Origin of the sequence: Nostoc sp. (genome assembly GCF_036917415.1) — a bacterium.
Lineage (GTDB): Bacteria > Cyanobacteriota > Cyanobacteriia > Cyanobacteriales > Nostocaceae > Nostoc.
The window spans coordinates 115,343-171,725 of the sequence record NZ_JBALDJ010000107.1 but is presented as its reverse complement, the minus strand read 5'-3'; the positions used below and the strand labels follow the sequence as shown (position 1 = coordinate 171,725).

Annotated in this window: 65 protein-coding genes and 1 pseudogene (1 of these 66 only partly in view); 11 read left to right on the top strand and 55 right to left on the bottom strand. The window is 42.0% G+C overall.

Going from position 1 to position 56,383, the window contains the following annotated elements; genetic code table 11:
- Positions 1–472 precede the first annotated feature (472 nt).
- The 3 genes from V7K41_RS23800 to V7K41_RS23790 form a co-directional block, all read right to left on the bottom strand.
- Positions 473–2,167, bottom strand: coding sequence for an ABC-F family ATP-binding cassette domain-containing protein (locus tag V7K41_RS23800; protein ID WP_334852189.1), 1,695 nt, complete (start codon positions 2,165–2,167; stop codon positions 473–475).
- A 155-nt stretch (positions 2,168–2,322) separates the two neighbouring features.
- Entirely contained in the window at positions 2,323–3,153 is an 831-nt protein-coding gene (locus V7K41_RS23795; protein WP_334852186.1) for an Rpn family recombination-promoting nuclease/putative transposase, read from the bottom strand.
- A 49-nt stretch (positions 3,154–3,202) separates the two neighbouring features.
- Positions 3,203–3,685 (bottom strand): hypothetical protein, encoded by a 483-nt coding sequence (locus V7K41_RS23790; protein ID WP_334852185.1) that lies wholly within the window; start codon positions 3,683–3,685, stop codon positions 3,203–3,205.
- Between the two features lie 357 nt (positions 3,686–4,042).
- On the opposite strand from V7K41_RS23790, the gene V7K41_RS23785 reads away from it, so the two are divergent.
- Together V7K41_RS23785 and V7K41_RS23780 are read left to right on the top strand one after the other, a co-directional pair.
- Positions 4,043–6,025 carry a hypothetical protein gene (locus V7K41_RS23785; protein WP_334852183.1) on the top strand — a complete coding sequence of 661 codons (1,983 nt, stop codon included), beginning with the start codon at positions 4,043–4,045 and terminating at the stop codon, positions 6,023–6,025.
- Between the two features lie 95 nt (positions 6,026–6,120).
- Entirely contained in the window at positions 6,121–6,849 is a 729-nt protein-coding gene (locus V7K41_RS23780) for a type I restriction enzyme HsdR N-terminal domain-containing protein (RefSeq protein WP_334852181.1), read from the top strand.
- A 52-nt stretch (positions 6,850–6,901) separates the two neighbouring features.
- Here V7K41_RS23780 and V7K41_RS23775 read toward each other — a convergent pair whose 3' ends face one another.
- The 32 genes from V7K41_RS23775 to rplC form a co-directional block, all read right to left on the bottom strand.
- On the bottom strand, positions 6,902–7,360 hold the full coding sequence (locus V7K41_RS23775; RefSeq protein WP_334852253.1) for a DUF29 domain-containing protein: 459 nt from the start codon (positions 7,358–7,360) through the stop codon (positions 6,902–6,904).
- A 298-nt stretch (positions 7,361–7,658) separates the two neighbouring features.
- Positions 7,659–8,756: a peptide chain release factor 1 gene (gene prfA / locus V7K41_RS23770; protein ID WP_292864102.1), complete on the bottom strand. Its 1,098-nt coding sequence runs from the start codon at positions 8,754–8,756 to the stop codon at positions 7,659–7,661.
- A 104-nt stretch (positions 8,757–8,860) separates the two neighbouring features.
- On the bottom strand, positions 8,861–9,103 hold the full coding sequence (gene rpmE / locus V7K41_RS23765) for a 50S ribosomal protein L31 (RefSeq protein WP_334852179.1): 243 nt from the start codon (positions 9,101–9,103) through the stop codon (positions 8,861–8,863).
- Between the two features lie 168 nt (positions 9,104–9,271).
- Positions 9,272–9,688 carry a 30S ribosomal protein S9 gene (gene rpsI / locus V7K41_RS23760; protein ID WP_104906415.1) on the bottom strand — a complete coding sequence of 139 codons (417 nt, stop codon included), beginning with the start codon at positions 9,686–9,688 and terminating at the stop codon, positions 9,272–9,274.
- Positions 9,688–10,149 carry a 50S ribosomal protein L13 gene (gene rplM, locus V7K41_RS23755; RefSeq protein ID WP_334852177.1) on the bottom strand — a complete coding sequence of 154 codons (462 nt, stop codon included), beginning with the start codon at positions 10,147–10,149 and terminating at the stop codon, positions 9,688–9,690. The genes rpsI and rplM overlap by 1 nt, the downstream gene beginning before the upstream one ends.
- A 129-nt stretch (positions 10,150–10,278) precedes the next feature.
- Positions 10,279–11,127, bottom strand: a complete 849-nt coding sequence (gene truA, locus V7K41_RS23750; protein ID WP_334852251.1) for a tRNA pseudouridine(38-40) synthase TruA — start codon at positions 11,125–11,127, stop codon at positions 10,279–10,281.
- A 96-nt stretch (positions 11,128–11,223) separates the two neighbouring features.
- The gene (rplQ, locus tag V7K41_RS23745; protein ID WP_069070759.1) at positions 11,224–11,574 is read right to left on the bottom strand and encodes a 50S ribosomal protein L17; all 351 of its coding nucleotides are present in this window, start codon (positions 11,572–11,574) and stop codon (positions 11,224–11,226) included.
- A 32-nt stretch (positions 11,575–11,606) separates the two neighbouring features.
- A complete protein-coding gene (locus V7K41_RS23740) occupies positions 11,607–12,554 on the bottom strand; it encodes a DNA-directed RNA polymerase subunit alpha (protein ID WP_334852175.1) in 948 nt (315 codons plus the stop codon).
- Positions 12,555–12,864: 310 nt separating this feature from the next.
- Positions 12,865–13,260: a 30S ribosomal protein S11 gene (rpsK, locus tag V7K41_RS23735; RefSeq protein ID WP_012410703.1), complete on the bottom strand. Its 396-nt coding sequence runs from the start codon at positions 13,258–13,260 to the stop codon at positions 12,865–12,867.
- Positions 13,261–13,314: 54 nt separating this feature from the next.
- Positions 13,315–13,695: a 30S ribosomal protein S13 gene (gene rpsM, locus V7K41_RS23730; protein ID WP_104906411.1), complete on the bottom strand. Its 381-nt coding sequence runs from the start codon at positions 13,693–13,695 to the stop codon at positions 13,315–13,317.
- Between the two features lie 115 nt (positions 13,696–13,810).
- A complete protein-coding gene (rpmJ, locus tag V7K41_RS23725; protein ID WP_015129703.1) occupies positions 13,811–13,924 on the bottom strand; it encodes a 50S ribosomal protein L36 in 114 nt (37 codons plus the stop codon).
- A 118-nt stretch (positions 13,925–14,042) separates the two neighbouring features.
- Positions 14,043–14,267: a translation initiation factor IF-1 gene (gene infA, locus V7K41_RS23720; protein ID WP_006276978.1), complete on the bottom strand. Its 225-nt coding sequence runs from the start codon at positions 14,265–14,267 to the stop codon at positions 14,043–14,045.
- Positions 14,268–14,442: 175 nt separating this feature from the next.
- A complete protein-coding gene (locus V7K41_RS23715; protein ID WP_334852173.1) occupies positions 14,443–14,997 on the bottom strand; it encodes an adenylate kinase in 555 nt (184 codons plus the stop codon).
- Between the two features lie 2 nt (positions 14,998–14,999).
- Entirely contained in the window at positions 15,000–16,310 is a 1,311-nt protein-coding gene (gene secY / locus V7K41_RS23710) for a preprotein translocase subunit SecY (RefSeq protein WP_334852171.1), read from the bottom strand.
- A 74-nt stretch (positions 16,311–16,384) separates the two neighbouring features.
- The gene (gene rplO / locus V7K41_RS23705; RefSeq protein ID WP_334852170.1) at positions 16,385–16,828 is read right to left on the bottom strand and encodes a 50S ribosomal protein L15; all 444 of its coding nucleotides are present in this window, start codon (positions 16,826–16,828) and stop codon (positions 16,385–16,387) included.
- A gap of 99 nt (positions 16,829–16,927) precedes the next feature.
- Complete coding sequence (rpsE, locus tag V7K41_RS23700; protein WP_334852168.1) at positions 16,928–17,455, bottom strand: 30S ribosomal protein S5; 528 nt, start codon at positions 17,453–17,455, stop codon at positions 16,928–16,930.
- A 92-nt stretch (positions 17,456–17,547) separates the two neighbouring features.
- Complete coding sequence (rplR, locus tag V7K41_RS23695; RefSeq protein ID WP_099101131.1) at positions 17,548–17,910, bottom strand: 50S ribosomal protein L18; 363 nt, start codon at positions 17,908–17,910, stop codon at positions 17,548–17,550.
- A 2-nt stretch (positions 17,911–17,912) separates the two neighbouring features.
- Positions 17,913–18,461, bottom strand: coding sequence for a 50S ribosomal protein L6 (gene rplF / locus V7K41_RS23690; protein WP_334852166.1), 549 nt, complete (start codon positions 18,459–18,461; stop codon positions 17,913–17,915).
- A 114-nt stretch (positions 18,462–18,575) separates the two neighbouring features.
- Positions 18,576–18,977, bottom strand: coding sequence for a 30S ribosomal protein S8 (rpsH, locus tag V7K41_RS23685; RefSeq protein WP_094349096.1), 402 nt, complete (start codon positions 18,975–18,977; stop codon positions 18,576–18,578).
- Positions 18,978–18,997: 20 nt separating this feature from the next.
- Positions 18,998–19,546, bottom strand: a complete 549-nt coding sequence (gene rplE / locus V7K41_RS23680; RefSeq protein ID WP_292864125.1) for a 50S ribosomal protein L5 — start codon at positions 19,544–19,546, stop codon at positions 18,998–19,000.
- An 83-nt stretch (positions 19,547–19,629) separates the two neighbouring features.
- Positions 19,630–19,983, bottom strand: coding sequence for a 50S ribosomal protein L24 (rplX, locus tag V7K41_RS23675; RefSeq protein ID WP_334852164.1), 354 nt, complete (start codon positions 19,981–19,983; stop codon positions 19,630–19,632).
- On the bottom strand, positions 19,983–20,351 hold the full coding sequence (gene rplN, locus V7K41_RS23670; protein ID WP_069070772.1) for a 50S ribosomal protein L14: 369 nt from the start codon (positions 20,349–20,351) through the stop codon (positions 19,983–19,985). The genes rplX and rplN overlap by 1 nt, the downstream gene beginning before the upstream one ends.
- Positions 20,352–20,397: 46 nt before the next feature.
- The gene (gene rpsQ, locus V7K41_RS23665) at positions 20,398–20,646 is read right to left on the bottom strand and encodes a 30S ribosomal protein S17 (protein WP_094349093.1); all 249 of its coding nucleotides are present in this window, start codon (positions 20,644–20,646) and stop codon (positions 20,398–20,400) included.
- A gap of 6 nt (positions 20,647–20,652) precedes the next feature.
- Positions 20,653–20,880, bottom strand: coding sequence for a 50S ribosomal protein L29 (gene rpmC / locus V7K41_RS23660; protein WP_069070774.1), 228 nt, complete (start codon positions 20,878–20,880; stop codon positions 20,653–20,655).
- Positions 20,881–20,883: 3 nt separating this feature from the next.
- Complete coding sequence (gene rplP / locus V7K41_RS23655; protein ID WP_273765839.1) at positions 20,884–21,309, bottom strand: 50S ribosomal protein L16; 426 nt, start codon at positions 21,307–21,309, stop codon at positions 20,884–20,886.
- An 88-nt stretch (positions 21,310–21,397) separates the two neighbouring features.
- Positions 21,398–22,180 (bottom strand): 30S ribosomal protein S3, encoded by a 783-nt coding sequence (gene rpsC, locus V7K41_RS23650; protein ID WP_334852161.1) that lies wholly within the window; start codon positions 22,178–22,180, stop codon positions 21,398–21,400.
- A gap of 54 nt (positions 22,181–22,234) precedes the next feature.
- Positions 22,235–22,591 carry a 50S ribosomal protein L22 gene (gene rplV, locus V7K41_RS23645; protein WP_069070777.1) on the bottom strand — a complete coding sequence of 119 codons (357 nt, stop codon included), beginning with the start codon at positions 22,589–22,591 and terminating at the stop codon, positions 22,235–22,237.
- Between the two features lie 80 nt (positions 22,592–22,671).
- Complete coding sequence (rpsS, locus tag V7K41_RS23640) at positions 22,672–22,950, bottom strand: 30S ribosomal protein S19 (protein WP_012410721.1); 279 nt, start codon at positions 22,948–22,950, stop codon at positions 22,672–22,674.
- Between the two features lie 145 nt (positions 22,951–23,095).
- Positions 23,096–23,959: a 50S ribosomal protein L2 gene (gene rplB, locus V7K41_RS23635; RefSeq protein ID WP_292864134.1), complete on the bottom strand. Its 864-nt coding sequence runs from the start codon at positions 23,957–23,959 to the stop codon at positions 23,096–23,098.
- Between the two features lie 130 nt (positions 23,960–24,089).
- Complete coding sequence (locus V7K41_RS23630) at positions 24,090–24,404, bottom strand: 50S ribosomal protein L23 (RefSeq protein WP_069070779.1); 315 nt, start codon at positions 24,402–24,404, stop codon at positions 24,090–24,092.
- Positions 24,397–25,035 (bottom strand): 50S ribosomal protein L4, encoded by a 639-nt coding sequence (gene rplD / locus V7K41_RS23625; protein ID WP_334852249.1) that lies wholly within the window; start codon positions 25,033–25,035, stop codon positions 24,397–24,399. The genes V7K41_RS23630 and rplD overlap by 8 nt, the downstream gene beginning before the upstream one ends.
- Before the next feature lie 133 nt (positions 25,036–25,168).
- A complete protein-coding gene (rplC, locus tag V7K41_RS23620) occupies positions 25,169–25,801 on the bottom strand; it encodes a 50S ribosomal protein L3 (protein WP_334852157.1) in 633 nt (210 codons plus the stop codon).
- Between the two features lie 280 nt (positions 25,802–26,081).
- On the opposite strand from rplC, the gene V7K41_RS23615 reads away from it, so the two are divergent.
- Both V7K41_RS23615 and V7K41_RS23610 read left to right on the top strand, forming a co-directional pair.
- A complete protein-coding gene (locus V7K41_RS23615; RefSeq protein WP_334852155.1) occupies positions 26,082–26,237 on the top strand; it encodes a hypothetical protein in 156 nt (51 codons plus the stop codon).
- Between the two features lie 596 nt (positions 26,238–26,833).
- Positions 26,834–27,310 carry an NAD(P)H-quinone oxidoreductase subunit N gene (locus V7K41_RS23610; protein WP_334852154.1) on the top strand — a complete coding sequence of 159 codons (477 nt, stop codon included), beginning with the start codon at positions 26,834–26,836 and terminating at the stop codon, positions 27,308–27,310.
- A gap of 35 nt (positions 27,311–27,345) precedes the next feature.
- On the opposite strand, the gene V7K41_RS23605 is transcribed toward V7K41_RS23610, so the two are convergent.
- The 3 genes from V7K41_RS23605 to V7K41_RS23595 all read right to left on the bottom strand — a co-directional run bounded on the left by V7K41_RS23605 (position 27,346) and on the right by V7K41_RS23595 (position 32,949).
- Positions 27,346–27,822 carry a GNAT family N-acetyltransferase gene (locus V7K41_RS23605; protein WP_334852153.1) on the bottom strand — a complete coding sequence of 159 codons (477 nt, stop codon included), beginning with the start codon at positions 27,820–27,822 and terminating at the stop codon, positions 27,346–27,348.
- Positions 27,823–28,134: 312 nt separating this feature from the next.
- Positions 28,135–31,422 carry an efflux RND transporter permease subunit gene (locus V7K41_RS23600; protein ID WP_334852151.1) on the bottom strand — a complete coding sequence of 1,096 codons (3,288 nt, stop codon included), beginning with the start codon at positions 31,420–31,422 and terminating at the stop codon, positions 28,135–28,137.
- Positions 31,423–31,500: 78 nt separating this feature from the next.
- Positions 31,501–32,949: an efflux RND transporter periplasmic adaptor subunit gene (locus V7K41_RS23595; protein WP_334852149.1), complete on the bottom strand. Its 1,449-nt coding sequence runs from the start codon at positions 32,947–32,949 to the stop codon at positions 31,501–31,503.
- A gap of 1,089 nt (positions 32,950–34,038) precedes the next feature.
- Between V7K41_RS23595 and V7K41_RS23590 the strand changes: the two genes are divergently transcribed.
- The gene (locus V7K41_RS23590; protein WP_334852147.1) at positions 34,039–34,353 is read left to right on the top strand and encodes an RNA recognition motif domain-containing protein; all 315 of its coding nucleotides are present in this window, start codon (positions 34,039–34,041) and stop codon (positions 34,351–34,353) included.
- Between the two features lie 84 nt (positions 34,354–34,437).
- Here the strand turns inward: V7K41_RS23590 and V7K41_RS23585 are convergent, their stop codons facing one another.
- The 7 genes from V7K41_RS23585 to V7K41_RS23555 all read right to left on the bottom strand — a co-directional run bounded on the left by V7K41_RS23585 (position 34,438) and on the right by V7K41_RS23555 (position 40,532).
- Positions 34,438–34,839 carry a nuclear transport factor 2 family protein gene (locus tag V7K41_RS23585; protein ID WP_334852144.1) on the bottom strand — a complete coding sequence of 134 codons (402 nt, stop codon included), beginning with the start codon at positions 34,837–34,839 and terminating at the stop codon, positions 34,438–34,440.
- A gap of 219 nt (positions 34,840–35,058) precedes the next feature.
- Positions 35,059–35,229, bottom strand: a complete 171-nt coding sequence (locus V7K41_RS23580) for a hypothetical protein (RefSeq protein ID WP_334852142.1) — start codon at positions 35,227–35,229, stop codon at positions 35,059–35,061.
- A gap of 580 nt (positions 35,230–35,809) precedes the next feature.
- A complete protein-coding gene (locus V7K41_RS23575; RefSeq protein WP_334852140.1) occupies positions 35,810–36,568 on the bottom strand; it encodes a YebC/PmpR family DNA-binding transcriptional regulator in 759 nt (252 codons plus the stop codon).
- A gap of 175 nt (positions 36,569–36,743) precedes the next feature.
- Entirely contained in the window at positions 36,744–38,330 is a 1,587-nt protein-coding gene (locus tag V7K41_RS23570; RefSeq protein WP_334852138.1) for a metallophosphoesterase family protein, read from the bottom strand.
- Positions 38,331–38,527: 197 nt separating this feature from the next.
- Positions 38,528–38,953 (bottom strand): type II toxin-antitoxin system VapC family toxin, encoded by a 426-nt coding sequence (locus tag V7K41_RS23565; protein WP_334852137.1) that lies wholly within the window; start codon positions 38,951–38,953, stop codon positions 38,528–38,530.
- Between the two features lie 7 nt (positions 38,954–38,960).
- Positions 38,961–39,176, bottom strand: a complete 216-nt coding sequence (locus V7K41_RS23560; RefSeq protein ID WP_181928639.1) for a hypothetical protein — start codon at positions 39,174–39,176, stop codon at positions 38,961–38,963.
- A 126-nt stretch (positions 39,177–39,302) separates the two neighbouring features.
- Entirely contained in the window at positions 39,303–40,532 is a 1,230-nt protein-coding gene (locus tag V7K41_RS23555; protein WP_334852135.1) for a damage-control phosphatase ARMT1 family protein, read from the bottom strand.
- A 675-nt stretch (positions 40,533–41,207) separates the two neighbouring features.
- Here V7K41_RS23555 and V7K41_RS23550 point away from each other — a divergent pair.
- The gene (locus V7K41_RS23550; protein WP_334852133.1) at positions 41,208–41,492 is read left to right on the top strand and encodes a DUF427 domain-containing protein; all 285 of its coding nucleotides are present in this window, start codon (positions 41,208–41,210) and stop codon (positions 41,490–41,492) included.
- Between the two features lie 129 nt (positions 41,493–41,621).
- On the opposite strand, the gene V7K41_RS23545 is transcribed toward V7K41_RS23550, so the two are convergent.
- The gene (locus V7K41_RS23545) at positions 41,622–42,566 is read right to left on the bottom strand and encodes a PEP-CTERM sorting domain-containing protein (protein WP_334852131.1); all 945 of its coding nucleotides are present in this window, start codon (positions 42,564–42,566) and stop codon (positions 41,622–41,624) included.
- A gap of 635 nt (positions 42,567–43,201) precedes the next feature.
- Positions 43,202–43,648, bottom strand: a complete 447-nt coding sequence (locus V7K41_RS23540) for a DUF29 domain-containing protein (RefSeq protein WP_334852129.1) — start codon at positions 43,646–43,648, stop codon at positions 43,202–43,204.
- Between the two features lie 178 nt (positions 43,649–43,826).
- Here V7K41_RS23540 and V7K41_RS23535 point away from each other — a divergent pair.
- The 3 genes and pseudogenes from V7K41_RS23535 to V7K41_RS23525 form a co-directional block, all read left to right on the top strand.
- A pseudogene (locus tag V7K41_RS23535) lies at positions 43,827–43,943 on the top strand (DUF433 domain-containing protein); the annotation flags it as partial.
- Between the two features lie 47 nt (positions 43,944–43,990).
- Positions 43,991–44,224 carry a hypothetical protein gene (locus V7K41_RS23530; RefSeq protein WP_334852127.1) on the top strand — a complete coding sequence of 78 codons (234 nt, stop codon included), beginning with the start codon at positions 43,991–43,993 and terminating at the stop codon, positions 44,222–44,224.
- Entirely contained in the window at positions 44,211–44,585 is a 375-nt protein-coding gene (locus V7K41_RS23525) for a PIN domain-containing protein (RefSeq protein ID WP_334852125.1), read from the top strand. The genes V7K41_RS23530 and V7K41_RS23525 overlap by 14 nt, the downstream gene beginning before the upstream one ends.
- A gap of 127 nt (positions 44,586–44,712) precedes the next feature.
- Here the strand turns inward: V7K41_RS23525 and V7K41_RS23520 are convergent, their stop codons facing one another.
- Genes V7K41_RS23520 through V7K41_RS23510 form a run of 3 tightly spaced genes read right to left on the bottom strand, consistent with a single transcriptional unit; the run spans position 44,713 to position 45,423 of the window.
- Complete coding sequence (locus V7K41_RS23520; RefSeq protein WP_334852123.1) at positions 44,713–44,940, bottom strand: hypothetical protein; 228 nt, start codon at positions 44,938–44,940, stop codon at positions 44,713–44,715.
- A gap of 37 nt (positions 44,941–44,977) precedes the next feature.
- Complete coding sequence (locus V7K41_RS23515; protein WP_334852121.1) at positions 44,978–45,325, bottom strand: HEAT repeat domain-containing protein; 348 nt, start codon at positions 45,323–45,325, stop codon at positions 44,978–44,980.
- Entirely contained in the window at positions 45,292–45,423 is a 132-nt protein-coding gene (locus V7K41_RS23510) for a hypothetical protein (protein ID WP_334852119.1), read from the bottom strand. The genes V7K41_RS23515 and V7K41_RS23510 overlap by 34 nt, the downstream gene beginning before the upstream one ends.
- Before the next feature lie 207 nt (positions 45,424–45,630).
- Here V7K41_RS23510 and V7K41_RS23505 point away from each other — a divergent pair, with 207 nt between their 5' ends.
- The gene (locus tag V7K41_RS23505) at positions 45,631–47,007 is read left to right on the top strand and encodes a dihydrolipoyl dehydrogenase family protein (protein WP_334852117.1); all 1,377 of its coding nucleotides are present in this window, start codon (positions 45,631–45,633) and stop codon (positions 47,005–47,007) included.
- Positions 47,008–47,254: 247 nt separating this feature from the next.
- On the opposite strand, the gene V7K41_RS23500 is transcribed toward V7K41_RS23505, so the two are convergent.
- From V7K41_RS23500 to V7K41_RS23480, 5 genes are all read right to left on the bottom strand, one after another.
- Entirely contained in the window at positions 47,255–50,278 is a 3,024-nt protein-coding gene (locus tag V7K41_RS23500; protein ID WP_334852115.1) for a hybrid sensor histidine kinase/response regulator, read from the bottom strand.
- A gap of 181 nt (positions 50,279–50,459) precedes the next feature.
- Positions 50,460–53,294: a methyl-accepting chemotaxis protein gene (locus tag V7K41_RS23495; RefSeq protein ID WP_334852113.1), complete on the bottom strand. Its 2,835-nt coding sequence runs from the start codon at positions 53,292–53,294 to the stop codon at positions 50,460–50,462.
- 61 nt (positions 53,295–53,355) lie between these two features.
- Entirely contained in the window at positions 53,356–53,853 is a 498-nt protein-coding gene (locus V7K41_RS23490) for a chemotaxis protein CheW (protein WP_334852111.1), read from the bottom strand.
- Between the two features lie 4 nt (positions 53,854–53,857).
- A complete protein-coding gene (locus V7K41_RS23485) occupies positions 53,858–54,235 on the bottom strand; it encodes a response regulator (protein WP_334852109.1) in 378 nt (125 codons plus the stop codon).
- A 62-nt stretch (positions 54,236–54,297) separates the two neighbouring features.
- Positions 54,298–55,338: a response regulator gene (locus V7K41_RS23480; RefSeq protein ID WP_334852107.1), complete on the bottom strand. Its 1,041-nt coding sequence runs from the start codon at positions 55,336–55,338 to the stop codon at positions 54,298–54,300.
- Between the two features lie 812 nt (positions 55,339–56,150).
- Between V7K41_RS23480 and V7K41_RS23475 the strand changes: the two genes are divergently transcribed.
- A protein-coding gene (locus V7K41_RS23475; RefSeq protein WP_334852105.1) for an HAD family hydrolase crosses the window boundary here: on the top strand, positions 56,151–56,383 show its start. It continues 439 nt past the right edge of the window; 233 of the gene's 672 nt are visible here — the first part of the coding sequence; the start codon lies at positions 56,151–56,153; its stop codon lies off the right edge, out of view.

The window sequence follows — 56,383 nt, the reverse complement described above, 5'->3', positions numbered from 1 at the left end:
AAAAAGTAGGTTTTTTTGAAAGTCTGCAAGGTAGCTGCGAACTACCCAGCAGCTTAAGAAAGGCTAGCCCTACAAATAGGCTGCCATCTTCTAAAGACCACTTTAAGTCAGTAGTGTTTAATAACCTGCCTGGAAGCTGAAAACTAATGGGCAGGTTTTTAACATACTGAAAACTCTCAGCTAGAGAATCTTAGCTTGAGAATAGCTGTGTTTTATTAGCACAATACAGTAGCAATACTTAAGTAAAAATGGTCCAAAAAGCTTTCTTGCTTTCTGATAACCGAATGATACCATTGCTAATCCACGACGCAAGTGAATTTTTGCTTATTAACTTATTTGTATGAATGACTTGCAGTTTTTTGAAATACTTTTTAAATTTTAGTAATTTTTCTGTGATGTTTTTAAACGCTAATAAGGAGTTGTTACTTAGTAGTAGCATTTTCGCGCTACTACTAAGTCCTTTTCTAGTTTTTCATTTCCTTTTTGTAGAAGCTTTAGCAGCTTTAGCAGCTTTTTTCGCTGCTTTTTCGGCTTCTATTGCAGCTAATTTTGCCTGTTCTTTTTCTTCAGCAATTTTCTGGAGATAGTAATGATAATCTCCTAAATAGACGCGGAATTCTCCATCACGAATTTCGACGATTTTATTTGCTACTTGAGAAATAAAGTAGCGGTCATGAGAGACTACAATTGCCGTGCCATCATAGTTTTGTAGCGCCTCTTCCAGCATTTCTTTAGCTGGAATATCTAGGTGGTTTGTCGGCTCATCTAAAATTAGTAAGTTTGCGGGACGTAAGAGCATTTTTGCCAACGCTAGACGAGCTTTTTCTCCTCCACTTAATGCCCCAACTGCTTTAAATACAGTATCACCAGTGAATAAGAAGCGTCCCAACAGCGTGCGGACTTCTTGATTATCCCAGTCGGGAACTTCATCATGGATAGTTTCCATGACAGTTTTCTTCAAGTCCAAAGCTTCAGCTTGATTTTGCTCAAAGTAACCAGGAATAACATTATGAGCGCCTAATTGAACGCTACCTTCTGTGGGTGGTTCCATGCCCATAATTACGCGCAGAAGAGTAGATTTTCCAGCACCGTTGGGGCCAAGAAATGCAATGCGATCGCCTCTTTCAATTAAGAGATTTGCTGCCAAAAACAATATTTTATCACCATAAAGATGAGTTAAATCTTGAATTTCTACTACCTCGCGTCCACTGCGGGGTGCAGGGGGAAAACGGAAGTGTAGAGTTCTTACTCCAGCAATGGGTGCTTCAATGCGCTCAATTTTGTCGAGTTGCTTTTCCCGGCTTTTTGCCTGAGTACTGCGGGTAGCACTGGCGCGAAATCTATCAACAAAGGTTTGCTGTTTCTCTAATTCTTTCTGCTGGCGTTCGTAAGCACTAAGCTGTGCTGATTGACTTTCGGCTTTTTGTTCTAAATATGACGAGTAGTTACCAAGGTAAGTACTGGAAACGCCACGTTCAGTTTCCACAATTTGGGTACAGAGGCGGTCAAGGAACTCCCGGTCATGGGAGACTATTACCATCGGCGTAACTAGCCCTCTGAGGTAATTTTCCAACCACTCAATGGTTTCTAAGTCTAGGTGGTTAGTCGGTTCATCCAGCAGCAACAAGTCGGGTTTTTGCAGGAGAATTTTACCCAAACTCATCCGCATTTGCCAACCACCACTGAAGGCACTGACGAGGCGATCGCCATCTTCTAGCCCAAACCCCATCTCTGGTAAAATTTTCCCGATGCGTGCATCTAAGTTGTAGCCATCTAAGGCTTCAAATTTACGCTGCAAGCGATCCAACTTGTCGATCAGTCGATCCAGTTCATCTGGGTTAGCCGTTTCCATCTCTCGTGGTATATGCGCCAGAGATAACTGTACTTCGTTGGCTTCTTTGAAGACAGTCCAAAATTCTTCTCTAACGGTGCGGGTGGGGTCTACTTCAAACTCTTGGTTGAGGTAGGCTATATGTAAGCTATTGGGACGGATAATTTCGCCAGCGGTAGGTTCAATTTCCCCAGAGATGATTTTCAGTTGGGTAGATTTTCCAGCACCGTTGACACCGACTAAGCCAATGCGATCGCCTGGTTTAACTTCCCAGTTGATATCTTTGAGAACTTCGCCTGTGGGATAAATTTTACTTATATGTTCTAGTCGCAGCATTAAGTTTCTCTCAGGTAGGGAGTGGGTGGTTGAGGACGAAGTACTAACACCGCCTCTAATATTAACAAAAATTAACTATAAATTTGTCGCGATCGAGTTTGGAGAGGCGCAAACAAAGTTTACCCTCACTCACACATAAAAACTACGCATCCCTCTTAAGGCTGATTTTGTGTTACTTGTCTGACTTCTTCAACACTCAAATCTAACGCCTCTGCTACTTGTTCTACAGTCAATCCTGCTGTCAACATTGCTGGTACTGCTTTTAGTTTACCTTTAAGCTCACCTCTAACCTCACCTTGTTCAATGCCTTGTTCAATGCCTTGTTCAATGCCTTCCTGAAAGGCTTCTTGATAAAATCTGGTTTGCTTTAACTCGCTTAAGCCAAACATTTCCTCCATCTCCTCCCTACTCATTGCAGGAAACTTATAAGCCAAAATAGTCTCTATAAATTGTAATAATTGCTGCTGTTTTGGTGGTGAGCTGATCTCTGACTTGGTTCTGTCTATCAACACCCTTGCTTTAGCGATCGCTACATCGTCGGTTGCAATTACTAATTTAGCAGTTGCAATGCCAAGTGGAAGCGATGCAGCTTCACCTAATTCATCAAGATAAATCCGTTTGACGCGCCCACTTGTGAAAAACTCATGGTAATGTTTGATATCTCCTGTATCTACATTCCTGTTTGGGTATAAAACCACAGCACCCCAGTCATTTGATGGTTGATTCTGACGGAGGTATAAACATATTTCTGCAATTAGCCGTGAATAAATTTCTCCATCAGCCTGAAATTGCACTTCAACAAAATAAATTTGGTTCTCACTTCCTTGTGTAGGCAGAAATACACCATCGATTCTGAAGGCTGTTTGTTTGATTTCAACTGATGAAAATTGATAAAGGCTAGCTTCTTCTGGAGAATTACCAATAAGTTCAAAGAAGATATCAGGTAATTCTTGAAACAGGCGATAAAAGATGATGTCTGTTTTCACAACTTTATATCAATTGAAAATTTTGATTTACTGTTTATATGTTGCTTGATTATTCAGAACCATCTCGCACTTTCAGCAATTGCTCTTTTGCTATCCCTAATATACGTGAAAGGGGCGCTAATAAACTATCATCAAATGCTTCTCCAGTATAAATATTATTCAGTTCGGTAGGGGATAATTTAAAGGTGTCGCAGAATTTAGCAAACTCCTGATTACTCAAGTCAAGCTCTTTTTGCCTATCGTGAAGTAAAACTGCGATCGCTCTCGTTCCATGCTTCGGACGTTCGCTAGTTTTTACATATTTTTCCATTAAATAATATACTTTCCTCGTATCGCCGCCCATCTTTTTAATTAAATCAGTACAAGCCATTTTTAGTGCTTTTTTTAAAACTTCTTCTTCATTTAAAAACTTAATAACTTCACTGGCATATTCTGGTTTAAAAAATCCTACTAAATCACCTTGATGATAAATCGGTATATAATGTTCATTTGATTCAAAATGCCAATCTAAAGGCTCATTGCGTAGTGACATAGCTGCACCCCTAAATATTTTAAGATTGCACCATTTTAAAACCATTTATTCTTTAACTGCCAGTAAAATACCCTAGCCCTGGCAATTAGAAATCGCAGCTATGGAAACAAAACCCACAGAGGTGGGTTTCAACTTCCTGAAGTCCGCGTAGATAGACTTAGTTTGTGTAGCTGTTATGTATTTCTATCAGAACCTCGAACTCAAGCAAAATTAGTGATCTCGCCTTGCTCATCACCAAGTAGCTAAAGGCTTACCAGAGATGGGGTTGGTGGTGTTATAGGGCTGTTGTTAGATATTTAACCATAATGGGCATACTGTAAATATCAAGTAAATAAGCATCGAAACAGGGTAAACAGTATGTTGACAACAACGTGGCAAGAAGAGATTGCATCCTTAAAACAAAACTTGAGAAAGGAAATAAATAAAATATCAGGTCATTCTGAGATTACTATACCTAATCATATTTGCATCAATAACCTGAAATCCAAACTAGAAAGATTAGATGAAATAGAAAAAATTCTTAGTATAGAAAAATATAAAATTGCTTTTATAGGTACTATTGGGCAAGGGAAGACTACAGCTATTTGTCATCTTTTTAACTTAATAAGCAACTTTACTGTTTCTAAAACTCCCAAAGAGTTACTATCAACGGGATCAGGCAGAACTACTATATGTGAAGTAATTATCAAATCTGCGGAAAAAACTTACATAGAAATAGAGCCTTATACAGTTGATGAGATGGAAAATATTATTTTTGAATTCTGCGACTATATTGCAGATAAAAACAATAATAAACCAGATCAGAAAATAATTATTTCTACAGAACTTGAAAGGGCTATTAGAAATATCATAAAAATGAATTTTTACAATAAAACAATTTCTGATGGTATTAGAAATAGACCTAAAAGAATTGACCTAGCTAAGGAAAATATTGATTTATTAGGATTCGATGAATTTAAAAAAGTTGTTTTTAATAATGCAAATCTGGAATCTAGGACTACGAATAAGATTGAATTTGATAATCAAAAAAATGAGCAAGAATGGATAAAAAATACATTTGCTGCCATCAATAATGTTGAATTTGAGGAGTTTGCTATTCCTAGAAAAATATATCTTTATGTGAGCTATAATATTTTATCTGGCTCAAACTTGTCTCAGTTCGATTCAGTTGTGGATACTAAAGGACTTGATGAAAATCCAATTCGTAAAGACTTGCAGAAATATATTGAGAATCAGGATACTATCTGTCTTTTTGTCACTCCCTTTAATGATGCTCCGGAAGCTAATATTAGGAATTTAATAGGTTATCATCTTACATCTAAATCCAAAGATTTTCATCATAGATTTGTAACTTTGGTATTACCTCACAAAAATCAACCTGAACAAGTGAATGGATGTGATGGAGATTGGTATACAGGAATTCAAATTAGAAAAGAAGAAGTTCAAGCTACATTCAGGAATTTGAATTTAGATTTTTTTCTAGAAAACATTTTGTTCTATGATGCTTTTAAGTACTATAGTGATGATATATACAGTGAAGAATATGTACAGGCCGATAAAAATGAATTTATCGAAGCCATAGCCAGTGTAGTACAACGTAGACGAAATATTTTGTTGGGCGAAATAAAGAATATCCAAGAAAGCTTTACGAGAATAAAAAATGGTGATGCTTTGACAGTAGCAGAAATTAAGGCAATTGAAAATGCCATTTACAAAATAAAGGATTTACAGGATTTAAGTAAAAGAGTACAAAGTTTTAATTATAAAGACCAAGGTCAAGATAAAGGTTTTGTTACTAAATATGTTGAATATTATCGTAAAGTTTATTCAGCATGGAATACTAAACACGCTATTCATAGAAACTTTGGTTTTTACGATCCAAGGAATATAGATATATATTACGATATGAGAGTTGTTGCTGAAGGAATAAATGAAGATGAAATGTTGAAGAAGTTTACAAAACAACCAAAGCAGGAATTAGAAAATATCCTGAATGACATGACATCGGCAAATGAATCTTTAAAGACATTTATCCCTGAATTAATTATACAGCTTAACTCATTGTATGACGATTTTATAAGTGAAGTAGGAAAACAGATTCAAGAGGAAGCTCAAACTAAACTATCACCTCAAAGCGAAGATTCTAAATTCTGGGAGGCTCTAATTAATGAGAAAGGTAAGGTAAGACCTCCAGATCAAACTTATACAGACAATGTATGTCAGACATTGAAGCACGAACTTGAAAAAGAGAAAAATTTAAACAATTTTTTAGAGATTCAAGCAGAAAAGTCTTGGAAAAAGTTAGTTATTAAACTATTAAGCTTTTTCGGAGAAAAATAGACAGATAGCGATTGAAAATTGCATAGTAAATACAGAGGACACAATATTATCGCGTCCTAACAATTCCTTTTTTATCCAAATAAAACTTACTATCTATGAATAGCTTAAGTGAAGAAATATCCATCCAACTAAAGATATACAAGAGAAGTTATACAGAATATACAAAATGCTTGATTAGAGGAAGAGAAATTGTTATTGGTGGAAGACCAGAAGAAAAAGTTAGGCAAATATTTATCTACTTTTTGGTAAATAAAAGTTGTTTATTTCCAAATGAAATTGATATCAAAGTTGAATCTAATAATCATGATATAGAACTATATAAAACTGTCAGAAATAAATATTTTAAACCATATCACCCTCCTCTGATGATTGTGGAAGTGAAGCGAGAAGAAGAAGACTTACAGAATCATGAGGAACAGATTGAAAGATACCTAAAAAAATCTGGTTCAGAAATAGGTATTTTATATAATTATCATGAAATTATTGCATATACGAAAAAAGACGCAGTATTTACGAGTAATTATCTCAATAGTCTTAAAGATATACCACCGTTAATTTTACAAAATTCTAATAAGTTAGAGAAGGATATATTAGAATTTGAAAAAGCTGTAAATGGAAGTTTTGATAGTTTTATTTATCTTGTTAAAAAGTATGGTGAATATAAGCTGAATACAATAACTTTTAGACTTAAAGGTGAACAATTACCTGTATCAGGCACTTTCTTTGAGTCTCAAGATCATCAGGTGAACTATCTTAAAAATGGTAAAAGGCGGCAAAGCTTAAATTACCAAGATTTTGAAAAGCTAGTTTCTATTATTTATTGACAAATATAACATGTCTCCAAATAACAAATAAGCGTAAGAAAAATGGTAGGAATTATCCTTCCCAGTCTTGACTAGTCTCGCACAGGAAATTGTCTGCGATCGCATCATCAAATAAATAGGGGCAATCCTCTGGAAAAGTTCGTAATGGTAAGCTAGTTTCTCGTAGCGCCAAATCCACTCCCGCTTCAAAGCCATCTAACAACGCTTCTTCTATTCGAGATTTTAAACTAGGGTTCTGTCGCAGATGCCTGTGGATAGCGCGACGCTGTTCTCGAATCGTTAAAAACCAACTCCGAGAGCGTTGTTCGGGTTGATACTCCCACTTCAACAGATGACCGAGTAATACACTCAGACGACTTACGAGTTCTCGATACTCCTGTCTCCCCAAAGCTTGAATTTCCTCTTGCAGGTGTTGCCAGTCTAGTTCCATAACTAGCCTCTGCTCTAACGCTTTAGCCTGCTGCTGTGTCCAGCCATAGAAGTCTTGGTCATACAAAAAAGGTTTGTCCATAAAATTGAATCTTAACAGCAAGAAACCACGAGCTAGTTCGATCCGATTTTCTGCTAAATCGCCCTTAAAAAAGCTACCGGATTTTTGCACCTTGGCAAAAGCAAGTAGAAAAGTTAATTTATACCTGCCAAACTCTGAAGAATGGGCGAGGCTAAATTACCTTATGAAGTACAAATTTGCCTATTACCATTATCCTAGTGAAATGGAAGATGCACTCTACGCGATATTAGAAAACCAACTGTATGTGTTAAAAGCAACAATACAATAAGTGGTTTTACAGAAATATTAACAGCAAAAATTAGTTAGCGGCAGAAGTCGCTAACTCCGCGAGACGTTCTTGCTGGTCTAGAGATATACAAGATTGGATCAGCGTCTCTAAATCACCTTCCAAAACAGGGTTAAGGGAATAATTCTGACCTAAGCGGTGATCGGTAGCTCGGTTATCTTTATAATTATAGGTGCGAATTTTTTCCGATCGCGATCCAGTACCAACCTGCGATCGCCGCATGGAAGTTACAGCCTCTTGTTGTTCGCTTAACTTGATTTCATACAACTTCGCCCGCAGAATTTGCATTGCCCGTTCTTTGTTTTGCAACTGGCTGCGTTCTTCTGTACAGAAAATGCGTATTCCCGTTGGTTTGTGCATCAAGTCAACGGCTGTTTCCACCTTGTTGACGTTTTGTCCACCAGCACCGCCAGAACGAGCTGTAGTCATTTCAATATCTTTCGGGTCAATGTGAATTTCCACATCATCCACCTCTGGCATAATCGCCACGGTAGCTGTGGAAGTATGAACCCGTCCCCCGGATTCAGTTGCCGGCACGCGCTGCACACGATGCACTCCAGCTTCAAACTTTAACTGGCTGTAAACGTCATTACCTTTAATTTCGAGAATGACCTCTTTCCAGCCACCCATTTCTCCACGAGATTCGCTCACTAGAGAAACTTTCCAACCTTGAGTCTGGGCATAGCGGGTGTACATCTGCATCAAATCGCCAGCCCAAATACTTGCTTCATCGCCACCAGTACCTGCGCGAATTTCCAACATGATATTCTTTTCATCATTGGGATCGCGTGGTAGCAGTAAGACCTTCAAGCGAGACTCTAAGTTTTCTATTTTTTCCTCAAGTTCCTTTACTTCCAGTGCCGCCATTTCTTGCAACTCTGGGTCACTCGCAGATTCTTTGTAAACCTGACGCGCTCCGGTCAAGTCTTCTTGGGCTGCTTTCCAAATTTCATAAGTATCCACTACCTCTTCCAAAGAAGAACGAGACTTAGCAATTTCTTGATACTCATCAGGATTACTAGCGGTATCGGGGTCGCCAAGACGACGTGTTAATTCATTAAAGGTTTGTTCAACAGATTTTAGTTTGTCCAGTAAGTATGATTCAGCCATGACGAGTGCGATCGCTCCTTAAAAAAATAACAAATTGGCTCGAGCATATAAATGAAAATCGACCCAGCTGATGCAGGGCCGTCGTTAACAGCAGAGCCAACCCGCTACTTTTTGGTTTGATCGTCGCCAGCTGTTTGAGTGCTGCTCATGCCGTACTTGCGGAGGAAGCGCTCTACTCGACCCTCAGTGTCAATAATCTTCTGAGTGCCGGTGTAAAATGGGTGATTTCCAGACCAAACATCTACGTGCAATTCTGGCTTAGTAGAGCCAATGGTCATAACAACTTGACCGTTGCAGTAAACTTTAGCATCTGGATACCACTTGGGGTGAATATCAGCTTTAGCCATTGTTCTTTTTGTGATGAATCTATATAAATTATAACTTTCAGCGTTCAGTTGAAGCTAGGGAGTGGGGAATGGGGACTAGGGATTGGGGACTGGGAAAGAGATAAAAAACGGACTTTTCTTAATGCCCAATATCCAATACCCAATACCCAGTACCCAGTCCCTAATAGCTTATCGCTTAGAGTACTGAGGCGCTTTCCGAGCTTTATGTAAACCATATTTCTTCCGCTCTTTTGCTCTGGGATCGCGAGTCAAATAACCTTCGGTTTTCAAAGGTGGGCGGTTGTCTGGGTCTAGTTGGCACAAAGCACGAGCAACTCCCAAGCGAACAGAATCAGCCTGTCCGGTCAAGCCGCCGCCTTCTGCTTTCACCAAAATGTCATATTCGTTTTCAAGTCCCAGAGTTTCCAGGGGTGCTTTGATCACTCCCAGATAGTTGGGGTTGAATTGGAAATACAAGGTTCCATCTTTACCGTTCACAATCAGTTGACCAGTGCCTGGAACCAAGCGTACCCTTGCTACTGCGTTCTTACGACGACCAGTACCCCAGTATACGGCGCGACCGCTATTAGCATCTGCTACTACCATTAATTTTCTTCTCCAGGAATTGTACTAACTTTTAGTTCTTTAGGTTTTTGAGCATCATGGGGATGCGTAGGTCCAGCGTAAACTTTCAGCTTGGTGAACAACTGCTTACCGAGGCTATTTTTAGGTAGCATACCTTTAACAGCTTGTTCTAAAATCCGTTCTGGTATGCGCTCTTGCAGTTTAGCGAAAGTTTCCGTTTTCATCCCGCCGGGACGACCAGAATGGCGGCGGTAAAGCTTTTGAGTGCGCTTTTTGCCTGTGACTGCTACTTTCTCGGCATTGATGACGATTACGAAGTCACCTGTATCTAGATGGGGTGTATATTCGGGTTTCTTTTTGCCTCTCAATACCTGAGCGATTTCACTAGCGAGGCGACCGAGGCGTTTATCGGTGGCATCTACTATGTACCACTCACGCTCAAGGGATGCTTGAGAAGGAAGGTATGTTTTAACTGTTGTCATTTGTCATTTGTCCTTTGTCATTTTTAATTTGTCATTAGTCATTTGTTATTTGTCATTTGTTATTTGTCCTTTGTCCTTTGTCAGTTGTCCTTTGTTATTCACTAATGACCAATGACTAATGACCAATGACTAATGACCAATGACTAATGACTCTTGACTAGCGACGAACTTTGGCAAGGTGTCGTACCAAATCTCTTGTGGAAAGGGAAAATCTGGATAGCCGACTCGCAACAAGCACAAGCCTTGGGGCGGTGCGGCGTATTTCACTTCTTCCCGGCGTTGTTCTTTCCATAGTTGGGTGAAGCTAGAAAGTGTTCGTTGTCCAGAACCTACTTCTACCAGCATCCCTACCAACAGCCGTACCATGCCATACAAAAATCCATCTGCCTGTATTTCAATATGGATAAATGGCCCACTGCGACGACACTCTGCTGCTTGCACCTCTACCCAGGAATGCGATCGCTTTGAGCCTGCACGATGAAAGGCAGCTAAGTGATGCTTTCCCAATAGAGGTTTCAAGGCAGCTTGAATTAAAGATTCATCCAGGGGTGCATAATAATAATGCCAACTGAAGGGTCTTACAAACAAGTTAAGTCGATCTTCAGTGTATATTGTGTAGCGATACCGTCGATAGGCTGCACTAAAGCGAGCGTGCCAACGGTTATCGACACTAGCTGAAGCCCTGATTAATATATCTGGCGGCAGATAGCTATTTAGGATTGTTGCCCACTTGTGAGGCGGAATTAAACCTGTAGCTTCAAAATGGGCTACTTGAGCAGCAGCGTGAACTCCAGAATCGGTTCGCCCTGCACCATGTAATGTTACATGATGCCCAAGAATAGTAGCGATCGCAATTTCGATCTCTTCTTGGACTGTCCGGTGTTTTTTTTGCCTTTGCCAGCCATGAAAATGAGTGCCCAGGTATTGGATTACCAAGGCTACTCGATGAGTTTGTGTAGGCTGGTGGCTTTCTAACATACAGATTTTGTCCTTTGTCATTTGTCTTTTGTCATTTGTTCTTTGTTATTTGTAAATAACCAATGACTAATGACCAATGACCAATGACTAAATGACCTAAACCAATTCAATTATTGCCATTTTTGCATTATCACCCCGACGCGGTACGGTACGCAGGATGCGGGTATAACCGCCCTGGCGATCGCCATATCGAGTCGGAGCTTGCTCAAATAGAGCGTGAACCAGTTGTTTGTCGAAGATATAGCCAAGAGCTTCGCGGCGTGCTGCCAATGAGCCATTTTTGGCTAGGGTAATCATTTTTTCCACTTCACTTCGTAGAACTTTCGCTCTAATTAAAGTGGTGGTGATCTTACCATGACGGATCAGCTCGGTGGCGAGCGATCGCAGTAAAGCACGGCGTTGATCTGCTGGTTTACTGAGTTTTTTGACGCGACAACGGTGACGCATAATTATGCACTATGAATTATGAACGGTTTTTCTTAAGGGTGTTTAGAGCCTCTTTCCATTGGCAGGGTGATGCCCAAGCGTCGCTGCAAAGCTTCCACGACTTCTTCTGCTGACTTCTGCCCAAAGTTCTTAATTTCTAAGAGGTCTTCTTGGGTATAATCCAACAAATCTGCCACAGAGTTAACTTGTGCCCGTTTGAGACAGTTATATGCCCGTACAGAAAGTTGCAACTCTTCGATGGGTATCTGGGCAGTTGGGTCGTCTGGAATGTCCGAACCTGTGTCTGTTGGTTCTAGGGAGATATCTTTCAACGGGTTGAATAAATCTACCAAGATTGCAGCGGCCGAAGATAGTGCTTCTTGAGGGGAAATACTGCCATTTGTCCAAACTTCTAACAGTAGTCGGTCTTTTGGAATCAAGCCTTCCCCACGAGATTCTTCAACACTGTAGTTGACTTTTCGCACAGGCATAAATATCGAGTCGATTTGGAGAAAATCCAACGATGTGGCTTCCTCGCGTCCTCGCTCTACAGTGCGATAGCCTTTGCCTTTCTCGATCCGAAATTCCATTTCCAGCTTTCCACCCTCAGCGATGGTGGCTACATACTGGGTAGGATCGATGACTTCTACTTCACTGGGTAAATCAAAATGTGCCGCAGTGATTGTTGTTGGGCCGCTAACGAGTAATCTACCAATCTGAGGCTGCGAAGAATAGTTTTTCAGGATAACTTCCTTCATTCTCATGAGGATTTCCAGTACATCTTCCCGCACACCTGGAACTGTAGCAAACTCGTGTGAAACGCCCGCAATCCGCACAGCTGTAACTGCTGTACCTTCTAGGTTAGACAGTAAAACCCGCCGCAGTGCGTTGCCAACAGTTGTTCCTTGACCACGCTCTAGAGGTTCTAGAACAAATTTACTGTAATGGTTCCGACTTTCTTCGGTATTCGACTCTACACATTCAATTTGAAACTGCGCCACGGATGAGCCTCCCTTTTTCTAAGGTGCTGCTAGCAGACAAATCAATTGCCTCCAGAATTGAATTTATGTCCTGTAGATTATAGGTATATCAAACTTTTACTCCAAATTTATGGTATAGTTTGATACTTCTATTTCGCTTGCAGGCGCTAATAATATTTTGGGTAGCCCGAAGATTAACAGCTTTTCCAGCGGGAAAATCTGACGTGCTTCTGGTCGCCCAAGCTTTGAATCAATGACAGTTTGCACGTTAAACGCTCAAGCGGTCATTACTGGCTGTAACTTTTCGTCCTCACTGCCCAAGTCTTGGTATTTAAACTCGACGGCGCTTGGGTGGACGACAACCATTGTGAGGAATCGGGGTAATATCCCGAATCAGTGTAATTTCCAGTCCTGCTCCTTGGAGTGCCCGAATAGCGGTTTCTCTACCTGCTCCTGGTCCACTGACCATTACCTCGATTTGACGCATTCCTTGATCGATAGCTCGACGGGCTGCACTTTCAGCTGCGGTTTGCGCTGCAAAGGGAGTTCCCTTTTTTGCTCCCTTAAAACCGCTAGAACCAGCACTAGCCCAGGAGATGACATCTCCGTTTTGATCGGTAATGGTGACAATGCTATTGTTGAAAGTAGACTGGATGTAGGCCATCCCACTGGGTACATTCCGTTTCTGCTTCTTGCTCCCGGATTTTTTAGTTGGTTGTCTCGCCATACTTGTTTAGTTGATTTAAGGTAAAACTTGCTCGGATTAGCAAGCGTTGCAAAATTATTTCCCTGGAGCCTTCTTCTTCCCAGCCACTGTCTGCCTTCTGCCTCTACGGGTTCTGGCATTTGTGCGAGTTCTTTGGCCTCTGACTGGTAAGCCCATGCGATGACGACGACCTCTGTAGGTTCCAATGTCAACTAAGCGCTTGATGTTCAAAGACTCCAAGCGCCGCAAGTCACCTTCAACTTGATAGTTGGTTTCTATTTCCCCTCGTAGGGCTGTCACATCGGCATCACTTAAGTCCTTAACGCGAGTGTCTGGGTTCACACCAGTAGCCGCTATAATTTCTTGAGAGCGTGATAATCCAATTCCGTAGATGTAAGTCAGACCGATCTCGACGCGCTTATCGCGTGGAAGGTCTACTCCGGCAATACGTGCCACAATGAACTCTCCCTATTGTTCTCGCAATTACTGTTAGTTGGAAAAACGTGATTAATCGCGTCTTTTCGTTTTAATGATGATATGCGTGTTACAACTTACTCTGTTGGTAAGAGTGTTATCCTTGACGTTGCTTGTGCTTAGGGTTCACGCAGATCACCATGACGCGACCACGACGTTTGATCACGTTACACTTTTCACAAATTTTCTTGACTGAGGCTCTAACTTTCATGCCTTTTATTTTTTGACTCCAAATATAAAATTATAGCATTTCTAGGGAAATTAATCCAGTTTAATGACTAATAACACAGCCAAAAAAATGGTTTTATGGTAAAATTCTCTACATATACTTACTTCTTTCGTAGTCGATAGGTAATTCTGCCTTTGGTCAAGTCGTAGGGGGTTAACTCCACCTTGACGCGATCGCCGGGCAAAATCTTGATATAATTTCGGCGAATCTTGCCGGAAATGTGTGCTAGCACGTTAAAGCCATTGTCCAAGTCAACGCGAAACATCGCGTTGGGCAAGGACTCTGTAACCGTGCCTTCCATTTCAATCAAATCTTGCTTAGACAATTTGTTTTTTCCTCAACTCAACAATTTCGTGTTCAGTTGCAGCGCTTCATCTGCAAAAGAACACATTTTAAGAAATATATCAACAGTTTATTAATATATCTTAGCTAAAATTGATCTTCTTCTTGGTAGGGGTAGTGGGGAGCAGGGAATTCTATACTCCCTACTTCCCTTCTTTTCAGGAAGCGATTACCTTTTGTAATTCACCAGTGACATCTTCTTGGGATTGATTGCCATTGACTGTTAGGAGTTTTTTGCGATCGCCATAATAATCAATTAAAGGTGCAGTTTCAGCGCGGTACACTTCTAAACGACGACGAATCACCTCTTCGGTATCATCTTTTCGTCCTCTAGCTAGCAAACGCGCGATCACAATTTCATCTGGTGCATCTAAATTGACTACCCTTTCGCCACCTTGATGTATTGCTTCCAGTAACTTCTCCAGAAAAGCTGCTTGGGTCACTTTTCGGGGAAATCCATCCAGAATCCAACCATTTTTGGCATCTGGTCGATTGAGGCGCTCCTGTACCAAGTCCTGCACTAGCTGGTCGGGTACTAACTCGCCGCTATCAACATAGCTTTGAGCTTTGATTCCTAAAGGAGTCTGCTCTTTCATAGCTTGTCTTAATATTTCACCAGTAGAAATATGGGGAATATTCAAGTGTTCAGCCAAGGTTTGAGCTTGTGTTCCTTTACCCGCTCCAGGTGGCCCCAAGAAGATTAATCGCGTCACTATTATTTCACCATTCCTTCATAGCGCTGAGAGATGACATAAGTTTGGACTTGCTTGGCTGTCTCAATTGCCACACCAACTAAAATTAACAAAGAGGTTGCACCTATTCCCCGGAAAGTTTTCACATTCAAAGCGCTTTCCACGGCTGTCGGGATAATAGCAACGAAGCCTAAAAAGATCGCACCCAAAAAAGTGAGTCGATTGGACACGCGTTCGATATACTCGCTAGTTGCCTTGCCGGGACGAATTCCAGGAATACTAGAACCCATTTTCTTCAAGTTCTGGGCTACATCTACTGGGTTGAGAATCAACGAAGAATAGAAGTAGCTAAAGAAAATAATGGAAATCATGTAGACCAAGGCATAGACCCAGGAGCTAGAACCGCCTGGACTCAAATAAGTGTTAACTATATTCGCCAAGTCGGCATTTTTAGTAAAATTGGCGATCAGCAGTGGCAAACTGAGGATGGCAGCAGCAAAAATAATTGGCATCACGCCGCCTTGATTGAGCCGCAGGGGTAGATAGCTACGCTGCTCTGCCAAAACTCGCCGACCTACTTGGCGACGAGCCGAAATAATTGGGATGCGGCGCATTCCTTCTTGGACAATCACAATACCAACAATTGTTGCTAGGAAAACTAAGATCAGTACGATCACTCGACCCACTGCTTCCCGACCACCGACTTGCACCAAGTCGATGGTATCGCCTAAAGCTTTTGGTAATGAAGCGACAATGTTGACAAAAATCAACAATGATGCTCCGTTCCCTATGCCTCGTTCTGTAATCAGTTCTGATGCCCACATGACGAACATAGAACCAGCAGTCAGAGCGATCGCAGTTTCAGCTACAAATATGGGCCCTGGCTTTAGGGCGAATTGCTGGAGGAATAATGCCGAAAAAGCTGTACTTTGTAGAATTGCCCAACCTACAGTTACATAGCGGGTAATTTGCGATATTTTTCGCCGACCGGCTTCCCCTTCATTTTTCTGTAAATTTTCTAAAGATGGAATTGCAGCTGTGAGCAACTGAATGATAATAGACGCATTAATGAAGGGTAAAATCCCTAAAGCAAAGACTCCCAAAGTCGAAAGTCCTCGCCCAGAAAATATATCCAATAAGCCAAATATGGAATTACTCCCCGATATGGCTTCGGCAAATCTCGGTCTATCAATCCCTGGCACGGGTAAGAAGATACCCAGGCGAACCAAAATCAAAATACCGACAGTGACAAGCAGCCTACCTCTGAGGCCAGCTGCCTGTGCCATCTGCATAAAAGTTTCTTGAGCCGTTGGGGCTTTATCTCGACTGATCATAGAGTGCTACCTTTATAGTGAACCAAGCACTGGCAGCGAGTTGGCTTGCATTTAAGTGCGCTGTTCCGGCTCACTCATAAGACTTCACAACTCCCCCCAGCTGCCTCAATTTTGCTACGAGCTGAACCTGTGAAAGCTGCCGCTTGTACTTTGAGCGGAATGCTCAATTCCCCGTTACCTAAAATTTTCAATGGCCCTTTGACAGCAGTCAGGATACCTGCGGCTTTCAATGAGGTCAAAGTTACTTCCGTATTAGCGGGAAGGGAGGCTAGCTTCTCTACATTAATCGTAGTGTAAATCTTCTGATTAATAATCGGAAAGCCCTTCAGCTTAGGTAAGCGGCGGTACAATGGCTGTTGACCACCTTCAAAACCTGGTCGAGTTCCACTACCAGAACGAGATTTTTGACCCCGCATACCTAGACCGGCACTAGCACCTTGACCAGCAGAAATACCTCTGGCTACGCGCTTCTTGCGTTTCTTTGAGCCTTTTTGCGGCTTAACATCATGGAGTCTCATAAGCTAAAAATGTCATTTGTCATTTGTCATTTGTCATTTGTCATTGTCGTTTGTCATTTGTTCAGAACAAAGGACTACTGACTAAGGACAAATGACTAGTTAGATGTAGAGATTTTGAATAGGAATACCGCGATCTTCGGCGACTTCAGAAAGGGTACGCAGTGTAGATAAGGCATTAACTGCGGCTCTAGCATTATTGAGAGGATTATTGGAGCCTAGTTGCTTGGCTAAAATGTTACGAACTCCTGCTAATTCCAACACAGTTCGCACAGCACCACCAGCAATTACCCCAGTACCAGGTGCTGCTGGACGCATAATCACTTTTGCACCGCCACCGACACCATTAATCGGATGGGGGATGGAGTTGGATTTGGTGATTGGGATATCAATGAGGTGTTTTTTGCCGTCGGCTACGCCTTTTTTAACTGCGCCAATTACATCTGAAGCTTTGCCTACGCCGACACCAACCTGACCGCGTTCGTTACCAACGACAACGATCGCTCGGAAGCTGAGTTTCTTACCACCTTTGACGACTTTACTTACGCGTCGGATTTGGATAACCCGCTCTTGCCAAGTGGTTTCTTCTTTTTTGGCACGCTTTGTTCTACTTTTACGCTCTGTTGCCATAATTTATGCCTCTTTTGTCATTAGTCATTAGTCATTAGTCATTAGTCATTAGCTCTTATACAAGGGACAAAGGACAAATGACAAAGGACAATTTAGAAATCTAAACCAGCTTCGCGTGCTGCATCAGCTAGTGCTTTGACACGACCATGATATAAGTTACCACCGCGATCGAAGACTACTTTGGTAATGCCTTTTTCTAGCGATCGCACTGCGATCAACTTCCCAACTTGCACCGATGCATCGCGGTTTGCACATGACGCTAAACTAGATTTCAACTCTGGTTCTACAGTCGATGCTGCCACTATGGTTTGATGCTGAGTATCATCAATTATCTGGGCATAAATATGCTCATTAGAACGAAATACCGCTAAACGCGGACGTTCTGGGGAGCCAATCACTTTGCCACGAACGCGTCGATGACGACGGTTTTTTGATTCTCTACGAGTAAGTTTCATTTCTACTTCTTACCACCCTTACCAGTCTTACCAGCTTTTCGTCTGACCACTTCACCGGCATAGCGAATGCCTTTACCTTTGTAAGGTTCTGGTGGACGAACGGCACGAATTTTGGCGGCTGTGTTACCTACAATTTCTTTGTCATAGCCACTGACAATGACGTTAGTGGTACCTTCTACTGCAAACTGAATTCCATCTGGTGGTTCAATTTGCACCTGATGGCTGTAACCCATATTTAAAACTAGGTTACGCCCTTGAATTTGTGCCCTGTAACCAACACCTTGGATTTCCAAACGGCGCTGAAAACCTTGGGAAACTCCCTCGACCATGTTGGCAACTAAAGTCCGGCTCAAGCCGTGCAGTTGCTTTGAGGTACGAGTTTCATCTCGACGGTTTACTTGTAATATTTCTCCTTCTTGGGAGAGTGAAACATTCGCTGCTAGAGTGCGAGAAAGTTCTCCTTTCGGGCCTTTCACCACAATATTCGTACCATCGATCGCCACTTGAACTTTGGCAGGAATAGTAATTGGACGTTTACCAATACGAGACATGACTTTTTGTCCTTTGTTATTTGTCCGTTGTTATTTGTCCTTTGTCCTTTGTCCTTTGTCTTTCACTAATAACAAATGACTAATGACTAATGACAAATGACTAATGACCAATGACTACCAAACGTAACAAAGTACTTCGCCACCCAAGTTCTGACGCCGCGCTTCGCGGTCAGTCATAATGCCACTGGATGTAGAAATAATGGCAATGCCAATGCCGCCTAGTACCCTTGGTAATTCTTTTCGATTGGAATAAACACGCAAGCCAGGCTTGCTGACCCGCTTTAAGGCGGTGATCAGAGGCTGACGGTTTTTACCTTTGTATTTCAGGGAAATCACCAGATTGCGTTTTACCCCTTCTTCTGCTTCTTCGATTTCAGCAATAAAGCCTTCCTCCCGTAGCACTTTGGCAATGCTCCGGGTCAATTTTGTCGCTGGCACTTGTGTAGTTTGATGCCGCGCCAGGTTGGCATTGCGGATGCGCGTCAGCATATCTGCAATTGTGTCGTTAGCCGCCATCGTTCCCTCTATAGATGAACTTATTGATCGCGAAAGGGCATTCCTAATTCTTTAAGTAAGGCGCGTCCCTCTTCGTCGTTTTTTGCTGTGGTGATGATGGAAATATCCATCCCACGCACTTGATCGATGCTGTCGTATTCGACTTCTGGAAAAATTAGCTGTTCTCTCACACCCAGAGTGTAGTTACCGCGTCCGTCAAAGCTTTTAGGGCTAACGCCGCGAAAATCTCGAATTCTGGGTAGTGACAAGCTAACTAACCGATCGAAAAAGGCATACATCCGTTCAGCTCTGAGTGTCACCATGATCCCCACAGGCATCCCTTGACGAATCTTAAAGCCAGCGATCGCCTTTTTCGCCCGTGTCACCACTGGTTTTTGACCTGTTACCACGGCAATCTCGTTGATGGATGCCTCTAGTGACTTCGCATTTTGAGCTGCTTCACCCAAACCTCGGTTAATCGTAACCTTTACCAACTTCGGTACTTGATGAACGTTGGTATATTGAAACTGATCGATCAGTTTGGGGACGATTGTCTCTTGATATAAGGTTTTGAGTCTTGTTGTCGCCATAGTTTTTTGTCCTGATATCCCTGGGCTTGGTCAGGGAACTTTTATTGTCCTTTGTCTTTTGACTAATGACCAATGACCAATGACTATTTATCCAGAATTTCGCCAGTTTTTTTGAGTTTCCTGACTTTTTTGCCTTCTGAGGTAAAGGTGTAACCAACACGACTGGCAACGTTTTGCTTGGTGGAATAAAGCATCACATTGGAGCTATGAATCGGGAATTCTTGGGTAATAATTCGCCCTGATTCCCCTTCTTGCTGGGGTTTGACGTGCTTGGTCTTTATGTTGACACCTTTGACGATGACTTTACTCAGTTGAGGAAGTGCTTGGATAATTTCACCAACCTTTCCTTTGTCTTTGCCAGCAATCACTTGTACGGTATCGCCAGTTTTGACGTGCATTTTGTGGAATACTTTGGGCGTACCCTGTTTGGCTGCCATTAAAGCACCTCCGGAGCCAGAGAAACAATTTTGGTAAAGTTTTTATCACGCAGTTCCCGTGCAACTGGGCCAAAAACCCGTGTGCCTCTGGGATTACCGTCTTTGTTGATGATTACAGCGGCGTTATCATCAAAGCGAATGCTCATGCCGCTGTCACGACTTACAGCTTTCCGAGTTCTGACAATTACTGCTTCTACAACATCAGACTTTTTTACAGCCATGTTGGGTGTAGCATCTTTGACAACTGCGATAATTTTATCGCCGATAAAACCATAGCGGCGGTTGCCTCCACCCAAGATGCGGATGCACATCAGTTTGCGGGCGCCGCTATTATCTGCGACATTCAGGTAAGTCTGGGGTTGAATCACAATTATTCTCCCTTGTAATGTTGTTAGAAACTAACAACGATGAGGTTTATGTAGGCTTGACGTTCAGGACTTCTGTGATTTTCCAGCGCTTGGTTTTACTCAGGGGTCTAGTTTCCTGAATGCGAACGCGATCGCCTACTTTACACTGATTTTCTTCGTCGTGAACCTTATATCGTTGGGTGTTAACCACAATCTTGCCGTACTTGGGGTGAGGAGCGCGGTTTTCTATGGCGACTACCACAGTTTTTTGCATTTTATCGCTCACTACCAAGCCAACTCGTTCTTTGACTGCCATAATCTCCTACTTTTCTTCTTTAGCCGATTGACTTGCTGCCCGTTTGCGTTCTGTTTCTAGCGTCAGCAATTGGGCTAGGCGGTGGCGCATTTGTCGGAACTGGTGGGGCTTTTCTAATTGTCTGGTGGCTTTTTGCAAGCGTAACTGGAATAGCTGTCTTTTGATCGCGACAATTTCATCAGATAGCTTCTCGTCACTTAATTCTCTAGCTTCTGAAATCTTGGGAAGAGGCATAAGCTACTCCTGCTCCTGTGGTTGAGAACGCACAATAAACTTAGTTTTAATGGGCAGTTTAAATGAAGCCAAGCGCATAGCTTCACGAGCGATTTCTTCAGAAACCCCACCGATTTCAAACAAAATTCGCCCTGGTTTGACTACAGCTACCCAAAACTCTGGCGAACCTTTACCAGAACCCATCCGGGTTTCAGCAGGACGCATGGTTACAGGTTTATCAGGGAAAATCCGAATCCAGATTTGTCCACCCCGACGAATATAACGGGTCATTGCCCGACGAGAAGCCTCGATTTGCCGCGAGGTAATCCAAGCAGGTTCTTGCGCTTGGAGTGCAAAATCACCGAAGTTGAGAGTGCTACCACGGGTGGCTAGTCCCTCCATCCGTCCGCGCTGTTGTTTGCGGAATTTAGTTCTTCTAGGGCTTAACATAGTTTGTTACTTGTCATTTGTCATTTGTCCTTTGTCTATTTGTCATCTGCCATTTGCTAATGATTAATGACTAATGACTAATGACGATTTATCCTTCGTTCGAGCGGTCTTCAAATTGCTGGCGACGACGTTGTTGTTGACGGCGACGGGGTTCGCGTTCGCGATCGCGGGGTTCGCGTTCGCGATCACGGCTGGCTGGTGGTAGGGGTGTTTCTTCTTGTCCAGGAATAATTTCCCCTTTAAACACCCATACTTTGATACCCAAAATGCCGTAAACAGTTTTTGCTGTGCAATAAGAGTAGTCAATGTCAGCCCGTAAGGTATGTAAAGGTACTCTACCTTCACGAGTCCACTCTGTCCGGGCAATTTCTGCACCGTTGAGCCGACCGCTGACTTGGATTTTAATACCTTGGACACCAGCGCGTTGGGCACGCTGAATCGATTGCCGTACTACCCGCCGAAAGGAAACCCGGCGTTCCAATTGTTGAGCAATGTATTCGGCAATTAGGTAGGCATCAGCATCAACTCGTTGCACTTCAACTACGTTGATGCGAATTTGACGATTGCTACCCAACAATCCTTGGAGTCCAGTACGTAAGGATTCGATACCTTGTCCACCACGACCCACGACTACGCCTGGTCTAGCTGTGCGTACTTCTAAGTCGATTTGGTCAGCTTTGCGCTCAATCCGCACCTCGGAAATTCCGGCGTTGTTTTGAGCGAGTCTACCCAGCTTTTGTTCTATGTATTGACGGAGTTTGTGGTCTTCTTGGAGAAGTTCTGGATAGCGATCGGGAACAGCAAACCAACGGGATTGATGTTCATGTGTAATACCCAGGCGAAAACCAACTGGATGAATCTTTTGTCCCACGAATGCTTCCTCTAAAATTTCTGACTTTACGCAATTTATTCCTGTAAAAAAAGCTTATTTTTCTGGGGCGGCTGCAACAGCCACAGTAATATGACACGTCGGCTTGCGAATTTGGTAAGCTCGACCTTGCGCTCTTGGCTGGAACCGCTTCAACGGCGGCCCTTGATCGGCATAAGCCTGAGTAATCACTAGTTGAGTCCGATCTAACCCAGCGTTGTGTTCGGCATTGGCAGCAGCGCTTCTGAGAACCTTCAATATGGGTTCAGTGGCACGATAGGGCATGAATTCCAGGATGATTAATGCTTCTCGGTACGATCGCCCCCGGATTTGATCGAGTACCCGACGCACTTTATAGGCCGAGATGCGGATAAAACGAGCGATCGCTTTTACTTCAGTAGTATTAGTAGCCATAATTTTCTCCAATTTTGTCATTTGTCACTGGTCATTTGTCACTTGTCTTTAGCTAATGACTAATGACTAATAACTAATGACTACCTACCCGCTTTTTTGTCGCTTTTTCCATGACCCCTGTAAGTACGTGTTGGGGCAAATTCACCTAACTTGTGTCCTACCATCTGTTCATTTACAAAAACTGGAACGTGTTGGCGTCCGTTGTGAACAGCTATGGTATGACCTACCATTAGGGGCAAAATTGTCGAAGCTCGTGACCAAGTTTTAATAACTTCTTTTCTGTTGTTGTCGTTGAGCTTTTCAATTTTCTTTAGGAGATGATCCGCAACGAAGGGACCTTTTTTTAGAGAACGACCCATATTTTTAAGTGCTGAGTTCTGAGTGCTGAGTTTTGAGTTTTAAGTTTCGAGTCTCAAGTTTTGAGTCTCAAGTTTTGAGTCTTGAGTTTTAAGTGTTGAGTTTGAGAATTCCACTCAGCACTCGTTACTCGGTACTCATTACTAATTAAGACTCACGACCACCGCGACCGCGTTTAGAAGACTTACGACGACGACGCACAATCAACTTGCTACTAAGTTTCTTGCGATTGCGTGTCTTCGCACCCAATGTGGGTTTACCCCAAGGTGTAACAGGCCCCGATCTACCGATGGGCGCTCTACCTTCACCACCACCATGTGGGTGATCCACTGGGTTCATGACGCTACCCCTAACTTTAGGACGGCGACCTTTCCAGCGATTTCGTCCGGCTTTACCTGCACTCAGGTTTCTCGCATCGGTGTTGCCTACTTGCCCAATGGTGGCGTAGCACTCACGTCGAATCAAGCGGACTTCTCCTGAGGGCAACTTGAGAGTTACGTAATTACCTTCTTTTGCCACAACTTGGGCGCTAGCACCAGCAGCACGTACAATTTGACCACCTTTACCAGGAGTGAATTCTACGTTGTGAACACTAGTACCCAAAGGAATCTTTGAGAGCGGTAAGGCATTACCATCTTCAAAAGGAGCTTCCGGTCCAGAAATAATTATTGTTCCAACTTTCAACCCGTTGGGGTGAAGGATGTACCGTTTTTCGCCGTCTTGGTAATACAAAAGGGCAATTCGGGCGTTGCGGTTAGGATCGTATTCAATTGCTGCAACTTTGGCAGGAATATTATGTTTATCCCTTTTAAAATCGATGATCCGATAAAGCTGTTTGTGTCCGCCACCCCGGCGACGACTAGTAATCCGTCCGTGATTATTCCGACCTTTGGCGCGATGCTTCGAGGTTGTTAGGGATTTCTCTGGTTCGCTTCTGGTAATTTCGGCAAAGTCAGAGATTGTAACTTGGCGAGTGCTGGGGGTATAAGGGCGATAAGAACGAGTACCCATATTTTTAAGTGCTGAGTGCTGTTAGCGGAAGCGGGGCGTTTAGCCCGTGTTGAGTGCTGAGTTTGAAATTTTGAGTGCTAAGTTTTGAGCGTAGTAACTCATAACTCTTAACTCCTAACTCACAACTTTTTTAGACTTCTGGGAATAGAACTTGTCTAATCTTGTCTTCATCCCCAGGTGCGACCGTGACAATGGCTCGCTTATATTGGGGTTTATAACCAATAAATTTACCAACGCGCCGCTTTTTACGCGGTGGTAGGGTGGTGTTGACTTTTACAACCTTGACCTGAAACAAATCTTCGATCGCAGCCTTAATTTCTGGCTTAGATGCCTTTGGAATTACTTCAAAGGTGTACTTGTTTTGCTCCATCAAGATGGTCGCTTTCTCGGTGACGATTGGGCGACGTACTAAGTCGGCAAGGTCGCGGGGGTCAAAGCTAGGCACTGTAGACCTCCTGAATTTTTTCTAGGGCTGATGCCGTAACTACAATTTTGTCAGCGTGCAGTAAATCAAAAACATTTAGCTGGTCGGCTGCAATTAGTTTTAAATTTTCAATGTTGCGGGCTGATAAATAAACGTTATCTTTATCCGCAATTTCAGACAAAATTAACAGTGACTTGCTTTCTGGTACTACTCCCCAACGGGCAAGCGCTGCCACTAATTCTTTAGTCTTCGGGCGAGATAGCTCGGTACTAAATTCTTCTACTACGATCAAGTCGTCAATGCGGCTGGCAAATGCTGTCCGCAGTGCTAAACGTCGCTCTTTGCGGTTCAACTTCAGGTTGAAGTCTCTGGGCTTTGGCCCAAAAATCACACCACCACCACGCCACAATGGTGAACGAATAGACCCTGCACGAGCGCGACCAGTACCTTTTTGTCGCCAAGGTTTACGACCGCCACCTCTGACTTCCGAACGAGTTTTTGTACTGGCATTTCCTTGACGAGCATTAGTCAATTGCCGTACTAAAGCGCGGTGCACAATATGAGACGCTGTTCCTTCCTTGGCAGTGCGCAACTCGAAGGTCGTCTCGCCGACCTGTTCTCCTTGCCAATTTTTAACTACGCTTTCAACCATGTTTGTTATCTGTCCTTTGTCATTTGTCTTTTGCCATTTGTCCTGTGTCATTTGTCCTGTGTCATTTGTCCTTTGTCCTTTAACTAATTGACTAATGACCAATGACTAATGACCAATAACTAATGACTAATGACTATCCCACTCTTTTTGCAGGCACAACACTTACTAGAGCGCCTGGTTTGCCAGGAATGGCTCCCTTAATTAGCAATAAGTTGCGTTCTGGGTCAACTTGCACTATGGTCAGTTTGCGGATTGTAATACGTTTTCCACCTAAACGCCCTGCCATCCGCTTACCTGGATAGACACGACCGGGTGTTGTACCAGCACCAATAGAACCGGGTGCTCTGTGGTTTTTGGAACCGTGTGACATTGGCCCGCGACCAAAGTTGTTGCGCTTCTGGTTTCCCGCAAAGCCGCGACCGATGCTTGTACCGACGACATCAACAATTTGACCAGCGCTAAAAATATCTGCTTTAATCTCTTGACCTAAAGCATAATCACTAGAGCTATCGGTGTGATATTCATTTAAGTGACGCAATGCTGGGGCAGATGATTTAGCCAAATGGCCCAATAATGGTCTGTTTAGTGCCTTGGGTTTGACTTCGCCATAACCAACTTGAATGGCAAAGTAACCATCGGTTTCTTTCGTTTTAACTTGTGTAACGGTGCATGGCCCTGCTTGAATGACAGTTACAGGAATAGACACTCCTGCTTCGTCAAATATTTGGGTCATACCCAGCTTGGTGCCGAGAATACCTACAGACACAGTAACTGGTTCTCCTTTCTACTTGCTGACCTTGGAATTGGACTCTAGAGGACACGCTTTGTACGCATCAGTTTAGCTTGAGTTAGCCTGCGAAATTTGGAATGGCTTTAGTAAACCGCTCCAAATGCTTTCGGACACAACAAACTGTGTCCCTACTGCTTGGTGAATCTGTTTAGCTTCACTCATTAGATCCCTAGAACAGCCACAAGTCTCTTCCCGTTGGGAAGGAGTAACTTCTGGAATCAATGCAAGGCGCTACAGTTTTAAGCTGTGTGCAGCAATGCTTTCGTCCAAGCAATTGCTCTGGCACTTTCTAGAGGCAGCGCTGTCGGCGGGTTTTCCGATTTTTACACGCCCAAAGGGCGGCTTCCCGGAGATTGGCTACTGCCGTGTTGCAGTTGGACTTAAGCGGTTATTACCGCCCAGTATCCGTTAACTGAGACTGACGTAATGCCATGAAACCAACATTGCTGCTCAGTCTTTACTTCCTTAAACACCTTAAACTATTGTTTAAGCTTTTGCCTGCTTTTTTAGAGGCATAGGAGTAAACGTACCTTGGAGCTTAGGATTAACTTTGGTTATTCTTCCATAAGCTCTAATGTTGACCTGAAAGCTTTCTTAGTTTACCAGTCTACGATCGCTCTGAGTTAGATTATCCAATTTGGATTAAGTCATCAGCTTTTGATGCTAACACTACTTCAGAATGACAGTAAAAAGTCAACCTAATTTGCGTGTTTGGTCACAATCTAATAATATAAATTATTTATTTATGTTTGTCCAGTAATTTATAGAGCTATTTTTAGGGAGTGTGGGAAGAGGCAGGGGAGCAGGGAGCAGGGGAGCAGAGAGAGAATTCCTAACTCTTGACAAATGACAGATGACCAATGACAAATGACCAATGACAAATGACCAATGACAGATGACCAATGACAGATGACCAATGACAAATGACTAATGACCAAAGAAAATGCTTTTAATCTATCAGTTCAGGGTAAATAATAGAGATATCTAAGTGGGATAAGACGAAAATCTATGGCACTAATTACCACTGGCAACGGTTTAATCCGCGATCTGGAAAAGTTTGGCGCTCTTGGGGTGTATGTACCTCTGGAAGGGGGTTATGAAGGTCGATATCAGCGCCGACTACGGGCAGCTGGCTATACTACCCTCCACATTACTGCTAAAGGACTGGGTGATGTAGCTGCGTATCTCACAAGAATTCATGGAGTCAGACCTCCTCATCTTGGTAAAAAAAGTACTGGTAGCGGTGCGGCAGTCGGTCAAGTGTACTATCTGCCACCAATTCTCAATTCTCATTTAGAACAGCTACCTCCAAAGTCTAAGGGGCTGGTCTTGTGGATTATTGAAGGGCATATTCTTTCAAATCAGGAACTTGAGTATTTGACAAATTTGCCTCAACTAGAACCACGAGTGAGAGTAATTATTGAGAGGGGTGGCGATCGCTCTTTCCGTTGGACTTCTCTAGAAAAAACTCTGTTAGCTAGTTAGTCCTTTGTCATTAGTCATTAGTCATTTGCTTATGACTAATGACTTAATTCAATCAGCATTTCAATAATGCTGAATCGAAAACCACAAGATGCAAATAACCGCCGTGAAGCCTCGTTAGCAATTGCTGTATCTAGACGAATTTGCTTGACGCCCATCTGATGAAAGCGTTCAACACTTAGCATCACCATCTGCCGCGCAATTCCGTTTTGGCGATATTCTGGCTCGACCCAGATATCATGAATAAAAGCAAATTCCTGTAACCGGTAAATTGGTATTTCTCGCTCAACTGTTGCCACCAGAAACCCTACAATTTGCCCTTCATTTTCGGATACTAGAAATATACTGCGTCCATCGCTATTTGCCAAACGCATTAACCATTGCTCATAACGCTGTTCTGGATGCGGTAAAAAACCATACTTGGCGGAATCCCAAGACTCATGCAAAGCACAAATTTTGGCAACCATTGGTAGAACTGCGGGTACGTCAGTTATTGTGGCGGGGCGGATCAGCATAAGCTTTCAAGCACAAAAAGCACAAACAAGAAAGAATGCCTTGCAGTGAGGTATTAGTTTTTATTCACTTACTCAGCCAAGAGTATCGTTTTGTTGACCCTAAGCATCATAAACTTTGGAAAACTTTGTTTTTAGCATTGGGAAAGCGCTGGTTTGGTTAGAACAAGGGTGATGTCTAAGTGGATGTCTGAAATGGTTATAAGGTTTAGAGACTATGGCTAACGGCTGTCTATTTATAACCACCCCAGAAAGAAACAGCGATCGCGATCGCTAGCAAAATCGGTATTGCGCTATGTGCAACTTAAATGCTCATTAACTGGTAAGTTTTTTCGTAACTCCACGCAATCGGGTTAACACTGGCTTCGCCCAATTTCCACCTAGCAAATCGTGCAGCAGAATATAAAAACAGGGGATGATAAATAATGTCAGCATCGTTGCGATCGCCATCCCAAAGAAAACTACAATCCCTAAAGGCTGCAAAAACTCAGAACCCTCGCCAATGCCTAATGCCAAAGGAAACAGTCCCAAGATAGTAGTGACTGTAGTCATGATAATTGGGCGCAAACGTTGAGGAGCAGCTTTCACGATCGCAATTTGGCGAGTACAACCAACTTCATCCCGAATTTGATTCGCCAGTTCCACCATGAGAATCCCTGCATTCACCACAATTCCCACCAGCAGGACGACACCAACAATTACAGTTGCGCCAATTGCAGTTTGGGTAATGTAAAGTCCAAAAATTCCCCCAGCTAACGCTAGTGGTACGGTGAACATAATTACCAATGGGTCAATCAGCGAATTGTATTGTACCGCCATGACTACAAAGATTAAGAACGTTGCCAACGCTCCCAAAGTTTTTAAAGCATTTTGAAGTTGCTGATTCGTTTCTTGGGCAGAACTAGGCACAATTGAAACGCCATCAGGTAAGTCTACATCTTTAAGTACCTCGTTGACTTCTGCGATCGCTTCACCAAGACTAGCTCCCTCACTGAGATTTCCTGCGACAATAAAAGCTTGGCGCTGATTAATCCGTTGTACCTCACCAGGCGCTTGACCTTCTTGAATCTTCGCCACATCAAAAAGCCGGATTAGTTGATTGTTTTCTGTAAATAGCGGTAATTGCTCTAACTGAGAAGGACGCTGAATCGCTTCTTTATTTAGCTGCACCCGCACATCAACTAAACGATTACCGCGTTGAATTTGCGTGGGAACTGAACCTTCAATTGCTGTTTGAACTGTTGCACCAATTTGCCCTGCGCTCAACCCTAAAGCTGAAACCCTTTCCCAGTCGGGGCGAATTTGGATTTCCGGTTGTCGGGGGTCGGCATCTGGTCGGAATGTCGCTAATTTTGCCCTTTCTTGTAATGCTTGCAGCACTTGAGCGCCTGCTTGCGTTAAGTTTTCTTCGTTCTCACCTTGCAGAATCACGTCAACTTCTGACCCTTGCACTGGAGAATTACTCAAAATTAAACCCCGCACCTGACCAGGATTGAGGCGTAGCAGAATTCCTGCTAAGTTGAGTTTGTTAAATTCTTGAGTTACTTTTTTGACGAAAGCTTCGACATCTGTGCCTGGTTTAAGATTGATGGTGCTACTGGCACGTAAAGGATTTTCTGTAGTGTTGCTGCCAAATAAATTACCACCCACAGTTGTGAAAGCAGACTCGGTTTCTGGTTGTTTGAGCAAAATGTCATCGACAATTTGCATAACTTTTTCAGAAGTTGCTAAAGGTGTACCGGGAGGAAACTGCGCTCTCAAGTTAGCTTGACCAGTACTGATACGGGGTAAAATTTCTTGGGGAATTTGACCAAACATAAAGAAGCTGCTGCCGCCTAAAATTAGCAAAGCAGCAGTTACTACGAGGAGCCGATAGCGTAAGACCTTGGTTAAGAAATTACCGTATAAGAGCGTAGCATCTTCAAATCGGTGATTAAACTGTCTAAGCAGCCAAAATTCACTAATCCGACTAGACCAGCGAATTCCCAAGAGTCGAGAAGACAGCATCGGCACTACTGTAATGGCGACAACCAGAGATGCTGCAACTGCGAAGCTAATTGTCAAAATCAGTTCATTAAATAGCAGTGCAATAAAGCCGCCAATTAAGAGAAATGGCACTACAGAAACTAAGTTGGCACCTGTAGCAGCAACTAAAGCAGATTCTACTTCTTGGGAAGCTGCGATCGCACTGTTAATAAAGAATTTGGAATTACCCAGCCTCCCCTGCTCCCCCTGCTCCCCCTGCTCCCCCCTCTCTCTCTGATTAGGAGTCATCCCCGCTTTTTCGGAAATGTTCTCCAAGATCACAACCGATGTATCAATTGCTTGACCGACTCCTAATGTCAGACCTGCCAAACTAAAAACATTCAAGGTTAAACCAAATATTCTCATTAAAGCGATCGCCGCCAAAGTACACAGCGGAATCGTCAAACTGATAATGAATGTTTGCCTGAACGATCCCAAAAATAACAACACTGCTGCTGCTGCTAACAATGCTCCAGAAATCCCCGAAAAGATGACATCATTTAAAGAATTGCGGATGAAGACAGATTCATCTGTGGTGGGACTCAAAGTCATGTCTGCTGGAATTAAACCTGATTGTCGTAATTGTTCAATTCGGCGCTTCACAGCATCTACAACTGTGATTGTGTTGGCTTCAGGCTGCTTTTGGATTGAAAATTTCACCGCAGGCTGACGATTCAGATAAACAAATACTCGCTGTTCTTCTGTATCGTCAATTACCTCAGCAAAATCTCGCAAATAAACGCGGCGGGAAGGTGCAGGGGAAGTAGGGAAGGCAGGGGAGGCAGGGGAAGCAGGGGGAGAGGAGACTTCTAAGGAGATGTTTTCAATTTCCTTGGCATTTTGGAAGCGTCCGACAGTGCGAGTCAATGGCTCGGAATTTTGCCCCAGAATCCGACCACCAGAAGTATCTTGGTTACGGGCCGTTAATTCATTTAAGACATCATTTAACCCGACACCCAAAGCTTGCAATCGGTTTAAGTCAACAAGGACTCGTACTTCTTCCTCTGCGCCACCAGATACATCAACGGAAGCGACTCCTGGCACGACACTGAGTTCACGGGTTAACTCTTCATCAGCAAATACGCGTAACTCTTTACCTGGCAATGAAGCAGAGGTCAGCGCCAATTCATAAACCGGCAATTGAGAAGGATCGACTTTGAATAAGCGCGGCTCCTCTATTGTATCTGGCAGTTGTCCTCGATTTCGGTTAAAAGCAGCAGTTGCATCGTTTAGAGCTTGGTCAATATCGCCCCCTGGTTGAAAGTATAAATCGAGGCTTACCTGCCCCTCACGGGTGCGGGAGAAAACTTGTACTACATTCTCAGTTGCCCTTAAAGCTTCTTCTAAAGGTCTGGTGATTTCATCTACTGCTACTTCTGGTGAAATACCAGGGGCTTCTAGCCGAACGCCAATTCGGGGATAAGTAATTGACGGTAGCAGATCGACTTGGATCGTTGTGAGAAAAAATACCCCAATGACAATTACTGCCACAGTGAGCATGAGTGTGCCAATGTGTTGGCGGATAGCGATCGCACTAAGACTAAATCCGCTATTGCCATTATTATTTGCCTGTTGCATGATCCTAAGTGATAAGTGCTAAATGCTGACTACTGAGTACTTTTTTCTTTGGTATGGTGATTATTGCTCACCCTACTATTACTTTTCTGAAAGAATTGAAAGACTTACAGTGTCACCTTCTTTTAACGGCTTACCACTACGAACAACATAGCGTTCTCCCGCTTGCAAACCGGATAAAATTTCCACTTTGCTATCAGCTCTTTTTCCGAAAGTGACTGCACGCGTCGCTACTTTCGTCTTGCCATCTGTGTCTTTCACCACAAATAGCGTCCCCGACGGGTTTTCTTGCTCTTTTCCTGCTCCCTTTGCTGCTCCTGCTTGTTTTTGAATAGCTGTTTGCGGCACTACTACGCGCTGTTGAGTCTGGTTTTCAAAGTTGACTCGCGCCAGTAGTCCGCTGCCAATCTTGCCTTGAGTGTTAGAAATCAACACCTCTACAGGTATCAAGCGAGCTGTGGCATCGGCAGCTGGGGAAATGCGCGTAACTCTGCCAATTAATGCTTCTTTGGGAAAGGCATCTAAGCGCACTTGTACAGACTGCCCAACCTGAATTTGTGCCAGTTCTAATTCGGAAACTTGCACGACAACTTTGACACGGTTAAAGTCGCCAATTTTCAAGACTTCGCTACCTGCTTGCAGCAGATTGCCTGGTTCTGTCACCTTTTCTGTGACTACGCCAGTGATAGGGGATACCAGCCGAGCATAAGACCTGCGCTCTTTGGTTTGAGCAACCAATGCTTGTTGAGCAAGTACTCTACCTTGCGCGGCAGCAACGGCTTGCTGTTCTGTCCGAACTTGTTCTTGGGCTGCCCGGAATGCCTGGGCAGCTGTTTTTGCCTGGGTACGTGCTTGCTGGGCAGTTTGTTCAGCGATCGCTCCAGCTTTGAATAGATTCTGCTGCCGTTCTGAGTCTGCTTGAGCTTGTACTACTTCTAGGCGCGCCCGTTCAACGTCTGCACGGGCATTGCTTACCTGATTGGTTGCCCTAGCTACTTCTGATTTGAGGGCTGCTAGCTCTGCTTCTGTTTGCTTTAATTCGGTCGAAAGTATAGCATCATCTAACCGCCCGACGTTTTGCCCAAGTTTTACTGTATCGCCCACATCTAAGTTCAAAGCCAACAACCGAGCTTCTACTTGCGATCGCAGTGACACAATTCGGAAGGGTGTTGTATTACCTGTGTATTCTGGTTGTGTTTGCAGCGTATCAGTTCGAGCGATCGCCACATCTACAGCCGTTGCACTACCATCACGTTGTCCACTACCAGGACTCTGAGATTGTGCGTCAGCCGGTTCTTCCTTGGATAGCGCTCCACAATTCGCTGTCAGCAGTCCTATGCCCAGCAGACAGGGAATCAATAATATGGATGCAAAAGGGGAAGACACCTTTGTGTCAAAACTATTTTTTACATCTGCAACAGCCACATCAGTCTTCATAACTGAATTTAACAGGGTATTAATTACCTGGTTAGCGGCTGCCAAAGGTGAGATTTTCGCCTGCTTGTGCGGCTTATTTCTGTCCAAAATCATTTATTTTTCTCGTATTTGGTGAGCTTTTTGGGTTAAACAGCCGTGCATTACCAAGTAATTTTGAGACATTATGAATAGTGAAAAGCGGCGAGAGTCAATTGGCTATCTTCTTGCAGAATTTTGTATCAAAAATTACTTTTTCTTTTTAAAAAATTCTCACCACTTTAACTCATTAAATTGAGTCGCCCGCTTTTTAGCTGACGATGCAATTATTAACTCAGTATAAATATTTTTAAATTTCTTGCAATCTGCCCTTAGTAGAAGACTTGTATTTACTGAAGATACGCCACTTTTACACCCCTACTTCTAATCTGGGACTGATTAAATAATTATACTTAGATAAATATAACCAGATTTAATTAGGACTTACGCAAAAACCCTTTCAAACTCTCATTTCTCCGTGACCTCTGCGTCCTCTGTGGTTCGTTTTCCGTTACCTGTGCGTAAGTCCTATTAATATAGCAAAATGCCTAGTAATTTTTACACACAATCAAGTATATTAAGAATGGTAAATATAAGTTGCTTTTTTTGACACCTTAATATTTAGTTCGGGCGATCGCATAGAAAGCAAAGAAAAAAGCGATATATATTACAGCCACCAAATATTAGGTCAGGAAAGTTACAAGTGACATCATTGCTAAAAATTGCACAAACTGCTGATCAAGCCCAGATTTCGGAATTTTTCCAGGAATCGGCGGGTAAGTGGCGATCACGGTTTTGCCATATCCAAACTAGTCACGCCCCTTCTCTGCGAGACGCTACGCGAACGGGGAAGTCAAAAATCACGCATTCAAAAGTCAATATTTAGAAAAGAGAGTGGATTAGTCAATCTCGTGGGTGCGGTTCACTAGAGCCTCACCTGTTTTGAGACTAGCCATCATCTAGCTATTAACCGCTTATATAACTTTTTATAACAGTTTTTCAAGCTTTTTCCCAGAAAGTGAATTGTTATGTGATGATGGGAAGTGAAATGAGAATTAATTCGGCGACAGTGTTTGTTTTTAGTATTGACAGGCTTTTTCCTTTTGGTATTACAGACTTCTCTCCGAAATCTAAATCTCTACAAACTTATGATTTTGGAGACATTTGATGTCAATTTACGTAGGTAACCTCTCCTATGATGTTACACAAGATGCGTTGAGTGCTGTATTTGCAGAATATGGTTCTGTAAAGCGCGTTCAACTACCCACTGACCGCGAAACAGGTCGTTTACGCGGCTTTGCTTTCGTGGAAATGAGTTCAGAAGATGAAGAAGCAAAAGCTATTGAAGCTCTTGATGGTGCTGAATGGCTTGGTCGCGACCTCAAAGTAAATAAAGCCAAGCCCAAAGAAGACAGAAGTGGTGGTTCCTTTGGGAACCGTGGTGGTGGCGGCGGCTACAACCGTAGCAACAACCGCTACTAAGCTTAATTGAATTTAGAAAAGGCTCAGGCAGGAATGCTTGAGTCTTTTTTATGGAAAACTTTGATTCTAAATAATCTTAGGCAATTACTTCTCATACCGCACTGATGATTCTCTAACCAGAGTGCCCTGATGAAAGATCATTTTCCATCGATCGTTGTTTAATTTCCAGATGGAACTTCGCAACGAATGAACAGGTTGTTCGCCAGATATATGTCTGATTATACGATAAGTTACTAAAACAACCCCTGTTGCTAAAACTAACGTTTTGAATTCTGTTATCAATCTTTGAGTCAGGGGTTGGATGGGTTCGTTCTGCAAGCTCTCGATAATTTGCTGTTTATTAAAAACACGCCCTAAGCTGACGAATTCAATGAACTCATCAGCAAGTAAATCCATGATATCTTTAGCTGACTTTCGGACATCGGGTTGAAGCAAACGCTCCTCTAACTCACGAAAAAGTGATTCTTCTAAATAGTCTGCTTTCATATATGTTTTGAAGACTAAATTGGATGGTAGCAGATAGGATTAGGCGATCGCTTTTAACTTTGATTTTTATCCGATCGCACCCTTGAGCAAGTTAATAAAAAAACCCGCTGATTGGTAGGGATTCCAGCGGGGTTAAATAATACAGTTATCTTTTCAGAGAAACCAACACTAAACTTAATTACAGAGCTACTAGAAACTTTTACGACTAATAGTAACTATTTATAAATGTTTATGTATTTTTTTAGCATGACGTCTGTGATGTTTAGTATGATGAACTTTAGCATATTTTCCGCTAGTATGATGAATAGTTTTAGCTTGAGCTTGAGATGCAACGGTTACAGGTGCAGCAAAAATTAGAGCCAAAAGTAAAGCTTTAGCGAACTTATTCACTTGAAAATCCTCATCAGGTAATCAACAATTTAACTATCCAATAGACGTATGTCATAAGTTTGTAATTGATATGAATCTTTCATGTCTATTTTTACATCCGTCAAATATAGGACTTACGTCAATACTGTTCGGGTAAGGCAAGAGACGCGATGAATCGCCGTCTCTACAATGATGATTTATCGCATCTTTAGCGATCTAGAATTTTTATCAAAAAACCTCAACCGAATCTTATTGGAGCTTAGGTAAACCTATCTTACTATTCTAAAAATCCCGACTTTTTGTCGTAAAATGTGCTTCAAAACCTTAATTTTTCGTTTTCATTTCTCAATAAGTTTAAGTTTTGTATAGCAATCCGATTTGATTCCTGAATTATTCGTAGGGACTGGGAAGAAGGAATAAAGGTGTACTGAGTTTTTTTCACGCAATCAAATATGAGTCCTATAGCACAAATATTATTAGTAGGATAGGTTCGTGGAATACTTAGCTAAAAAATACTTGTTGGCATTTCCATTTTAAATGTAACAATTTGGATATCATCCAAATAACTGTAATTTGGCTATGATACTTGGGTTAATTTTGATTAGGAAATGCTGAGAGCCATCAATTCTTCTGCTACGTCAAAGTTAGCTGTGACATTTTGCACGTCATCCAAGCTTTCTAGAGTATCAATTAACTTGAAAAGCGATCGCGCCCGATCGGGATCGGTAACTTCTACACTATTACTAGGAATCCAGCGCAATTCGGCATCAGTTACCTTAAAGCTTTGATTTTTGAGTGTCTGATTAAGAGTTTCTAAATTTGCAATATCAGTAAATACCTCAGCCATCTCATCTTCAGTCATCTCATAAGACTGGGCACCGCCTTCGAGGGATGCTTCTAAAAGCTGTTCTTCGTCAAGTACACCCTGGACTACACAAACGCCTTTTTGTTCAAACATCCAGCTAACACAACCTGTTTCACCAAGATTGCCACCATTTTTACTAAAAGCTACACGCAAGTCAGCAGCAGTGCGATTACGATTATCTGTGAGGGCTTCGATTAAAATCGCTACACCACAAGGGCCATACCCTTCGTAGCGAATGGCTTCAAAGATAGCATTATCGCCGCCAAAAGTGCCTGCACCTTTAGCGATCGCTCGTTCAATATTATCATTGGGAATACTCGCTGCCTTTGCCTTATCAATTGCCGTGCGAAGTTGAAAATTCAGCGCCGGATCTGGTACGCCGCTTCTAGCCGCAACGATAATCGCTCTGGATAACTGAGTGAAGGTTTTTCCCTTTTTTGCATCTACTAACGCTTTCTGGCGCTTAATATTTGCCCATTTACTATGTCCTGCCATAATTTGAGATTATCATAACTCTATTCAAGATTAGGATATACCTAGCTTTTGTCTTAATGCAAAGGTGCATTTAGTAAAAGTTCGCCAAGATAATCATTCAAAGCAACCCAGCAGCACTCGGATTTGATTTTCAAGTGAGATGAGGAATGGTGTCTTCAATTACTTCGCATCCCGTTTAGATAACAAAAGGTTCAAGTTCCGTATTATGCCACTTTTGTTCAAGCCGTTCAGTAATCAGCGGTCTGATGATAAACTTGGGCGGGCTACCATCCAGAACATCAATCCGCACACATGAATAAGGCAGTCGGTTCTGGAAATTGTAGTGATGACGGCCTACAAATAGCGTTGAATCCGCAACTTTCCGAGTGGATTTACCTGCAATCTCAGCAAAAGTTTCCATCAATTCAATCCCTTCTCGCCTTTGATAGCGGGGACGATGACCGCTACCACCAGAGATAATGCAGTTAATGTGCGAGTCTGCAAATCCGGTATCAGTTGTACAAAGATGCTCTAAACAGTGAGCGTGTCCATTTAAAATCAAATCGACTATGGGACGTTCTTTAATTAGAAAACCAAGAGTTTCTGCTACTTGTTCAAACACCCAGCGCAAGCGGTGGCGAACCGCCAAGGTTTGTGCCTGATTCCACTTGGTAGCTTCTGTGACGTAGGGGGGATGGTGGAAAAAGATTACACGTCCGCGCACTTCGGAGGTGTTCCAAGATTCGATTAGTCTGCTTCGCAACCATTCAAGTTGTTCAAAGTCGATCGCAGGCATTTGATGAGATGCTAGTTGTTTTTCAATGTCGATTTTGATCTCGTTTATTTGGTCTAATTTGGCACTAAGGTCATCGAGTTGTTCTGCTTCTGTAGGTTTATCTGGGTTGAGGCGTAGCTTGCCGCCGTAGGCATCGTATATTTTCAAAATCTGTAATTCTTCTCGATCTATTTCCTGGCGACGCTTTTGCAATTGGCGGCGGTAAATTTCCCCCTCTTGAGTTGCAGGTAAAGGTGAAGGTGTATTAAAGGTATTAGAATCAAGTGCAAAAAAGTCAATCCCGCCGTAACGAAAGGTGTAATAGCGATTGGGTAAACGAGTAAACTGTCCAGGTTCATAACGCAAACAGCGCCCTGTGTCGGTCTTTGCAGTGTAGTGCCGATCTAAATGACGTTCTAACTCTGGTGGAGACATCGCTTGAGTGTAGTCCATAAATGCCCGTGCATAAGCATTACCTTGATACGATCCATGCCAGCCAATCTCGATATCTTTGTAGCGGAACAGGCGGCGCAGTGACGATGTTGTGCCAGTAAATAAACGGTACATCAACGGCACATCGTAGTAATCATGATTACCAAGTACTGGCAAGAACGGCAGATTAAACACCATGCGGTCATAAGGAATGCCTTTCGGGTTGTCGCCACCGACGAGAAATTCCCGGTAAGGCTCAATAAAGTTTGTTGAATAATATTCTTGGGAACCCACCACATAGATGACATCGCCAGTATGCAACACAAAGCTGCAATCATCGCGGTGAGTCAGCATCAGTTCGGCAACTTTTCGTTGGGGGTGGTGTCGAGAATGGGATTTAGTACCGGAATCGCCGATAACCATAAAGGAAAATTCTGGATTATCCTGCCTGCGATCGTCAATAACTATACTGGTTTGGTCAATTCCCCGTTGCACAAAACTTGGATGCATCCACCGCACCCGTTCCTTCATCTTTTGAATTTTCACAGGAATCGGTGGATCGGAAATCAATTTCATGGCTGATAACTCTTGAATGCCTAATGCACACGCCGATTGTAACGAAATATTTAATTGTCATTGGTCATTTGTCATTTGTCATTTGTGAATAACCAATGCCCAATATTTCTCTACGAGAGGCTGCGCCCTAAGCGTAGCTATACCGCAGGCTTTACGACGTCGCTCAGTACAGGTGCTTCATGCCCAATCCCCAATCTTTACGGCAAATTTTCTCGCAGTAATGCTCGAAAGCCTGCTTGTTGAAAATGCTCATCAGCAGTCAGTGCTTCAGTGATGCCGCTATATTGCATAACAATAAAAGATACACAATCGACAAATCCCCATTCTTTCTCTGTTCGTTCGCGATATAGCTGGAAAGCACGTTCGTAGAGTTCCTGGGAAAGGGGGACAATTTCTACTTTGGAGTCTGCTACTAAAGAATTTAATAATATGATTGCTGCCTGACGATAAGGTTGTTGGGATAAGGCATTGCCAATTTCCAACATCACCGCCTGTGTTGTCACCAAACGAGTTTCTGCTGCTTGTAATATTTTAGCCAGATGTAAGGCTCGGTTATGCAAGCGATCGCTCGGTGCAGATAAGGCAATGGCAAATGATGTATCAAGAAAGACTTCAGAATGCATGAAAAGTTTATTTACTGTACAAATATTTATCTATATTGGCAGACCAGTCAGGCGGCCCTTCGAGATTGAGCGATCGCGCCGTTTGCAGAAATGATACTGTTTCATGTTCACTTGGCGGTAAAATTTCAATACTGATTCGCACGCGGGTATTAATTGGTAGTGCGATCGGTTCAGCCGGATAGAACACTTTGCCATTAAACACAGCTGTGATTTTTTCTACCATTTTCCTCAAAAATTGTTTCTAGTCTATCCTAAACTGGTTGTGGTAATACGGGTAGAGTAGACGACCCTATAAGTAGTGAAGATACGTATATTTGTCTTACAAATTATCTCGATTTTTCAAAATTGTCTAAACTACCAACTGAATTACACCCCACTGCCCATTTGTCAACCAAGAAGAGTCAGATTTTGCTACTTTCTCAAGAACTTCTGGTTTTAAACCGACTGCTACTTCTGACTTCAGGGTGCGTAGAGCTACCATTGGCACGGGTAAGTAGCAGACTATATCTGCAATATTGGTGGTAAAATTCCAATGGCGATCGCCTAATAATCGGCGATAATTGGCATCTCCTTTGATTATAATCAAACTCGCATTGGCTAACTCATTTTTGAGGTAGTTGGGTATTTCCCAAAAAGCTAAAGGCGATGTCCAAAAGTAATCTTCAGATAGTACTAAACGCCCTGATGCAATATTGTCTTGCAATCTTTTAGCAAAGGATGTAACTTGTTGATTTCCACTAGCGGCTAAAAAACTTGTTGTGTAATGTACATCCTTAATCGTGGCATCAGAGACAAAAGTCGGATGTGGCTTTAAGTGTAGGTAAACCCGATCTGCCAGTCCGCTACTTAACAAAAAATCTACTAAAAATAAATCACAAACAAGTTCAAAACCAGCATTGTCTACAACAAAATCAATCCGTCCTCCTTGAGAGTTGATTAACAATTCCGTGACTTGGGAGGCATCATTTACTAGGATGTGAGCTAGTTGGGTTTGAATATCAAAACGACTGCGATCGCTCTCGGATGCTGACCATAAACTCAAGTCAACTCGATTTCCCCACAAAGCAAAATATAACAGTGCTATTAAAGCTGTTTGATTTGATTCTCCCTTGAGTTGTGAATTATCTAACCAATTGTTAGCCTGACCACACAATAGAATAATCGAATCCAGAGATGCTTCTAAACTTTGAGACTTTTGTAACTCAAATGGATCGACACCTTGCCAGACACCAGGGCGAAAATAATTAGTAATTTCTAGAATTAACCGAAAAAAATAAGTTTCGGCAAAAAACCAAGGAACATCTACCCAACGCCGATCTTTGTATAATTCTAAATATGTATTCCAGGCTGAAAAATCTATAGCAGTCTTATTTAAAAGAGGTTGCACATATCCTGCTGGCAATTCTGTAGCCAGGTTTTCTAAGCTGGTATTAATTTCAGACGAGAAATTATTTTCAGCGATAACTTTACGAGCGATCGCAGGCATTCGTTGAGTAACTGTAAACTCAGAAAAAGAACCGACTTCTGACCCCAAAAGAGACGGTGGTATGGGTAATTTGGGGATGTGGGGTATATTCACTACAAACTTTGATTTTCTTGATATTTTTAGTTATTCTAACCCCGTGTGCGACTTTATTTCAAACCTAATTAACTCAAAAGTGGGATAAATCCACCAATGCTGCAAACAAAGCATTTAAGAAAGTCAGAAAAAAAAGACTGATTATGGTATAGACGGCGATTCCTCGCGTCTCTTGTTTTAACCAATCGGAAGTTTACCTGATGGGTTGATTTGTTATTTACCCGAACTGGTGAATTAAATTCACCCCAATTGGAAAAATGGGGAATTAGGAGAAAGTTTAGTAATAACTTCAAAGAAACAAAGATATGCTCAATAAAATCCTCATCTGACAAGTATTTTTAGAAGATGCATTAGCGTAGTTCGCCGCAGGCATCGCCTATTCACATATCTAGAGATTTTTTGCTTGAGGCTATCAACCGAAATCCAACTTTGTTTTGGCTAATTAACTTTCCATACCAATATGCTAGAAAATCTTGATGATGGAAGCAAATGCTTTTAATTTTCCAATTGATAAAAAAAAGTGATTGCAATTAATATCTAGAGGTAAATCCTCCAACTCATTGCCTTTTCGTGACTTCTGAACTATTTTGGCAGTATCACGGGTTCCATAAATTCACTACAAATAAGCTAATAGTGTCAAAATGTTATATGTATAGTTTATTTACAAAGTCATTTATGCCAAAAGCAATTTGGAATGGAGCTGTTTTAGCCGAGAGTGATAATACTGTAGTTGTGGAGGGCAACCATTATTTCCCTGTTGACACCATTAACAAACAGTACTTTACTGAAAGCAACACTCACACTACTTGTCCTTGGAAAGGTGTTGCCAGTTACTACAGTATTGAAGTTGATGGGCAAGTCAACAAAGATGCTGCTTGGTATTATCCCAGTTCTAAGGAGAAGGCTAAGAACATTGAAGGCCATGTGGCCTTCTGGAAGGGTGTAAAAGTTGAGGCTTAATAAAGGTTTCTGGAAGTATTTTAGTTGCAGGTAATTGATATTACATTCGACTAATTGCCCATAAAATACTTAGCCAGCGCACGCAGGCTAAGTATTTAAATTTATTTGCGAATTTATTTGAATACGTAATTATACCTTCGCCTTGCGAAATGCTGCTTGCTTTCTCTTTGTCAGCCAAACCACACTACCAGCAAGTATAGTACCAGCGATCGCACTTGGTTCGGGTACTCTTGTCAGTAAAACAACGTCACTGGCTGTAACAATTATATTGCCTCCTACTCCTGAATTATTGCTATCACCAGCGATCGCACTTGGTTCGGGTACTCTTCTCAGAATCAGGTTAGGGGTTGTAAGAGTTATGTTGCCTCCTAATCCTAAATTATTGCTACCAGCGTTAATTTCCACGTTATTATTTAAATCAAGATTAGCAGTAGAGATATTTAAAGTGCCGCTGTTGATGATGCCGTTGGGAGTCCCGATGTTACTATAATCTTGGACAATCAGTTGACTAGTATTAATCACAGTATTGTTGCTGCTAAATAAGTGACTATGCTCGGTGAGCGTCACCACATCACTAGCATTAATCTCAATATTATTGCTGCTGATAGTGCTATTGATAAGTCTTAAGTTACTATCTATCTTAAAATTGTCGCCGCTAACAGTGCTATTGGTAAAGGTTAGGTTACTAGAACTGTAAGCATTGAAATTACCAGCGATCGCTAACCCAGAAAGTCTAACATCGGCGGCGTTAATGTCAAACACGGGAAAGTGATTATTGCTACTAATGGTAAGTAAGTTAGCACCTGGGCCATTAATAGTGAGATTTTTAGCGATCGCAAGTGTCCCACTTGTTAGGGTAATTGTACTGGGATTACTACCCAACAGGAACTCTACCACGTCATTGCTAGTTGCAGTGTTGATAGCGTCTCGCAATGAGCCAAAGCCACTATCATCAAGATTGTTAACCGTCAAAGTAGCAGCTTGGGCTGATTCCACTTGCATTATCACCCAACCCAGAGCAACAGCTGTGGAAATAGCTTGAGCGATAGCATTTTTTCTATTGTTTTTTGTCACCTAAAACTCCTCAGATTAATTTTTTAAAAAATAAAAAAAGTCACTTGTACAGTTGATAGATACATCATAATGTTCAAATTTAATTCGCAAGGCTGGTTTTGATAATTTATAGATTCAAAACTTAATTGAATAATTTTTAGAAAGCTGCGATCAACTAGTCTGTCTTGCTAGAAACGCTTCAATATACAGCAAAACTGTTGTGATAAGCCTGTATTTCTGAAAACTATAGTGGTTCTCAATTGTATGGAATACAGACCTAACAAGAACAGCCCCTTCCCTACCTCTCCCTAACCCTCTTTTATGAGGAAAGCGAAGCAGAAAAACTTTTGTTGCTGGAAGAGGAGTAAGAATCAAAGCCTCTCTCCTTTTAAAAGAGAGGTTTGGAGAGAAGTCAGAGCGTATTGTATCCAAACGAGAAGCGCTATATAAGTATCTTTCTATCAATTACTCCCGCAACAATGCCCGATTGAAGAATTTTCAGAAGGCTGTGAAATCTTGCCTGTCTCACTAGAAACGCTTCAGTATGCAGTCAAATTGCACGTAGGCGTAGCCCGTCGTAGATATCGCTATTTACTATAGTTTTGGGATAGCTAAAATATATGCAGGCATGACCGAAAAATTATGACTACAGGTTTTTAACAACACCAAAAACTTTCATTCAGTAATGTTTCTACACCATTAGGAAAAGGACAATTCTCAGGAAATTTTGTTTTATATTCCTTACTCATATTTTTATGTGCATTTTGATAACATTCATCACATATAGTTAAAAAATAATTACACAGACTAGGAGAATCTCGAAGAATACGACTTAATTCCTGTTGTGTGCGGCTAATTGTTGCTTCCCAACCGCCATAACATTCTGGTAAATTTACATAATTCCGTTTTAAGGCGTGTTCAAATAAAGTTGTCAAACGACTTTCTAATTCTCGTCTATCTCTCCTCCCCAATCCTTCTATCTCCTCAATTAAGTTTTCCCAGTCTACATTGCTATAATCTTGGGATTTTAAGCTATTGACAGTCTGCTCAATCCATAATGCAAAGTCTGTTACATAGAGAGTTTTTACTGGTGATTGAGTCATAAAAAACTTTAGAGTGCTTTAGCAACAGTTTAACCCAAGGGTTTAACAAAATATAATTGAAGAATTGGGAAAAGGCTGTGAAATCTTGCTTGTCTCGCTAGAAACGCTTGAGTATGCAGTCAAATCGCGCGTAGGCGTAGCCAGTTGTAGACATCGCTATTTTATCATTTTGGAATAGGTTGGGTTAATGGCTTCTAGACACAGCAATAGCGATATTCTCAAAGCATATTTTTATCTCGAAGAAGCTGATATTTATGAGGCGCTTGCCTATGCTGCATGGCGAGTTGAAGTTTAAAACAAGTTTAGATAGATTTAGACCGATTTTTAGAACTTTTGTAACCAATGACTACAAACACACACTTTAACGCTAAAGTCAACAACGGTACAATCGAAATTCCCGTTGAGTATCAAGACGAGATACGCAACGCCGAAATAGTACAAATTGTGATATTAAAACCTTTGTCAAAAAAGAAGCGTTTTCCACAAACGGGTATCATAGCCCAGCTAACTGCAAATCCTATCCAGATTGCAAGTTTCAAACCACTCACCAGAGAAGAAGCGAATGAACGCTGGTGATCTGACACGATGCTTTGTTGATTCCAATATTTGGCTTTATCGTTTTATCTTGAACCCCAGCGATCTAAGTGCAATACAAAAGCAACAAATAGCTACAAACGTTACAAGTCAAGAAAACCTACTTGTTAGTACGCAAGTTATCAATGAAGTTTGTGCAAATTTAATCCGTAAAGCAGGTTTTGATAACTCGCAGATTCAAAACTTAATTGAAGATTTTTCAGAAGGCTGTGAAATCTTGCCTGTCTTACTAGAAACGCTTCAGTATGCAGTCAAATTGCGCGCTCGCTATTTGCTATCGTTTTGGGATAGTCTCATTTTTAGGGCAAGCAAGTATTTTGTACTCAGAAGATATGCAAGATAGCTTAATTATTGAAAATGCCTTACAGATTGTCAATCCATTTTTGCACGGAAAGACATAACTCTCGAAGTTCACGCCAAGGTATCAAAACAAGAATGGCTATATTTTGTCGTTAATTGATAAGTTTTGCTTAAGCTGTAGTAACGATCGCATAAGCATTTGCCACGAATAGATAAGCATTTGTAACAAAACAAGTTCTATTGTTAATGATCGCATAAGCGTTTGCCACAAATAGATAAGTATTCGTAACAAAACAAGTTGTGTTGGTAACGAACGCATAAGCTTTGGTAACGACAACAACTTTATTCTTAACGTCCGCTTCTGTGTTGCTAACAAATGGACAAGCTGTTGTTACCACGGGAACTTCATTTGTAACGTCGCTGCTACAAAAGTACTTAAATTATTCTTGTGAAGAGGATTCTCTTTAAGCTTTGCATTGCACGAGTAGCAAGGTTATGCTGATGCCAAGCTTGAAAGAAATCGGGGTAAGTCATATTCTGGGCGCATTCCCAGGCTAAATTGTAGTTTTCATCATCCAATCGCCAATAACCACTTAAAGCTTCAACTACCTCAAAGCGATGTTTATTATCCTGTAGAATTTGCCCTAAGCTAGATGCTGCCTGCCTACGGGTGTCGTCATCCACATGATTTGATTGCAGCAATTGCACCAAAGCGGCGATCGCAATTTTATTGCCTGGGTCGATTCTGCCTAAGCTATCTGCTGCCTTACTACGGGTGTCCATGTAGCATCACCAATGTTTTCGCCGATTTTCTCCTGGGCTTTAGTCCAAAGCGTAGTAGCGATCGCAGTAGCAACAGCCGTCAGTGTCACAGTTACCATAAATTCACTACAAATTGAATTGATATAGAAATTTCTCGGATCAATACCTTTTGCAATTTTTCACAGAGAATATCACGAATACCACGCACAACCTGATAAGTTGAATTTTAACTCAAATAATTTAAGTGGTTTGACTGGAATCAGCATTGAAGAATAAGAACACCTAATTAGAACCCAAGCAAACTATCTCCAAGGAGTTTAGCGCTGATGGAAACAGCAGATGTGATTGTAATCGGCAGTGGTCAAGGAGGCATTCCACTGGCGGCTGATTTTGCCAATGAGGGACGTAAAGTTGTCTTGTTTGAGCGGGATGCTTTAGGCGGCAGTTGCATCAACTATGGCTGCACTCCGTCGAAAGCGTTCTTAGCTGCGGCTCATGCAGCAGGGCGGGCGCGTCAGGGCAAGAAGTTAGGCATCCATACGCAGGTTGAAGTGGATTTTCCAGCTGTCATGGAGCGAGTTCGGGGAATCCGCAGCAGCTTTAATCAGGGGATTCGCAAGCGATTGGAGACTGCAGGTGTCAAAGTCATTTGTGCCGAAGCTTCTTTTGTGGGTGAACGGACGGTCAAAGGTGGGGATGTTACCGTTCAGGCTCCTTTGGTAATTATTAACACAGGCACGTCAGCGCTGATTCCTGACATTCCCGGACTTGCAGGAACTCCCTATCTGACCAACCGCAACTTCTTTGACTTGAACACCTTACCAGCCCGTTTATTGGTGATTGGAGGCGGCTATATTGGCTTGGAATTGGGACAAGGACTAGCGCGTTTGGGCAGTCAGACCGACTTAATTGTGCGGGGCGATCGCCTCCTCGACCGGGAAGAGGCTGATGTCAGCAAGGTCTTAGCAGAAGCATTAAAACAGGATGGGATTGGGCTTCACTTTGGAGTCAATGTGAATCACGTCGCCCACGAGAGTAATGTGTTTAGGCTGACCCTGAGCAGTGGCGAACAACTCCAAGGAGAAGCGTTACTGGTTGTGATTGGACGGAAACCCAATACAAGTCGATTAAATGCAGCCGCCAGCAAAATTGAGCTAGACGATCGAGGGTTTATCAAAATTGATGACCAGTTCCATACTACCTGTTCTGGAGTCTATGCGATTGGGGATGCTGCCAAACAGCCTGCCTTTACGCACGTCTCGTGGGAGGACTATCGCCGCTTAAAAGCAATTTTGTGTGGAGAAAACCGGACACGGAGCGATCGCGTCCTTGGCTATGCGGTTTACACAGAACCCCAGGTGGGGCGAGTGGGTATGACGTTAGAACAAGCTCAGAAACAAGGCATCAACGCGCGTGCTGTCACGTTACCCATGAGCCAAATTGCGCGTGCGATCGAGTGGGGGCATGACCTCGGATTTTATCGCATGGCGATCGACAGCGACACAGACAAAATCCTGGGAGCAACCCTGGTGGGGTACGAAACTGCTGAACTGGTGCATGTATTTTTATCCTTGATGGAAGCAGGAGCAACTTGGCAGTTGTTAGAGCGATCGGTTCACATCCATCCCACCTATGGTGAAGCTTTACCCAGTCTGGCACGGTTGCTGCTTGGAGATAATATGCCAGGGTGTCCGAATATGTGAAGAGGTTTTATTGATGCACAACATCAGTTGGCATTAATAAGTAGATATCCTTTGCATCCTTTGCAGTAGTCTGCGGCAAGGCTAAATTGTTGCAAAAAAATTTGTAGGTTGGGTTGAGGAACGAAACCCAACACTCCGATCAATGTTGGGTTTCGCATTGCTCAACCCAACCTACATCTAATGCACTATTTTAGTTGTGCCACGCCACTACGAAAATATCTGAAACCTAATTATGAATTATCAATTTTTAATTAGAAGCTGCCTTTTCTGCAACATTACGAATTATTTCCTCCAGCGTTTGGAGTAACTCTTGCTCGTTATAAGGTTTAGAAAAGTAAGCTTGCGCCCCCAATTGCATAGCTAGTTGCCGATGTTTATTGCTGCTACGAGAAGTCAGCATGGCAACGGGAATATTTTTTGTATCAACGTCTGAATTTACCTTACCTAAAAAGCCATAACCATCAAGGCGAGGCATTTCAATATCGCATATTACCGCCTCAACTTTCAATCCATTATGGAGTTTTTCTAAAGCATCTTGACCATCTTTCGCTTGCTCTACTTGATACCCTCCTTTTTCAAGGGTCAAAGCTAAAAAGCGGCGTACATTAATTGAATCATCTACGATTAAAATTGTGCCTTTCTGCTTAATAGATGCTGCTGATATTTTGTCTTCATCAAATATCAAGAACGGTGTTTTTAACCTTGCTGATGGTAATTGAGTGCCTCTGGGAGTCCGCTGATTCGTAGCAATCCAATACAGTAACTCATTGACATTAACTAGTGGCACAACTCGACCATCACCGAGAATTGTGCAGTTGCTAAAGCCTTCAGGTAAAGGTATATTCCCCTCGACTTGGCGAATTGCAACTTCTTGTTCGCCCCAGCAACGATCTATTTGGATTGCAACTGGCTGATTATTACCTTTGACTACTAACACACTGTTAGTACTAATGGCTGCCGGAATTTCCAACTCTGGGCTATCGTAGCGTAGGCAATTAAATTCTAAATAACCAGTTAGGCGAATCAGTGGCAGCATGGTTCCTTGCCAATTTAAAACTTCGCTACCAGCCATCTCGAAAACTCGCTCGTCTTGGAGTAAAGATATTTCTGAAATCACATCTGTAGGAAATGCTAATAGAATTTTGTTGATTTCTACCAGCAGAACTCGCGCAACCGAAAGTGTAAAGGGTACTGAGAGGGTGAAGGTAGTACCAACTCCTGGTTCTGTATCAACTTTCACATCTCCTCGAATCAGTTTGAGGTTGTTGCGAACCACATCCATACCGACACCGCGACCAGATAATGCTGTTACTTGCTCAGAGGTGGTAAAACCTGGTTCAAAAATTAGTGATAACAGTTCTTCATCGCTAGCATTAGTCAGTAGAGAAGCATCCAATCCCATCGCTAGGGCGCGGGTACGAATTTTTTCCAGAGAAATGCCCCAACCATCATCACGGATGGTGATGATCGTGCGATTACTGCGGTGAGTAGCTGTAATTTCAATTAATCCTTGTTCTGGTTTACCCAAAAGGCGACGCGTGGCAGAGTCTTCGATACCATGATCGAAAGCGTTCCTTAACAGGTGCATTAAAGGTTCGTTTAAAGCTTCTAAAATGCTGCGTTCAATTAAAGTGTTACCACCTTCAATTTTTAACTGGACATTTTTCCCATACTCTACATTTAAATCGCGCAAAGCTCTAGGGAACCGTTCAATTAAATCGGATAGCGGCCGCATTCGGATGTGATTTAGTTTCGTCTGTAACTGTTTTGATGTTTTGTTGAGTTTACGAGCAATATGGTCTGTATCATCTACGCTGAGTTGCACATCTGTTGTAACTTCCTGTACCTGAACAATGGTTTCCATAACTTCCTGCGATCGCAGGTTTAATTCGTTATAGCGATCCATTTCTAAGGCATCAAATTCTGTGTTTATACCTTGTACTTGGTGGCCATTTCCAGCTTGCATCTGTGCCCCATTAGACATGGTAGCTTGAGTGGAAATTTTGTCGGAGACTAGACGTAATTCCTGGTTTTCGCGGTCGAGAACTTGGACTCGCTGGTTGAGGTTACGAACGAGTTTGCGTAATCTTTCTAGTTGTGAGTTTAACCCATTGCGCTGAACAATCAGTTCGCCAAATAAATCATTAATTTGCTCTAGTTGTTTGCTGGGAACTCGGACGCTGTTTTCATGAATTTCTCGTTCTTTCCCAACGGCAACTGGCTCTCCTTTGCCTTCGCTAAATTTGGCATCTGGAGGATTCTCTTCTTTAGCAAATATTGTATTGTGTTCAGTGACATTAACAGCATTTACGTCATCGGTAAATTCTGCATCTACAAATGTAAAATTGGCTGCGGTTGCTTCATTTTTAGTCCAAGTTTCTGGAGTTATCTCTGCTTGCCAAACAGCTGTTGACACTACTTCTGTGTCTAGGACATCTGTGGGGATAAGCTGTGGTATTACTTCTGCTGGTAATAATGGCTGGGATTGCGTATAACTACCCAAATCAATTTCTGTAGGCAAGTTATCTAATTGATTCGTCAGCACCAAAGCTTGCGATCGCCGCCATGCTTGCAATGCTAACTGGGCAATTTCAGGAATGCGCGAGCTACTAACAGTTTCCAAATGCTGCCTTACTGACTCACAAAGCTTCCTAAAAGCTGCCAACTGGAGCATTTCCCCTAAACCGCCTAATTCATCTGCCAGGATCGCAATTTCTTCATGCAATCTGGCTTGTTCGCTATCTGCCAATATAGATTCTAGACGCTGCAAACACTCTTCTACTTCTGTGGCAAATAGCAAAGGGATAACGTCTTGCCCGTCCTCTGGGGATAGCATGGTTGATGCATCTTCTGGGGTAGGGTCGCCCAAGCGATCGTGCAACTCATCAAAAATTGGATAACAAAAAGTTGCTAACCACTGATCTTCAACAACATTCCCTTCTGCAAGCAATTCTACAATCTGACGCAGCCAGTCAACTCCAGATAGCAATAAACTTTGCAACTGAGTATCAATTTCTAAAGAATTTTTTTTAGTTTTTAAAACTTTAAAGGAATCTTCCAGACGGTGAGATAAATCACTTAGCGATCTAAATCCCATCATCCCCGCACCACCTTTAATAGAATGAGTGGCCCGGAGTGCAGCATTGATTTTATCCAAATCGATGCGGTTACTAGTATCGATTTCCAGCAATACCCCTTCTAAGGTATTTAAATAATCTGTTGCCTCTTCCAGAAACTGCATCTGGATTTCTAGTTCTTTGTCTTGTAGCATGGTTTTTGTCCTTAGTCATTGGTCATTGGTCATTGGTCATTGATCGTTAGTCATTAGTCATTGGTCATTGGTCTTAGTAAAACGACAAAGGACAAATGGCAAATGACAAAAGTCATTAGACATTGGTCATTAGTAAAATGACAAATGACAAATGACAAATGACAAATGACAAATGACAAACTTAACTAACTTTGAAAGCCTCGACAGTCTCTTGCAACTGCTGGGAAATGTCCACAGTTTGTTGCAGAGATTGGGAAACTTGGTGAGAAGAATCGCTGGTGCGTTGTGATATTGCAGCGATATCTTTCATCAATTGGCTAACACTTTGCGATGTTTCCACCTGAGATGCAGTTGCAGTAGAAATCGACTGCACTAAGGAGTCAATTTGACACGATACATCCAAAATTTGACTTAGACTTTGTTTCGCCTCCTCTACAATTCGAGTACCTTCTACCACTTGGGTAGTGCCTATTTCCATTGCTTGCACCACTTCACTGGTTTCTCGTTGGATATTTTCAACAATTTGCTCAATTTCTTGGGTTGCTGCGGCACTCCTAACTGCTAGTTCGCCGACTTCTTCAGCCACTACGGCAAAACCTTGACCTTCTTCACCCGCACGTGCTGCTTCAATACCGGCGTTGATAGCAAGCAAGTTGGTTTGAATCGCGATTTGGTTAATCAAGGAAACTACGCGAGAAATTTGTTGCGAAGACTCTCCCAAACGTTTGACTTTCTTGGCAGTTTCACCCACTGTTTCCCGCAAAGACAGGATATTTTGTACTGTCAAATCCATCGCGTGTCCACTCTTGGTGGCGGTATGAGCAGCATGGTTAGCAATGAAGGCAGCTTTTTCGGCACTTTCGGCTACAGCTTTCATTGATTGGGTCATTTGGTCAACAGCATCAAGGGTGTGGTTGATTTCGGCAGCTTGGGTGAGTGCTTCCTCTGCTAGGTGGCGGATGGCTCCTTCGTTAGAGCCAATGGCACTATTTACATGGATAGCAGCTTGTTTAACTTGGGTAACAATATCCCGGAGGCTTTCCACAATGGAGTTGAAAAAGTCGGCAACAGTGCCGATTTCTCCCGCGGTTACGTCTGCACGCACTGTCAAGTCGCCTCTAGCTGCACCTTCTACGTCGTTGAGTAGTTGTAAAAGTTGTTGTTGCAGTATTTCGTTTTCTTGCCATTCTTCGTTTGATCCGGTTACAGCAACATTTCTGATTTTCTCTATCTCTTCTAATAACTTGGCTTGTTCTAAGGCATAGCCGACTTGAGTTGCTATCTGTTGAAACAAGTCCATTTCCGGCTGTTGCCAAACACGAGGAGTTTCGCAATGATGAGCAATTAGTAAGCCTAAAAGCTTTTCTTGGGCAAGAATCGGTACGATCAAATTACCTTTGACAGCAAATTTTTCCAACAGTTGGATGTAACCGTCGGCATTTTTCAGGCTTTGGTCTTGATGAATGTTGGCAACTGCTTGCACCTCTCCATCGCCATAAGTTTCTAGATAATGTTCCCGAAAATAGGGGTGATCAATTTGCACTCCCAGCATTTCCGGCCAATTACCAGTTATCGATTCTGCAACGACAACGCCAGCCAAAGTATCTGGATTCAGACTATAAATGATTACCCGGTCTGTTTTTAGAATTCGCTGAACTTCTTTGACTGCTGCGTGATAAATCTCTTCAGTTTTGAGACTTCTCCGAATCCGTAGGGTAATATCTGCTAGTAATTTTGCCCCTTCAACGTCCAGTTCTTGTTGCTGTTCCTTAACTAAGACCTGCAATTGTTCAGCCATCAGGTTGATATTTGCACTCAATACCCCTAATTCGTCTTCTCTTTCGATTTGCAGACGGGTATTAAATTTACCTTGACCTAACTTTGCTAATGCCGCAGTTGCATTGAGAATTGGCTGTGTAGTCAGTTTAGCTAACCGAGATGCGATCGCACCCACAATCAATGCTGTCACTGCTGTACCAATGGCTATAGTCCACAATAATTGTCTTTGCGGTTCAAATACAGTTGCGGTGTCTGTAGATAAAAGTACCTGCCAGTTTAAATCAGGTAAGCCATCTAGGGTACTAGCTGGTACATAACTAACTAGTTTTTGTTTTTTGTGAGTTTTGGGAACTTCTATAAAACTATCTACCTTTTTAGCTGCTAGCAGCTTAGGTAAATTAGAATACTCTCCCTTGGCCTCTTTCCCTAATAATTCCTTTTGGGGACTTAAGAAAACTGTTCCCGAAGCATCGAGCAAATGGTATTGTTGTCCGTTGGCTGCGTAGTTTTTGATGACTTCCTCTAAAGATTTTCCGGGGATACGTGCTTGTACCACGCCAATAGTTTGGCCCGTCCTTGTCTCTTTCACAGGTGCGGCTAGATAAATACTTACAACACCAGTATTTTTTGCTGCTTCCGGTTTGCTGACCACAGGAGTATCTTTTTGTAAAGCATCTTGAAAATAGGTATGGTCTTTTTGATTTTCCAGGGGTTCGCCTGTGGACTGGACAATCAAGTTACCTTGGCGATCAAAAACAGCAATACTGTCATAAGCTTTGTAGGCTTCGACAACCCGATCTAAGACTGCTTGCTTTTCTTGAGTAGTGATATTGACACCAGCTTGGGGACTTGTCAAAAATAGCAAGTTTGATATTACCTGAATATCACCGTAGCGTCCCAGCATGAAGCGGTTAACTTTATCGCTTAAGCCAGTGGCTTGGGCTTGTTGAGATTGAGTAATTTGCTTAGTAATCGATTTGTTGGCAAAACCAAAAGCGATCGCACCGATGCCCAATACTGGTATTGTACCGATTGCGATCGCTAAAATAGTCGCTTTCTTAACCAATCCCAGCCTTGTAAAATAGGCAATCCCTTGATTCAAATAAGAATTATTAGCAGTTTCAGTAGTCAGCTTAGTTGGTAGTTTTACTACAGTTCCAATGGCTTTTTGGGATGAAATCAGTGATGCTCGATTTTGAGCGCTATTACCTTGATTCGTATTGGTTTTATTAAACATAAAAGTAACTCTCCTAAGTATGTGAATAAGAACACTAAAAATCTTTTTTTAGTAGTAAACCCTAATCACTGCGGAGAATAGAAGACTGCACAATCGCCTGTGCATCTAATACCAATAATATTTCTTCCTGTTGCACAACGCACCCACATAAATAAGGAACTAAACTGGATGCCACTTGTCCAATAGGAGAATGAATCTCATCAACTATGAACTTAGTTGTACCTTTTATTTCTTGTACAACTAAGCCCAACACTAATAATTCCACTTGAATAATTATTACATTGTACTGTCGCAATCGATAATCTAGGGATTCTAAATTGAGCATTCTTGGTAAATCAACTACCCAAATTATCCGACTCCGCCAATTCATTAATCCTAATATGCAGGACGGCATATTGGGCATTGACGTAATAGATTCAATAGGCACAATAATTGCTTCTTGCGTATGCCTTATTGATAAAACAGCAGATGTTTGTTGATTTAGCTGAAACTTCAGATAACCATCTGCTAAATTATTTGGGATTGGTTTTGAAGAAAGAGTAATGTTTGTATTAGTCATTGATTCAAATTACCACTAATTTAATAGTACGTAGGAGATGTTCGCGGGTGTAAGGTTTAGTTATATAGGCATCTGCACCTTGTCTTATTGCCCACAAACGGTCAATTTCTTGATTTTTGGAACTACAAACTACAATCGGCACTTTTGCAGTAATCGGATTTCTTCTCAGAGAACGACATAATTCAAATCCACTCATTTCTGGCATTACTACATCAGTAACGATCGCATCTGGTTTTTCTAACACAGCTTTTTCTAAACCCTCTTTTGCACCACTTGCTTTAATTACGTTGTAACCACTCTCTTTGAGATAATGGCTCATTAATTCCAATTCGCTGGGAGAATCTTCTACAATCAGAATTGTGCCAAGCAAAGTCAGGCTCACTATTAAATCTCCTCAAAAAATAAGTTAAACATATTTTGTTATTTTTATTTACCTTGTTCCAATCAACCAATATGCTTAAAAACCATTTTTAGCAATTCTGATTGTGTAAAAGGCTTGGTCAAATATCCTGACGATCTGACCATTTTCGCCTTTGCCCTGTCGATAAATCCTGTTCTACCAGTTACCATAACAATTGGTGTATTTTTAAAAGCTGAATGTTTCCGTAATAAAGAACATAGCTCGTAGCCATCTAAACTTGGCATTTCAACATCTAGCAAAATCAGATCGGGCTTACTCCGCAGAATTTGCATTAAAGCTTTTACTGGATCGTTGATTGTTACAACTGAAAATGTGTTTTCATCCAAAAAATGCTTGATGGAATTCAAAACTGTTTGGCTATCATCAATGCAGGCAATTGTATATAGTTTTTTGCCAACAGGTGGCTGAGTAGTTTTATTATTCTCAGGAATATCAAAATTGATTGGTATTGGCAATTTTTGCCCAAGCTTTATTTGCAGCTGTGGCTGAACTTGAGAACTCCCACCAGCCGGAATTGATGACTGAATATTTTGCCGATTTCGTAACTGCTTTTGACAGTGTTCAACAAGTAACCGTAAATCTAGGTGGCAGAACTTTGGTAGTTCATCCAAAGAGCTTTCTGAACTGAATTCATAGCTACCTTCTTTTAAACACAGAAATGATTCCATTACTTCTTTTGCTAATTCATCTATCAGGTTTCCTGCTTGCACAGAGGTAATATATTCCTGATTTACTAACCAACAAATAGCTTGGTAATCTGCATTTGGTATTGATTGATGTTCATTTTTCGTCTCAAACATTAGCCGCATCTGTATGCGAGTGGCGCTGTTGAGAGGGGGAATTTGCTGACTCAAGCGCCGTAAGTGACTATCAAGGCGCTCAAATAGTTTATCTGAATAGGAGGCATAAGTAAGTTTACCGTCCTCTAGATAGATTGACCAAGAAACTATCCCGGTAAATACGCTTAAGCAACCTGTAGCATGGCGACTTGTTAATTGTGCCAACAGAGATAGCGGATGTAGTTTCTGGAACAACCTGTAGCTACCTATAGGAGTTGTGCTCATTTTGCTTTCACTTCAGCTAAATTCGATACGTGTAATCCAAATTCGTGTAAAGTTATTCCACAATTAAAATCAAGTAAAAAATATTAAACTTTTGTATTTAAAAATACATCAGTTCACATCTAGTTTTGTGGTCAAACTCAACGAGAGTAGCGTTATTTTCAGATGAGCAAATCTTAATAAGTTCGTAAATTGTGATTAATATACTTACTATTACTGAGATTTATCAACATCTTTCGAGAAATAAGACATAAAAATGTCAAGACTAGATGAAGCCACTTTCCATTGAGTAACCCTAATCTGACCACAGGAATAATACTGATTTTGCAAACGGTAATATGTTTGAACTACCGTATTTACACTTAATTAAAGTCTAGTTTTTAAACAGGTAAGAACTATATGAAGCCACTTTTCATTAAATAGCCCCGTTGTGACTACAGGGATAATACTGATTTTTCTGACAAAAATAAAACATAATTCAGAACGGTTAGCAACTGTACCAAAAAAAGGTGTGAAATTAACCGGCGTCTCCAGGTTAATTTTTCTGGTTGTTCAAAATACACGATCGCACAGCAAAATTATTCCTATTGTTGATGTAGTGTGAGTAGGATAATATATTGGTTTTATCGTGCCCACTTCCTTACTCACCTGGGCGTATAAGCTTGCCTTAATAGAATTGCTATATATACCTGAATTTATGGAACAGGTTAGATATAACCAAAAGTCGATCAAAACTTATGAATTTACAATAAAAACCCGCCATTGGTAAGCAATACAATACAATGACAAACCAATAACAAAAATTGAGTAACATTATGCGTTATTCTGTATTGGCTACTGATTACGACGGTACACTAGCAACTGATAATCATGTAAATAAAAATACTTTGGCAGCACTTTCACATCTGCGAAGTTCTGGTTACAAACTCATCTTGGTGACAGGTAGACAGCTAGATGAATTGCTGCAAGTTTTTGTACAAGTAAATTTATTTGATTATGTAGTAGCAGAAAACGGCGCTTTGCTGTACTCACCAGCTACCCGTAAAGA

Excerpts from the sequence above, each read along its gene's own strand:
- V7K41_RS23800 (WP_334852189.1), bottom strand. The coding sequence starts at position 2,167 with ATGCTGCGACTAGAACATATAAGTAAAATTTATCCCACAGGCGAAGTT.
- V7K41_RS23790 (WP_334852185.1), bottom strand. The coding sequence starts at position 3,685 with ATGTCACTACGCAATGAGCCTTTAGATTGGCATTTTGAATCAAATGAA.
- V7K41_RS23785 (WP_334852183.1), top strand. The coding sequence starts at position 4,043 with ATGTTGACAACAACGTGGCAAGAAGAGATTGCATCCTTAAAACAAAAC.
- V7K41_RS23780 (WP_334852181.1), top strand. The coding sequence starts at position 6,121 with ATGAATAGCTTAAGTGAAGAAATATCCATCCAACTAAAGATATACAAG.
- V7K41_RS23775 (WP_334852253.1), bottom strand. The coding sequence starts at position 7,360 with ATGGACAAACCTTTTTTGTATGACCAAGACTTCTATGGCTGGACACAG.
- prfA (WP_292864102.1), bottom strand. The coding sequence starts at position 8,756 with ATGGCTGAATCATACTTACTGGACAAACTAAAATCTGTTGAACAAACC.
- rpmE (WP_334852179.1), bottom strand. The coding sequence starts at position 9,103 with ATGGCTAAAGCTGATATTCACCCCAAGTGGTATCCAGATGCTAAAGTT.
- rpsI (WP_104906415.1), bottom strand. The coding sequence starts at position 9,688 with ATGGTAGTAGCAGATGCTAATAGCGGTCGCGCCGTATACTGGGGTACT.
- rplM (WP_334852177.1), bottom strand. The coding sequence starts at position 10,149 with ATGACAACAGTTAAAACATACCTTCCTTCTCAAGCATCCCTTGAGCGT.
- truA (WP_334852251.1), bottom strand. The coding sequence starts at position 11,127 with ATGTTAGAAAGCCACCAGCCTACACAAACTCATCGAGTAGCCTTGGTA.
- rplQ (WP_069070759.1), bottom strand. The coding sequence starts at position 11,574 with ATGCGTCACCGTTGTCGCGTCAAAAAACTCAGTAAACCAGCAGATCAA.
- rpsK (WP_012410703.1), bottom strand. The coding sequence starts at position 13,260 with ATGGCGAGACAACCAACTAAAAAATCCGGGAGCAAGAAGCAGAAACGG.
- rpmJ (WP_015129703.1), bottom strand. The coding sequence starts at position 13,924 with ATGAAAGTTAGAGCCTCAGTCAAGAAAATTTGTGAAAAGTGTAACGTG.
- secY (WP_334852171.1), bottom strand. The coding sequence starts at position 16,310 with ATGATCAGTCGAGATAAAGCCCCAACGGCTCAAGAAACTTTTATGCAG.
- rplO (WP_334852170.1), bottom strand. The coding sequence starts at position 16,828 with ATGAGACTCCATGATGTTAAGCCGCAAAAAGGCTCAAAGAAACGCAAG.
- rpsE (WP_334852168.1), bottom strand. The coding sequence starts at position 17,455 with ATGGCAACAGAGCGTAAAAGTAGAACAAAGCGTGCCAAAAAAGAAGAA.
- rplR (WP_099101131.1), bottom strand. The coding sequence starts at position 17,910 with ATGAAACTTACTCGTAGAGAATCAAAAAACCGTCGTCATCGACGCGTT.
- rplF (WP_334852166.1), bottom strand. The coding sequence starts at position 18,461 with ATGTCTCGTATTGGTAAACGTCCAATTACTATTCCTGCCAAAGTTCAA.
- rpsH (WP_094349096.1), bottom strand. The coding sequence starts at position 18,977 with ATGGCGGCTAACGACACAATTGCAGATATGCTGACGCGCATCCGCAAT.
- rplE (WP_292864125.1), bottom strand. The coding sequence starts at position 19,546 with ATGGCGACAACAAGACTCAAAACCTTATATCAAGAGACAATCGTCCCC.
- rplX (WP_334852164.1), bottom strand. The coding sequence starts at position 19,983 with ATGGCAGCCAAACAGGGTACGCCCAAAGTATTCCACAAAATGCACGTC.
- rpsQ (WP_094349093.1), bottom strand. The coding sequence starts at position 20,646 with ATGGCAGTCAAAGAACGAGTTGGCTTGGTAGTGAGCGATAAAATGCAA.
- rpmC (WP_069070774.1), bottom strand. The coding sequence starts at position 20,880 with ATGCCTCTTCCCAAGATTTCAGAAGCTAGAGAATTAAGTGACGAGAAG.
- rplP (WP_273765839.1), bottom strand. The coding sequence starts at position 21,309 with ATGTTAAGCCCTAGAAGAACTAAATTCCGCAAACAACAGCGCGGACGG.
- rplV (WP_069070777.1), bottom strand. The coding sequence starts at position 22,591 with ATGGCTACTAATACTACTGAAGTAAAAGCGATCGCTCGTTTTATCCGC.
- rpsS (WP_012410721.1), bottom strand. The coding sequence starts at position 22,950 with ATGGGTCGTTCTCTAAAAAAAGGTCCCTTCGTTGCGGATCATCTCCTA.
- rplB (WP_292864134.1), bottom strand. The coding sequence starts at position 23,959 with ATGGGTACTCGTTCTTATCGCCCTTATACCCCCAGCACTCGCCAAGTT.
- rplD (WP_334852249.1), bottom strand. The coding sequence starts at position 25,035 with ATGGTTGAAAGCGTAGTTAAAAATTGGCAAGGAGAACAGGTCGGCGAG.
- V7K41_RS23615 (WP_334852155.1), top strand. The coding sequence starts at position 26,082 with ATGCTTTCGTCCAAGCAATTGCTCTGGCACTTTCTAGAGGCAGCGCTG.
- V7K41_RS23610 (WP_334852154.1), top strand. The coding sequence starts at position 26,834 with ATGGCACTAATTACCACTGGCAACGGTTTAATCCGCGATCTGGAAAAG.
- V7K41_RS23605 (WP_334852153.1), bottom strand. The coding sequence starts at position 27,822 with ATGCTGATCCGCCCCGCCACAATAACTGACGTACCCGCAGTTCTACCA.
- V7K41_RS23600 (WP_334852151.1), bottom strand. The coding sequence starts at position 31,422 with ATGCAACAGGCAAATAATAATGGCAATAGCGGATTTAGTCTTAGTGCG.
- V7K41_RS23595 (WP_334852149.1), bottom strand. The coding sequence starts at position 32,949 with ATGATTTTGGACAGAAATAAGCCGCACAAGCAGGCGAAAATCTCACCT.
- V7K41_RS23590 (WP_334852147.1), top strand. The coding sequence starts at position 34,039 with ATGTCAATTTACGTAGGTAACCTCTCCTATGATGTTACACAAGATGCG.
- V7K41_RS23585 (WP_334852144.1), bottom strand. The coding sequence starts at position 34,839 with ATGAAAGCAGACTATTTAGAAGAATCACTTTTTCGTGAGTTAGAGGAG.
- V7K41_RS23575 (WP_334852140.1), bottom strand. The coding sequence starts at position 36,568 with ATGGCAGGACATAGTAAATGGGCAAATATTAAGCGCCAGAAAGCGTTA.
- V7K41_RS23570 (WP_334852138.1), bottom strand. The coding sequence starts at position 38,330 with ATGAAATTGATTTCCGATCCACCGATTCCTGTGAAAATTCAAAAGATG.
- V7K41_RS23565 (WP_334852137.1), bottom strand. The coding sequence starts at position 38,953 with ATGCATTCTGAAGTCTTTCTTGATACATCATTTGCCATTGCCTTATCT.
- V7K41_RS23560 (WP_181928639.1), bottom strand. The coding sequence starts at position 39,176 with ATGGTAGAAAAAATCACAGCTGTGTTTAATGGCAAAGTGTTCTATCCG.
- V7K41_RS23550 (WP_334852133.1), top strand. The coding sequence starts at position 41,208 with ATGCCAAAAGCAATTTGGAATGGAGCTGTTTTAGCCGAGAGTGATAAT.
- V7K41_RS23540 (WP_334852129.1), bottom strand. The coding sequence starts at position 43,648 with ATGACTCAATCACCAGTAAAAACTCTCTATGTAACAGACTTTGCATTA.
- V7K41_RS23530 (WP_334852127.1), top strand. The coding sequence starts at position 43,991 with ATGACTACAAACACACACTTTAACGCTAAAGTCAACAACGGTACAATC.
- V7K41_RS23525 (WP_334852125.1), top strand. The coding sequence starts at position 44,211 with ATGAACGCTGGTGATCTGACACGATGCTTTGTTGATTCCAATATTTGG.
- V7K41_RS23515 (WP_334852121.1), bottom strand. The coding sequence starts at position 45,325 with ATGGACACCCGTAGTAAGGCAGCAGATAGCTTAGGCAGAATCGACCCA.
- V7K41_RS23510 (WP_334852119.1), bottom strand. The coding sequence starts at position 45,423 with ATGGTAACTGTGACACTGACGGCTGTTGCTACTGCGATCGCTACTACG.
- V7K41_RS23505 (WP_334852117.1), top strand. The coding sequence starts at position 45,631 with ATGGAAACAGCAGATGTGATTGTAATCGGCAGTGGTCAAGGAGGCATT.
- V7K41_RS23500 (WP_334852115.1), bottom strand. The coding sequence starts at position 50,278 with ATGCTACAAGACAAAGAACTAGAAATCCAGATGCAGTTTCTGGAAGAG.
- V7K41_RS23495 (WP_334852113.1), bottom strand. The coding sequence starts at position 53,294 with ATGTTTAATAAAACCAATACGAATCAAGGTAATAGCGCTCAAAATCGA.
- V7K41_RS23490 (WP_334852111.1), bottom strand. The coding sequence starts at position 53,853 with ATGACTAATACAAACATTACTCTTTCTTCAAAACCAATCCCAAATAAT.
- V7K41_RS23480 (WP_334852107.1), bottom strand. The coding sequence starts at position 55,338 with ATGAGCACAACTCCTATAGGTAGCTACAGGTTGTTCCAGAAACTACAT.